43 protein-coding genes and 6 pseudogenes (1 of these 49 running past the window's edge) are annotated in these 57671 nt (G+C 59.9%); 27 read left to right on the top strand and 22 right to left on the bottom strand.

Annotated elements, in window-relative coordinates; translation table 11 throughout:
• Positions 1-14 precede the first annotated feature (14 nt).
• Positions 15-191, bottom strand: a complete 177-nt coding sequence (locus G9X67_RS30005) for a hypothetical protein (RefSeq protein WP_018071841.1) — start codon at positions 189-191, stop codon at positions 15-17.
• 723 nt (positions 192-914) lie between these two features.
• Here G9X67_RS30005 and G9X67_RS35185 point away from each other — a divergent pair.
• Together G9X67_RS35185 and G9X67_RS30015 are read left to right on the top strand one after the other, a co-directional pair.
• Positions 915-1247: a hypothetical protein gene (locus G9X67_RS35185; protein ID WP_246705470.1), complete on the top strand. Its 333-nt coding sequence runs from the start codon at positions 915-917 to the stop codon at positions 1245-1247.
• Between the two features lie 30 nt (positions 1248-1277).
• Positions 1278-2284: pseudogene (locus G9X67_RS30015) on the top strand (HWE histidine kinase domain-containing protein).
• 56 nt (positions 2285-2340) lie between these two features.
• Here G9X67_RS30015 and G9X67_RS30020 read toward each other — a convergent pair.
• The 4 genes from G9X67_RS30020 to G9X67_RS30035 all read right to left on the bottom strand — a co-directional run bounded on the left by G9X67_RS30020 (position 2341) and on the right by G9X67_RS30035 (position 5672).
• A complete protein-coding gene (locus G9X67_RS30020) occupies positions 2341-2568 on the bottom strand; it encodes a hypothetical protein (RefSeq protein ID WP_138334880.1) in 228 nt (75 codons plus the stop codon).
• 373 nt (positions 2569-2941) lie between these two features.
• Entirely contained in the window at positions 2942-3868 is a 927-nt protein-coding gene (locus G9X67_RS30025; RefSeq protein ID WP_138334879.1) for a manganese catalase family protein, read from the bottom strand.
• A gap of 431 nt (positions 3869-4299) precedes the next feature.
• Positions 4300-4461: a hypothetical protein gene (locus G9X67_RS30030; protein WP_171600334.1), complete on the bottom strand. Its 162-nt coding sequence runs from the start codon at positions 4459-4461 to the stop codon at positions 4300-4302.
• A gap of 143 nt (positions 4462-4604) precedes the next feature.
• Complete coding sequence (locus G9X67_RS30035) at positions 4605-5672, bottom strand: AI-2E family transporter (RefSeq protein ID WP_138388572.1); 1068 nt, start codon at positions 5670-5672, stop codon at positions 4605-4607.
• A 651-nt stretch (positions 5673-6323) separates the two neighbouring features.
• Between G9X67_RS30035 and G9X67_RS30040 the strand changes: the two genes are divergently transcribed.
• The gene (locus G9X67_RS30040; protein WP_171600335.1) at positions 6324-6983 is read left to right on the top strand and encodes a response regulator transcription factor; all 660 of its coding nucleotides are present in this window, start codon (positions 6324-6326) and stop codon (positions 6981-6983) included.
• On the opposite strand, the gene G9X67_RS30045 is transcribed toward G9X67_RS30040, so the two are convergent.
• A complete protein-coding gene (locus tag G9X67_RS30045) occupies positions 6980-8431 on the bottom strand; it encodes an ATP-binding protein (RefSeq protein ID WP_171600336.1) in 1452 nt (483 codons plus the stop codon). The genes G9X67_RS30040 and G9X67_RS30045 overlap by 4 nt on opposite strands.
• Positions 8432-8694: 263 nt before the next feature.
• On the opposite strand from G9X67_RS30045, the gene G9X67_RS30050 reads away from it, so the two are divergent.
• The 7 genes and pseudogenes from G9X67_RS30050 to G9X67_RS30080 all read left to right on the top strand — a co-directional run bounded on the left by G9X67_RS30050 (position 8695) and on the right by G9X67_RS30080 (position 26690).
• Positions 8695-16695 carry a peroxidase family protein gene (locus G9X67_RS30050; RefSeq protein ID WP_210259037.1) on the top strand — a complete coding sequence of 2667 codons (8001 nt, stop codon included), beginning with the start codon at positions 8695-8697 and terminating at the stop codon, positions 16693-16695.
• Between the two features lie 72 nt (positions 16696-16767).
• Positions 16768-18531 (top strand): type I secretion system permease/ATPase, encoded by a 1764-nt coding sequence (locus G9X67_RS30055; RefSeq protein ID WP_138334874.1) that lies wholly within the window; start codon positions 16768-16770, stop codon positions 18529-18531.
• Positions 18528-21005: a cadherin-like domain-containing protein gene (locus tag G9X67_RS30060; protein ID WP_138388576.1), complete on the top strand. Its 2478-nt coding sequence runs from the start codon at positions 18528-18530 to the stop codon at positions 21003-21005. Before G9X67_RS30055 ends, G9X67_RS30060 begins: the two co-directional genes overlap by 4 nt.
• 22 nt (positions 21006-21027) lie before the next feature.
• Positions 21028-22359, top strand: a complete 1332-nt coding sequence (locus G9X67_RS30065) for an HlyD family type I secretion periplasmic adaptor subunit (RefSeq protein WP_246413234.1) — start codon at positions 21028-21030, stop codon at positions 22357-22359.
• A gap of 94 nt (positions 22360-22453) precedes the next feature.
• Positions 22454-23059, top strand: a pseudogene (locus tag G9X67_RS30070) (HWE histidine kinase domain-containing protein); the annotation flags it as partial.
• A 187-nt stretch (positions 23060-23246) separates the two neighbouring features.
• On the top strand, positions 23247-25385 hold the full coding sequence (locus G9X67_RS30075; RefSeq protein ID WP_171600338.1) for a ParB/RepB/Spo0J family partition protein: 2139 nt from the start codon (positions 23247-23249) through the stop codon (positions 25383-25385).
• 114 nt (positions 25386-25499) lie between these two features.
• Positions 25500-26690 (top strand): DUF932 domain-containing protein, encoded by a 1191-nt coding sequence (locus G9X67_RS30080; RefSeq protein WP_138388578.1) that lies wholly within the window; start codon positions 25500-25502, stop codon positions 26688-26690.
• 358 nt (positions 26691-27048) lie between these two features.
• On the opposite strand, the gene G9X67_RS30085 is transcribed toward G9X67_RS30080, so the two are convergent.
• Positions 27049-28239 carry a DUF1173 family protein gene (locus G9X67_RS30085; protein WP_171600339.1) on the bottom strand — a complete coding sequence of 397 codons (1191 nt, stop codon included), beginning with the start codon at positions 28237-28239 and terminating at the stop codon, positions 27049-27051.
• Between the two features lie 399 nt (positions 28240-28638).
• On the opposite strand from G9X67_RS30085, the gene G9X67_RS30090 reads away from it, so the two are divergent.
• The 4 genes from G9X67_RS30090 (at position 28639) to G9X67_RS30105 (ending at position 31716) form a co-directional block, all read left to right on the top strand.
• A complete protein-coding gene (locus G9X67_RS30090; RefSeq protein ID WP_171600340.1) occupies positions 28639-29676 on the top strand; it encodes a toprim domain-containing protein in 1038 nt (345 codons plus the stop codon).
• 323 nt (positions 29677-29999) lie between these two features.
• Complete coding sequence (locus G9X67_RS30095; RefSeq protein WP_171600341.1) at positions 30000-30941, top strand: DUF2493 domain-containing protein; 942 nt, start codon at positions 30000-30002, stop codon at positions 30939-30941.
• A gap of 95 nt (positions 30942-31036) precedes the next feature.
• On the top strand, positions 31037-31303 hold the full coding sequence (locus tag G9X67_RS30100; RefSeq protein ID WP_138388582.1) for an antitoxin of toxin-antitoxin stability system: 267 nt from the start codon (positions 31037-31039) through the stop codon (positions 31301-31303).
• Positions 31300-31716, top strand: a complete 417-nt coding sequence (locus tag G9X67_RS30105; protein ID WP_138388583.1) for a type II toxin-antitoxin system VapC family toxin — start codon at positions 31300-31302, stop codon at positions 31714-31716. The genes G9X67_RS30100 and G9X67_RS30105 overlap by 4 nt, the downstream gene beginning before the upstream one ends.
• 157 nt (positions 31717-31873) lie before the next feature.
• Here G9X67_RS30105 and G9X67_RS30110 read toward each other — a convergent pair whose 3' ends face one another.
• Positions 31874-32155 (bottom strand): WGR domain-containing protein, encoded by a 282-nt coding sequence (locus G9X67_RS30110; protein WP_138388584.1) that lies wholly within the window; start codon positions 32153-32155, stop codon positions 31874-31876.
• A 621-nt stretch (positions 32156-32776) separates the two neighbouring features.
• On the opposite strand from G9X67_RS30110, the gene G9X67_RS30115 reads away from it, so the two are divergent.
• The 5 genes and pseudogenes from G9X67_RS30115 to G9X67_RS30135 all read left to right on the top strand — a co-directional run bounded on the left by G9X67_RS30115 (position 32777) and on the right by G9X67_RS30135 (position 35269).
• On the top strand, positions 32777-33100 hold the full coding sequence (locus G9X67_RS30115) for a DUF736 family protein (protein ID WP_138388585.1): 324 nt from the start codon (positions 32777-32779) through the stop codon (positions 33098-33100).
• 316 nt (positions 33101-33416) lie between these two features.
• Complete coding sequence (locus G9X67_RS30120; RefSeq protein ID WP_171600342.1) at positions 33417-33575, top strand: hypothetical protein; 159 nt, start codon at positions 33417-33419, stop codon at positions 33573-33575.
• Between the two features lie 312 nt (positions 33576-33887).
• Complete coding sequence (locus tag G9X67_RS30125) at positions 33888-34358, top strand: hypothetical protein (RefSeq protein WP_138388586.1); 471 nt, start codon at positions 33888-33890, stop codon at positions 34356-34358.
• A 212-nt stretch (positions 34359-34570) separates the two neighbouring features.
• A complete protein-coding gene (locus G9X67_RS30130) occupies positions 34571-34840 on the top strand; it encodes a type II toxin-antitoxin system prevent-host-death family antitoxin (protein ID WP_138388587.1) in 270 nt (89 codons plus the stop codon).
• Positions 34837-35269, top strand: a pseudogene (locus tag G9X67_RS30135) (hypothetical protein). The gene G9X67_RS30130 and the pseudogene G9X67_RS30135 overlap by 4 nt, the downstream one beginning before the upstream one ends.
• On the opposite strand, the pseudogene G9X67_RS30140 reads toward G9X67_RS30135, so the two are convergent.
• The 4 genes and pseudogenes from G9X67_RS30140 to G9X67_RS30155 all read right to left on the bottom strand — a co-directional run bounded on the left by G9X67_RS30140 (position 35266) and on the right by G9X67_RS30155 (position 38102).
• Positions 35266-35570 (bottom strand): annotated as a pseudogene (locus G9X67_RS30140) (alkylphosphonate utilization protein). The pseudogenes G9X67_RS30135 and G9X67_RS30140 sit on opposite strands and share 4 nt — an antisense overlap.
• Before the next feature lie 112 nt (positions 35571-35682).
• Positions 35683-37595, bottom strand: a pseudogene (traG, locus tag G9X67_RS30145) (Ti-type conjugative transfer system protein TraG).
• Positions 37586-37825, bottom strand: coding sequence for a conjugal transfer protein TraD (locus G9X67_RS30150; RefSeq protein WP_138388589.1), 240 nt, complete (start codon positions 37823-37825; stop codon positions 37586-37588). Before G9X67_RS30150 ends, traG begins: the two are co-directional and overlap by 10 nt.
• The gene (locus G9X67_RS30155; protein WP_138388590.1) at positions 37815-38102 is read right to left on the bottom strand and encodes a TraC family protein; all 288 of its coding nucleotides are present in this window, start codon (positions 38100-38102) and stop codon (positions 37815-37817) included. The genes G9X67_RS30150 and G9X67_RS30155 overlap by 11 nt, the downstream gene beginning before the upstream one ends.
• Positions 38103-38323: 221 nt before the next feature.
• Here G9X67_RS30155 and traA point away from each other — a divergent pair, with 221 nt between their 5' ends.
• Entirely contained in the window at positions 38324-42940 is a 4617-nt protein-coding gene (traA, locus tag G9X67_RS30160; RefSeq protein ID WP_171600343.1) for a Ti-type conjugative transfer relaxase TraA, read from the top strand.
• Between the two features lie 93 nt (positions 42941-43033).
• Here the strand turns inward: traA and G9X67_RS30165 are convergent, their stop codons facing one another.
• From G9X67_RS30165 to G9X67_RS30170, 3 genes and pseudogenes are all read right to left on the bottom strand, one after another.
• Positions 43034-43243 carry a hypothetical protein gene (locus G9X67_RS30165; protein ID WP_246413230.1) on the bottom strand — a complete coding sequence of 70 codons (210 nt, stop codon included), beginning with the start codon at positions 43241-43243 and terminating at the stop codon, positions 43034-43036.
• Between the two features lie 47 nt (positions 43244-43290).
• Positions 43291-43519: pseudogene (locus G9X67_RS35190) on the bottom strand (type II toxin-antitoxin system ParD family antitoxin).
• A 119-nt stretch (positions 43520-43638) separates the two neighbouring features.
• Positions 43639-43893, bottom strand: a complete 255-nt coding sequence (locus G9X67_RS30170; protein ID WP_246413228.1) for a hypothetical protein — start codon at positions 43891-43893, stop codon at positions 43639-43641.
• A 312-nt stretch (positions 43894-44205) separates the two neighbouring features.
• On the opposite strand from G9X67_RS30170, the gene G9X67_RS30175 reads away from it, so the two are divergent.
• Entirely contained in the window at positions 44206-44898 is a 693-nt protein-coding gene (locus G9X67_RS30175; RefSeq protein ID WP_138388593.1) for a response regulator transcription factor, read from the top strand.
• Between the two features lie 114 nt (positions 44899-45012).
• Positions 45013-46254 carry an aminotransferase class I/II-fold pyridoxal phosphate-dependent enzyme gene (locus tag G9X67_RS30180; RefSeq protein WP_138388594.1) on the top strand — a complete coding sequence of 414 codons (1242 nt, stop codon included), beginning with the start codon at positions 45013-45015 and terminating at the stop codon, positions 46252-46254.
• Positions 46255-46303: 49 nt separating this feature from the next.
• On the opposite strand, the gene G9X67_RS30185 is transcribed toward G9X67_RS30180, so the two are convergent.
• The 4 genes from G9X67_RS30185 to G9X67_RS30200 form a co-directional block, all read right to left on the bottom strand.
• Positions 46304-47362, bottom strand: coding sequence for an extracellular solute-binding protein (locus tag G9X67_RS30185; RefSeq protein ID WP_171600344.1), 1059 nt, complete (start codon positions 47360-47362; stop codon positions 46304-46306).
• Between the two features lie 33 nt (positions 47363-47395).
• Positions 47396-48142, bottom strand: a complete 747-nt coding sequence (locus tag G9X67_RS30190) for an ABC transporter permease (protein WP_246413306.1) — start codon at positions 48140-48142, stop codon at positions 47396-47398.
• A 91-nt stretch (positions 48143-48233) separates the two neighbouring features.
• The gene (locus G9X67_RS30195; RefSeq protein WP_138388597.1) at positions 48234-49142 is read right to left on the bottom strand and encodes an ABC transporter permease; all 909 of its coding nucleotides are present in this window, start codon (positions 49140-49142) and stop codon (positions 48234-48236) included.
• 1 nt (position 49143) lies between these two features.
• Entirely contained in the window at positions 49144-50253 is a 1110-nt protein-coding gene (locus G9X67_RS30200; protein ID WP_171600345.1) for an ABC transporter ATP-binding protein, read from the bottom strand.
• A gap of 234 nt (positions 50254-50487) precedes the next feature.
• Between G9X67_RS30200 and G9X67_RS30205 the strand changes: the two genes are divergently transcribed.
• From G9X67_RS30205 to G9X67_RS30225, 5 genes are all read left to right on the top strand, one after another.
• The gene (locus G9X67_RS30205; RefSeq protein ID WP_138388599.1) at positions 50488-51186 is read left to right on the top strand and encodes a GntR family transcriptional regulator; all 699 of its coding nucleotides are present in this window, start codon (positions 50488-50490) and stop codon (positions 51184-51186) included.
• Between the two features lie 107 nt (positions 51187-51293).
• The gene (locus G9X67_RS30210) at positions 51294-52655 is read left to right on the top strand and encodes an aspartate aminotransferase family protein (RefSeq protein ID WP_138388600.1); all 1362 of its coding nucleotides are present in this window, start codon (positions 51294-51296) and stop codon (positions 52653-52655) included.
• Positions 52656-52657: 2 nt separating this feature from the next.
• A complete protein-coding gene (locus G9X67_RS30215) occupies positions 52658-54367 on the top strand; it encodes an acetolactate synthase catalytic subunit (RefSeq protein WP_138388601.1) in 1710 nt (569 codons plus the stop codon).
• Complete coding sequence (fabG, locus tag G9X67_RS30220; protein WP_138334866.1) at positions 54364-55140, top strand: 3-oxoacyl-ACP reductase FabG; 777 nt, start codon at positions 54364-54366, stop codon at positions 55138-55140. The genes G9X67_RS30215 and fabG overlap by 4 nt, the downstream gene beginning before the upstream one ends.
• Before the next feature lie 38 nt (positions 55141-55178).
• A complete protein-coding gene (locus tag G9X67_RS30225) occupies positions 55179-55847 on the top strand; it encodes a response regulator transcription factor (RefSeq protein WP_138388602.1) in 669 nt (222 codons plus the stop codon).
• Positions 55848-56102: 255 nt separating this feature from the next.
• Here G9X67_RS30225 and G9X67_RS30230 read toward each other — a convergent pair whose 3' ends face one another.
• The 3 genes in view from G9X67_RS30230 to G9X67_RS30240 are tightly spaced (at most 44 nt apart) and all read right to left on the bottom strand, a layout consistent with a single transcriptional unit that may run on beyond the window.
• Positions 56103-56816 (bottom strand): RNA polymerase sigma factor, encoded by a 714-nt coding sequence (locus G9X67_RS30230; protein ID WP_138388603.1) that lies wholly within the window; start codon positions 56814-56816, stop codon positions 56103-56105.
• 44 nt (positions 56817-56860) lie between these two features.
• Entirely contained in the window at positions 56861-57181 is a 321-nt protein-coding gene (locus G9X67_RS30235; protein ID WP_138388604.1) for a cupredoxin family copper-binding protein, read from the bottom strand.
• A gap of 9 nt (positions 57182-57190) precedes the next feature.
• On the bottom strand, positions 57191-57671 hold the 3' portion of the coding sequence (locus G9X67_RS30240; RefSeq protein ID WP_138388605.1) for a DUF4142 domain-containing protein. 41 nt of this gene lie beyond the right edge of the window; the window shows 481 of its 522 coding nt (coding positions 42-522); the start codon falls outside the window, past its right edge — the gene reads right to left on this strand; its stop codon occupies positions 57191-57193.

The following is a 57671-nucleotide window of genomic DNA, read 5'->3' on the forward strand; positions in this document are numbered from 1 at the left end:
CCGCGGCGTTTCGCCTAGCTGCGTGGATGATCCCGTTTTGGCAACGAGGTTGCGTAAGCAGCAGCTTCGCCGGGGTAGGGGAAATCGTCCCCGAGCTGACGGTCGCCATCGTAGACTTTGAAGCTAGGCCCCTCAACTTCAACGATCTTATAGCCATTCACGTATTCGATCTTCGGTGTTTTCCAGCCCATCAAAAGCTCTCCAGTCGGTCCGAGGGTTGTCTCTGACATGGTGCCAAGACCTCATACACAGCGGTCTATGACCTATCAGGTGCTTCACGATTAGCCAACGCCGGTTCGATCCCGTTCAAAGGCGCTCTATCATTAACCGCATGTCCAAATGCTCAAGCTGCCACTACGGAATACCTTGCGTTGCGGTGGCCTTGATCCGGATCAGCGACAAGGCCACCCTGAGCTTAACGAATTGCTTTCAGGTCGTTGAACTGACCCCATCGCGGGGCTCCTTTGAAATTTGTTTGGACGTTCATCTGGCGGCACAGTGGTTGATTTTACTCTAGATCAGCTCCGGCGAAGATCGATGCGGCACGTGACCACTGCCTTGCCAGTCTTTGGATCGGTATCAACTGTCGTAAGACGCATGCCCGAGGCCCCGACCTTCTCGATCGTCATCTGTGCTTTCCGGTCGCCGTCGGTGCAACGGTCCTGGTCCGGCGGAACTTGCGCGAACGCCCCCGCGTTTCGTAGCGGAGGAGGAACACCCCATGTCAGTCCCATTCGAACCCATCGTGCCGCCGCCGTTTGTTCCGCCGCCTGACAACCCGCCGCCGGAGCCCGACCGCATCCCCGGCGAGGAACCTCAGCCCGATCCCGAACCAGATGAGGGCGCTGCCTCAAGCAGTCTGAAGTCGTCGCACTGCTCGACGTGGGGCTCCGTCCGAAGACAGAGTGTCGGACATGACGGAGTGGAGAGATAGTCTGCGTCTGGCGCTCGTCGATACCTTCGTCGTCGATGGGGCGAAGCAACAGGAAGTCTTCGACGCGATCATTGAAGAAATCGCCGGTTTGCGAACTGACTACGCCCGGACTCCCGATCGCCCAGGTGCGGAGGCCGAGGAACCGTCGAACAAGTGGCCAGACCTTACGATGTCCACGATCTCGCTCGCACGCTTCGGCGGCTGGCAGCTTAGCAGGCCTGAATCACAGGCGCTGCGGGAAATTAAATACTCCGAATTTCAGGAAATCCGAACACATCAGAACTATATAAAGGCAACCACCCTTCTCCGGTGAGTAAAGTTCCCTCCGACACAGAGAGATCTGGTGACCGATCACGAAACCGGCGACGAGCCTGACTGGAACCCCGAGCAGCTACGCAATGCGATCAAGGCCGCAGGCGTCGCCCTTTGGACCTGGAACGTCGACGACGGTACCTTCTTGATGGACGCCAAAGGATACGAACTCTGGGACGTCTCGCGAGGCAGCCCGCTGACATTCGAGCGGTTGTCGGCGAAGATTCATCCGGCCGACCGCGACAGGGTACGATCCGCCTTTGTCGCCACCCGAGTGCTAGCCGGCCCATACGAGATTGACTTCAGGATATTGACGGACGCCTCTGACGTCCGTTGGATCTCCGCTCGCGGTCAAGGCAACGACGCAGGCATCGTCGCCCGGATGATGTCTGGAATATTTTTGGATGTTACCGGTCGCAAACAAGCGGAAGAAGGGCACGAACTGCTGGCCGGCGAAATGAGCCACCGCGTCAAGAATCTGTTGGCGCTCGCTTCCGGTCTTACCGCTATCACCTCCCGGTCGACGACGTCGAAGGAGGACATGGTCCTGCAGCTCACGCAACGCCTGGCGGCCCTCGGGCGGGCCCACGACCTCGTCCGCCCGCTCAAGGGCGGACAAGGAAATGCCGCCCTTCTTGGAGATTTGTTCACGGTTCTACTCGCACCCTACGACGACGAAGGCGCGTTTGCGGGGCGCATTCGCGTCGCAGTTCCTCGTATGGGCGTTGGCGAGTCGTCGGCGACGAGCCTTGCACTCGTCATTCATGAACTGGCCACCAACTCCCTCAAATACGGTGCGCTCTCGGTGAAACGGGGACCTTGGACGTGTCTGGCGTTCTGGCGGAAGGTGAGGTCGAAATCGCCTGGAGCGAGCAGGGCGGACCCGTCGTCGTACCTCCCTTAAGTGCTGACGGTTATGGCAGCAAACTTCTCCATCGCGCAGTCACCGGTCAGCTCGACGGTTCGATCGGCTACGACTGGACCCCGAGCGGGTTGGTCGTCGTACTTCGATTAAAGGAAAACCGGTTGTCGGTGTGAGCGCCCTATTGGGGCTTCCTCTGTTGCCGGCCGTCGTTCGCTTGCCTGATGAACGGTCACTCGGCGGCTTGACGGAGGGGGTACTCTTGTGGGAGCTCCGCGGGAGCGATGATCTCGAATTCCGTGGGCATGGCGTGCTGATCGGTTCCCAGGAGCTCCAGCGTCCAGTAGTCAGGATCCTTACCGAAGACCGTGGAGACCTGAACGATCGTCGCTCGTCCGTCGAAGTACTTCGAGGATTTCGCCCAGTAAAACGCGCCGGGAACCAAACTCGTTGCAACCATGGAGCCCACTCCAGTAACCCGTGGACGATAGCAGAAATCCTGGAAATGAGAATGCCTCAGCTTGTTTAGATCGCCATTGGGCGGATAACGATCACCCGTCGACCCACCGAGCTTCCAATTCGCGTCTTCGCCGCCGACCCTCCGGAGCAGAGACCGTGCGGCGAAAGCTCGCCCAAGCGGGTGGCCTACAGTTCTGAGCGACCGCAGGCGGCGCGCGCTGGGCTCCTCGATCGGTGCTCGATACTTGGCCTCACGTCGGGCGTGTCGTCTGTCGTGTTGCTATTTCCCACGATGCTCCCCCGCTATCTCAAGCGTCGTAGTGTCACTGCTTGGCGGGCCTATACCGATATATCGGTAAGGCCCGCCGGAGCGGTCAACGCGACTTCTTGTAAAGCTGCTCGGCGATTTCGAACATTTCCTCCGGCGCGTAGTCCGGAGTGAAGGCCGAAGGCACGCCGACAAGCTGCTGAATCTTGCCGCCTTCAGGCATGCCGTCGACGACTTCGAGTTCGCCGGGAGGGTCGCCGGGGAGTGCCACTTCGTCATTACTCCAGATGCCGGCGATCTCCTTGTAGTCGTTCGGGCTCCAGGTATAGAGCCGACGATGCGAGCCTTCGTCGAGGTATTGCTGGCATTCCGGAATATTCGCAAGCGGGATGTTGGGGCAGGGAAGGAACTTCTCGATCTCCACGCCGGTAATTTTTTTCAATGCCAGCGCGTACGCGTGGGCATGAACGGAGCCACGAACGAGCAGATAGCCGCAGACCGCGCGGCCTGTCGGATCGGTCACCGTTTCGTAGACGCGCAGCTTGTGTAGGCGGGCGCCGCATTCGAGATGGAAGTTATGGAGCAGATCCAGGACCACGTTGCCCGTGGTCGTAATGAAGTCGTTGTTCCAAGACTGCCCGTTGCTGTTGATCGGCATTGCGCCGCCGCCACCGGATAGAAAGCTTGCAGCGAGACGGATCTCCTTCATTGCCTCGAAAGGTCCGCCCGAAATATCGCCGCCGTCACCTTCGTCGCCATCGGGAATATCTGGCCCATTGTTGAGCATGGCGACGCCGTTGCTGACGAGTTCGACGTGGCCGAGTTCCTCCGCCGTGATGCTGGCAACTAGGCTATAAAAGGGCCGAAGCTTCGATTTCGAGCGAAAGTTGAAGCTCTGAAACATGTAGTTTCCAAGCGTGGACATTTCGCCGTACTTTCCGCCAAGCAGTTCCTGTAACGCCGCTGCGGCATTCGGGTCGGCGGCTTTCGGCGGCGGTAGTTCTGCCTGCAATTGGTCGACGCGCATGAACATGATCGAGTTCCTTTCGGTTGGTGGAAATCAGCGAACCTTTATCGGTCGCCGTTGTTCCCGGAATTCGACCTCCCCACAGGAGGCATCCCATTGCTAGCCCGATCGGGAAGCAATTTGGTTCGATCGGGACCAGGGAATTTTCCTCGAAGGGCATCCGTCATATAACGAAGTGAAGGCGCTTGCCGAGGTTGTGATTCCCTGGCGCCTCGCAAGTCGGAGATCCGACGGATGCCGACACCATTGGGGGGACTGGACAGGTTGCAGCGTCAGAAGCCGCGGGCGCTTCGCACGGACTTCCCTCGGTTTGCGAATTCCGAAGCGTCCCTATTCCCCTGGGATAGCCAGATCGATGGAGAATTAAAGGTCGAACTCATCTTTAGTGACCCGAGGAACCCGAGTGACCAGGGATGCAAGTTCGCCGCGGCAGATGATCAGGTAACGATGATCATCAGCATGGAAGAGTAGCTCGAGCGCGCGACGCCCGTCGGCATGCTCAACTGCGTATTCAAGGCGAGTGATGTGATGACAATCGACAGTGACTGCCCGAGAAACTGGTTCATGTTGCTCGCCTTCAGATCGCGGATCGCCAGCATGTCGGCATCCGCAAATCATAAAGGAGGTATTGAGCTGACCTCAGCGGTCGTATGTCCTTGTTCCATTGAGCGGGGCGGACGACGCGCTTTGAGAAGCTGGCTGCCCCTGGCGCCGCCTCCGTTGGTTAAAAACTACAAAATTTCTATTCGATATCCTTGGTGTCTGGTTTCTCTGCGTTCTGCTGTTCGGCAAAAAGCGACCATGCAGCGATAAACAGGGCTGCAATCAGGGGGCCGATGACAAAACCATTGATGCCGAACAGGGAGATGCCGCCTACCGTCGAGATCAGCACCACATAATCGGGCAGCCGCGTCCCCTGGCCCACCAGTGGCGGACGCAGCAGGTTGTCGATTAGCCCTATGACAAATACGCCGACGAGAACCAGGATCGCTGCTTTCAACCAGGCACCCATGAGGACTAGCCAGATGGCGACTGGAACCCATACGAGCGCTGCTCCAATTGCAGGCAGCATCGACAGGAGAGTCATCGTGACGCCCCACAACAGGGCGGCCTCGACTCCCAGAGCCCAAAATGTCACGCCACCGATCGTGCCCTGAATGATCGCAATGATGATATTTCCCTTGACGGTGGCCCGAACGACAGCGGAAAACTTGTCGCGAAACTGCCGGGTATAGTCGTCGTTGAGAGGGATTGCATCTCGGATCGCGCGGCCGAGGTCAGCCCCATCCCGGAAGAGGAAGAAAAGCAGATAAAGCATGATCCCGAAGCTGACGAAGAATTGCAGCGTGTTTTGGCCAAAACTCAGCAGGCTGCCGGCGACCGACCGGCTTGCCTGTACTGCGCCTGAGGAGATGTTAGCGCGAAGTTCCGCAAAGCCGCCAAGTTTCAATGAGTTCAGCCAGTTGTCGACGAAGCCGGGCAACGCATTCTGAATCCGGACCAGATAGTCATTGAGGTCGATTTCGTTGCTGCTTATCCGTTGGTAAAGACTGGTGCCTTCCTGGATAAGAGAAATGAGGATAATCAATGCCGGCACGATGACGAGACCGATGCACATCAACACCGTCAGCAGGGCAGCGATGCCTCGGCGGCCTCCCAGCAAAAGCGCCAGTCGCATGTTCACTGGAAAGAAGATGATAGCAAGGATCACTGCCCAGAAAACAGCTGCGTAATAGGGGACAAGCAGCCAGATGAACGCGATCGTCACCAGCGCTAGCAAGACATAAAAACTCGTACGTTGGATAGACATGTCTGCCTTTTCGCTGGTCAGTCTCCACTCCTAACCATAGCCGCGTCACTGCATAAGGCCAACGCGAATCGACCTGCGAGGAACGTGGACCACCCGACTGGCGCACGGGAGACGTACACGTCCCCTAAGCCGTCGATAGCACGTCGGTAAAGACGGGTCCTGGCTCGAGCGTTTGCCGCCAGCCGCGCTCCGCGATTTCGCATCTGGGAGACCCTCACTAGCGAAAGCCCGCGCATGGGATAGTGCCGCGGTTCAGAAGCTCGGTGGCGCTCACCAGAACAATGCAAAGCAAAGCGCCTTCCAGCTGCGGCGCGGTGTCAACTGGATACGAATGCCCACCACCCGTACGCCGACGCCGCTGCGTTCAGGACGAGCGCGCCGGCTGCGGCCCAGCGCGTTGGATGGATTAAGACCATCGCCGCCAGTGCTACTGCCGAAATCGCAAAAGTCATCTTCCCTACCCCGTGAGGCCCCCCAACGTCCGCACCCCCATCTGATCAAGCGGGGTAACTAGTATCACCCCAGGTCGAGGGGTTACAGCGTGACTTATCGAGTACAGATAATATAGTAATACTAATCCAAACTGCTACGTGGACATAATACTGTTTTAATAATATTTCTAGCGCCATGTATTTTGCGTAGGGGCGTAATATGACTTCAGCATCTGTAGCGTTGATTGACGACCACCCCTTGATGTTGGCAGGATTGACTGACATCCTCAACAAACAGTCTCCATTTATCGTCGCCGCGACTGGTTCAACCGCAGAAGAAGCCTTAGATATAGGATTAAAACTGAAGCCGAATGTTTTTATTGTTGATTTGATGATGCCTGGAAATATTTTCGACACTATCACGAAACTCGTCGAAAAGATTCGGACCAAAATTCTTGTTTTTACAGCGATGACAGGGAGCGATTACGCCGTGCGCGCCCTTAACGCGGGCGCAAGCGGATATGTCCTCAAAGGAAGCAGCGCTCAGGAACTCATCCAGGCTATAGCAACCGTCCATCGCGGCGATATGTTCATCACCCCGGCGTTTGCCTGCAAAGTCATTGAGGAGCTTAAAATAGCCTCGCTCCGAAAAATGGCCGGCGGGGAAGTGAAGCTTAGCATACGGGAGGGCCAAATCATCAGGATGCTTCTGCGCGGATTCACAAACCGCCAGATTGCGACGGATCTGCAAATTGGCGAGAAGACGGTAAAGAACTATATGACGATCCTGATGCAAAAGTTGAACGCGCGAAACCGCCTGGAAGTGCTGATTGCCGCTCAAAAGCTCGAGGGGAGCAGGGACCCGGCTCTGCGCCACTAGATGCCATTGCCCTCCAGCGGCACCACGATCCGAAGTTCCGTTCCGAGTCCGATCTGTTGGAGGATGTCGACTCGGCCGCCGAACGCTTCAACCCGGTTGCGAATGCCCTGAAGGCCGAGCGGTCTGCGGCGTCCATTAGAGCTGCCGCTCGCAAAACCTGGACCGTCATCGCAAATGACGACCGTTATGGCCGACAGATCGGCTGAAGCGGACACACGCTGGTTACGACCTGCACCGTGACGGAAAGCGTTGTTGAGCCCCTCTTGAACTATTCGATATAGACAGATCTTCAACGGATGTGCGACACGCTCGGGCAGCCCGTCATATGTCGACGTGACCTTTGATCCGGTCGCATACTCGTGCTGTTCAACCGCCATACGCAAGGCCGCCTCTAAGGCCAGATGTTCGGTCTCCGGCATGACCAGCCCTGTCGAAAGCTCACGCAACTCAGTCAGGACCTGGCTTGCGATATGCGACGGCGCAAGGTCGGATTCCTTCACATCGGACGCGCAATCGAAGGCAGTCCTCGACGTGCCGGCCGTGCTGGCGGAACCCCCCAATCTGAGAATCAACAAACTGAGAAGTTGAACAGGACCATCGTGCAGGTCGGAACCGATGCGGTTCAAGAGCTGCTCGTTCGATTTCGTCGCATCCATGCGCGCTTTGTCGGCTGCCTTGCGAAGCTCGGTATTTTGCCGGGCCAGCGCCTGGGCCTGTGTCAGTTGCACCTTTAGCGTCGTTCTTTGACTGGCGATAATATTGCTCGCGCGCCGGACGATGAGGAAAAGCAGAGCCATGATAGCAAGGGTTGTTGCGCCGACGAGCGCCCATGTGTGACGCTGAACTCGGTCACTTTGGGCGGCGAACTCGGCTGCATCCTCGTAAAGCTCTCCGACTGCGATAATGTCGCGAGTACCGGACCGATAGATGGGCGCGTAGATTTCGACGAGCGGTCTATCGGCGGAGGAACTGTCAGCATCGCCGTCGTTATGGCCATTTTCAAGTTGTGCAACAACCTGTCCCGCGAAAGCCCGTTCGATCTCACTCGATGGAAAGGTCTTTCCAATGAGAGATTTGTCGGTGCTGTAGATCACCAGCCCGTCATGGCGCCAGATCCTGAAGCTCTCGACTCGCCGTGCGAGATCGGTGCCGATTAGCAGATCGTCCAGTTCGTTTCGACGCGCTTCGGAGACCTGCGGGTCGTTTTCGGATCCCTCAACGTGCCGCGCAAGAAAGCCCTCCATATAAAGGGCTCCGGATTCGGCCCGGCTTCTGAGCTGATTGGCGGCGATCTGCACGTTCAGCCATTCGCCAAGGATTGCCATTGAACCGCAGACGACTAGGCCGGCAACTATCAAAAATTGCGTGGTTAGTTCAAGGCGTTGCCAGAAGGCGACGATCCCGACGTTTTCGCCGCCAGACCTCTTCCTGAATGGGACGTAAGTCACATTTTTTCCGGGCCCAAGGTCCCGTCCTCCTGCAGACGAAAGTCCATGCATGTCGCCGGACCTTTGGAACTATCCCGTGGCCTCTCGGCGCGACAAGATCAATCATCGCAGAGAATGCTGAAGATTTTCCTATTGGCCGTTCATACCTTGGGCGCCCGAGTAGAAAATCTCTCGCAAAACAAACGATGCCTGCAAGCGCAGGGTTGGGAAGAAGCATTGCCGGAACGATAGCGGTTCCCGTGCAACCAAAGGGGAGAGTACAAATGGTTACCTATATTCGATCGGATCTCGATTTCATCTTGGCGCAGATCAAGATTGCGGAACGGCACGCCGCAGGCGAGCCGCTGTTCGGCCAGGGCGGTCTTATCCCCACCTACAACCTGGCTTGGGGCCTACGTACGGTCGATGGCACCTACAACAATCTCTACCACCCGGAATGGGGCGCTTCCGACAACGAATTCCCCGAAGGGTTGGGCACGGATTTCCGGACTATCATGGTGCCTGCTGGCCCGGGTGGGCCGCTTGTGCCGGTGAGCTATACGCCCGGTGTCGACAATGACGGGCCGGGAACCGCTGGCCCCAGTGATGTGTTCGACCCAACAGTCCGGACAATTTCGAACCTCCTCGTCGACCAAACCCTCGGCAACCCGTCTGCCATCCTGACTGCCTTGCAAAGGGCAGGCATTGTTGCCGGGCCAGACCAGATGACGGTCACCGCGCAGATTTCTGCGGCCTACGCCCCGCTCGTGGACGAATTCAAAGCCGTGTCGGACGCCCAGCGCGGTTATGCGGCAGCATCGGCCGCAGCCTCGGCAAGCCCGGCCAACGTTCCGCTGCAGGAGGCCGCCGCCGCCGCCGCGGCAGTCCTCGCGGCTGCCGAAACAGCACTGGATGCCGTCGATGACGAGCTCATGGCACTTCTTGTGGCCGCTGGCATCGAACTGGATGGTCCCAACGTTGTCATTACCAATACCGCGCCCGACGAGGGGCTGTCGGCACCGTTCAATTCCTGGTTCACGCTGTTTGGCCAGTTCTTTGATCATGGTCTCGATCTCGTCAACAAGGGCGGCAATGGTACCGTATTCATTCCGCTGCTGCCGGATGATCCGCTCTACGTTGAAGGCGGAAATACCAATTTCATGGTCCTCACCCGCGCGACATTGGCAGGACCAGGTCCGGACGGTGTCGTGGGAACGGGCGATGACACCGATCGTCCCGTCAATACAACCACCGCCTTCGTCGACCAGAACCAGACCTATACCTCACACCCATCTCATCAGGTTTTCCTGCGGGAATATGTACTCAATGCCGCCGGCGATCCCGTAGCGACGGGCAAGCTTATAGAGGGCGGCAATGGCGGCATGGCAACCTGGGCGGATCTCAAGGCCCAGGCCGCCGACATTCTGGGCATCCAGCTCGTCGATGCCAATGTCGGCAACGTTCCGCTTCTTGCCACCGATGCTTACGGCAACTTCCTTCGCGGCCCGAACGGCTTTCCGCAAATGGTGACGGCAAGCGGCCTTATCGAGGGCGATCCGTCCGCCAATGGCGGTCTCGGCGTTTTGGTTCCTGCCAATGCTATCCTGACCGGCCATGCCTTCCTCGCCGACATCGCTCACAACGCGGTTCCGACCGGACTTGCCGACGGTGACATCGAGATTGGCCTTGAAAATCCGGGCAACGAACCCGGCGTCTACGACAACGAATTGCTCGACGCGCACTATATCGCTGGCGACGGTCGTGCCAACGAGAATATCGGCCTGACCGCCGTCCACCATGTGTTCCATTCCGAGCACAACCGGCTCATGGAGCACACAAAAGCGGTGGTGCTGGCGACAGGCGACAACGCCTTTATTCAGCAATGGCTGGTCCCCGGCGCAAACATCGCCGACGGCGTTCAAGATCTCGAGTGGAATGGCGAACGGCTCTTCCAGGCAGCCAAGTTCGGTACCGAAATGCAGTATCAGCATCTGGTGTTCGAAGAATTCGCCCGCAAGATCCAGCCGAATATCAACGTTTTCCTCGTTCCGGACGGGTATGACGTCACGATCGATCCCTCGATCGTCGCCGAGTTCGCCCATGTGGTTTATCGCTTCGGCCACTCGATGCTGACCGAGACGATCGATCGGTACGATCCGAGCTTCAGCGAAAATGACATCGGTCTGATCGAAGGCTTCCTGAACCCGCTTCAGTTCGAAAACAACGGGACCGGCGCGACCGTCGATGCCAATATCTCGGCCGGTGCCATCATCCGCGGCATGACCCGGCAGGTCGGCAACGAGATTGATGAATTTATCACCAGCGCACTCCGTAACAACCTTCTCGGACTGCCGCTCGATCTTGCGACCATAAACCTGGCGCGTGGCCGCGACACAGGCGTGCCCTCTCTCAACGAGGCCCGTCGGCAGTTCTACCTCGCCACCAACGAAGATTCCCTGCTCAAGCCTTACGAGAGCTGGGTCGATTTCGCCGGCCACCTCAAGCACGAAGCCTCGATCATCAACTTCATTGCAGCCTATGGGACGCATTCTCTGATCACCGGAGAAACGACGATCGAGGGGAAACGCGACGCAGCGCTGACACTGATCACGGGTATTGCCACAGGCAAATTCGCGACGATGGCTGGGTTCGTGGTCCCGGCCGACGCGGTCGACTTCCTCAATGCAACCGGTGCTTATGCGGGCGGTTCACTCGGCGGGCTGGAAGATATCGATCTCTGGATCGGCGGTCTGGCCGAAGCGATCATGCCTTTCGGCGGCATGCTGGGCTCCACCTTCAACTTTGTCTTCGAGATACAGATGGAGAAGCTCCAGAGCGGCGACCGCTTCTATTATCTACAGCGCCTCGACGGTTTGCACCTGTTCGGCGAAATGGAGAACAACTCCTTTGCCGCGATGATCATGCGCAACACCGACGCGACGCATCTACCATCCGATGTGTTCTCGACCCCGGGCCTAATCCTGGAAGTCGATCAAACGCGACAATTCAATGACCTCGACGGTGACGGCGTGCTCGAGAGCAGCGATCCGACGGGAAGCGGCATCCTGACACCGTTGGTGATCCGTAATAATCCGGTCACCGTCGGTCCAGACGGCAATTATCTCCGCTATACCGGCGGCGATCACATTGTCCTCGGCGGTACTGATAATGCCGACATTCTCGTTGCCGGCATTGGCGACGACACGCTCTTCGGCGATGCCGGCAACGACAGGCTCGAAGGTGGTTTTGGCAACGATATCATCAATGCCGGCGACGGCGACGACATCGTGACCGACAGCGGTGGTGACGATAATTTCAAGCTCGGCGCCGGCAACGACGTGGTTCACGCCGGCCCAGGTCTCGACCTGGTCATGGGCAACGACGGCCAGGACTTCATCTTCCTCGGCACGGATATGGGCTCGGAGGTCTTCGCAGGCACAGGCAACGACTTCATCTACGGCAACCGAAACGCCGAACGAATCCTTGGTAACGAGGGAAATGACTGGATTGAGACCGGCACCTTCGACGGTGCCCCCGGTGACAATTTCGATGAAATATTTTCTCACGACCTGATTGACGGGCACGACGTGTTCCTCGGCGATGGCGGGTTTGACGAGTTCATCGGCGAAGGCGGCGACGACATCATGGTCGGAAGCGCTGGTCGCGGCAAAATGGTCGGTATGTCGGGCTTCGACTGGGCGACCTACAAGGACAATGTCCTCGGAGTGAACGCCAATATCTCGATACCGATCATCTTCGACGAGGCCCCGATCCTGCCAGAAAACGCCGCTCTCGACGAGTACGAGTCGATTGAAGGCCTGTCCGGTACCCGGTTCAACGACGTGCTCACCGGCTCGGAAGCTCTGGCGGCTGATCGCCTGCCGGCACCACAAGGCGGTACAGAAGGTTATGCCGGCAGCGCGCTCGACGCCGACGGCATCGCCCTCATCAATGGCCTTCAGGCATTGCTCGGCGCCGGAGTGACCTCATTTTCTGCCGGTGACATCATCCTCGGCGGTGATGGCAGCGACGTCATGAAAGGCCTTGCCGGCGACGACATCATTGACGGCGACAAATGGCTCGATGTGCAGATCGGCGTCTTCGCGCTTGAGGACGTCAATCATACCGGCACACCAAGCGAACTGGTCAACAGCATGACGGCATTGGCGGCTCGCATGTTCAACGGGACGATCAATCCCGGTCAACTTGCGATCGTTCGGACCATCCGGACCGATACGACGGGCGGCGATATCGACACTGCCGCCTTCCAGGGCGCCCGCGCCGATTATACGTTCGGCGCAACCGCCGATGGACAAGTCACCGTCACCGACGTCACCGAGATCAACCTCGACGGCTCCGACCGACTGCGCAATGTGGAGCGGCTCCAGTTTACCGATGGAGCTGTCGGCCTGATCGTCGGTACGGAAGCCAATGATGTTCTCAACGGCACCGCTGGCGATGATCTGATGCTTGGCCTGGGTGGTAACGACACCCTGAACGGTGGCGACGGCAACGACATCCTCGTCGGTGGCCCCAGCACGGCCAGCTCTTCAGGCAGCTACGCCGATAATTTCAACAACACGGCGCAGAATGGAACGAGTGGCGCAACACCATGGACGTCGTCCTGGGTCGAGACGGGCGACAATAGCGGCACAAACAGCGCTTCGGCAGGCCAGATCCGTATCGACGACGGCACCAATCAGCTGCGCCTGCGCGATGACGACAACGATCCAGGCAACGGCACGGCGACGATCACGCGAACGGTAAATCTGTCGGGGGCGTCGACCGCCACCGTCAGCTATACCTTCAATGAGAACGGCTTTGATGGAGGAGAGACGGTCACGGTGCAGTTCGCCGCCGACGGGGTCAACTTCAATCAGACGATCCAGACCATAGACGGGAATTCCGGCAACGGATCGAGGGTCAACATTCCCTTGAACGGGCCGTTCGGCGCCAATTCGGCGATCCGCTTTGTGGTGGCCGGCACGAACAACAACGGCGATTTTGTCGGTATCGACGACTTGTCGATCGCTTTCTCCAGTGCTGCCGAGATACTGAACGGCGGTGCCGGTAACGATACTTATGTCATCAATCTCGGCGACGGGTTCGATATCATCAACGAAACTAGCGGCAGCGACCGCATCACGGTCGGAGGAACCGTGCCACCGGCGCTGCCGGCCGCCCTCGACGGGCTCAACATGTTCGAAGTGACGACCGGCGGCGGCAACGACGATCTCGTGGTCCAGTTCAACGGCCAGCAAGCCACCGTCACTGATCACTTCGACACAGTCGGCGAGGCTGTAGAGTTCATCAACTTCAATGGCAGTACATTCGAAGGCTACGCTCTGACCGGCGACTATGCACTGAGCACGGATGATACCGGTGAGCGGACTGCCGCAGTCGGCATCAATACGGCGCTGGCAGGCACGACGGGTAGCGATACGCTGACCGGCAATACCGGCTTCGACCTGCTCTTCGGCCATGACGGCAACGATACGCTCAATGGCGGCCTCGGTGAGGATCTGCTCGTTGGCGGTATCGGCAGCGACACACTCGACGGCGGCGACGATATCGACACGTTGGTCGGCGGCGCCGGAAACGACACCTATATCGACGACACCGGCGAAGATCTGATCGTCGAGGCCACGGGTGGCGGAACCGACACGGTCGAGACGACCGCGGCACTCTACACGCTGGCGGCCTTCGCCAATGTCGAGAACCTGACCTATACGGGTGTCGATGCCGACCAGTTCGTTGGTACTGGCAATGACGGCAATAACGTCATCACCGGCGGCGATCTCGCTGATACTCTAACAGGCCTTGGCGGTAACGACACGCTGAACGGCGGCCTTGGTGCCGACACCATGGTGGGTGGTATCGGCGATGACATCTACGCCGTCGACGATGCAGGCGACGTGGTGACGGAACTGGCGGCAGGCGGCACGGACCGGGTCGATGCCAGCATCGACTACACGCTTGGCGCCGAGGTGGAGAACCTCAATCTCAATGGCGCGGCGGTCACCGGTCGCGGCAACACGCTCGCCAATACGATCAACGGCAACGGCGCCGCCAACCAGCTCTTCGGCGGAGGCAACAACGATACGCTCAATGGCGATGACGGCAATGATCTGCTCGACGGCGGCGAAGGCAACGACACGCTGAATGGCGGCGACGACAACGACACGATCATCGGCGGTGCCGGCAATGACACCATCGATGTGGGCGGTGGTGTCAACACCATCATCTACAGTGCGACCGGCTTCGGGGCTGACAGCATCAGCAGCTTCGACGCCACCGGTGGAACGCCGGCGACCCAGGATCGCATCGACCTTAGCGGACTGGGAGTAACGGCGGCGAACTTCAACAACCGGGTGTTCGAAACGGCCAGCGGCGCCAACACGATCATCACCATCCGCGAGAATGGACCGGCCTCGACCATCCAGGGCACGATCCAGATCAACGGTGTCAATAATGCCGGCATCGATATCTCCGACTTCACGCTCGCCACTGCCGGCAATGTGATCACTGGCGCTGCAGCCGGACAGACGCATAACGGCACCGGCGGTGCCGACACGATCAACGCCCTCGGTGGCAACGACACGGTCAATGCCGGAGCCGGCAACGACATTGTCAACGGCGGGACAGGCAACGACACGCTGAACGGCGATGCCGGTGACGACACCTTCAACTGGAACGCCAACAACGCGGCGGCGGCGTCACTGGCCAATTCCGATGGTCGCGATGTCGTCAATGGCGGCACGGAGGGCCAGGCCGGTGACACCTTCGTGATCACAGGCAATGGCGCAGTCGCGGAGACCTACCGCATCTACACCCGCGCTGCATGGGACGCTCTGGCCGGCAATAATGGTGCAAGCCTCAATGCCGCAACCGAGATCGTCGTGACGCGGGGAGCCAATACCGATTTCGCCACCTCCGTCATTGCCGAGTTGCGCGAGATCGAGGAGATCCGCATCAACGGGGCCGAGCCGTCCGGAGCTGGCACGTCCGGCGGCGACACGTTCCAGGTGATCGGGGATTTTGGCGGGACAAGTCTGCGGCTGAACACCATCACCATCGACGGTGACGCCGGTGACGATACGATCGACATTTCGGCTCTGACCTCGGCGCATCGCATCGTATTCCGCTCGAACGGCGGCAACGACACGATTGTCGGCACCTTGCGGCCGCAGGACGTCATCGAACTGCCCGCAGGCGCGACTGCCGATGACTACGAGGTCACGACTGACCAGAACGGCGTGACAACGATGACAGGCAACCAGCATAGTATTCGCTTCACCAGCGAGGGCGGCCTGCCGCAATTCAACGGCAATGGCGATGACGAAACCGATACGCCGCCGCCAGCACCGCCGACACCGCCGACTCCCGAAGCAACAACGGGAGCCCCGATTGCTGGTACTGCCGCAGCCGATGTTCTTCTCGGCACCGCAAGCGGAGAAATGATCGTCGCATTCGGCGGCAATGACGTGGCAACCGGCGGTGCCGGCAGCGACATCATGCGCGGCGATGACGGTGACGATCTCCTCAGTGGGGAGGCCGGCAACGACATGGTCTTCGGCGGCGCCGGAAACGACGACCTGCTGGGCGGCGCCGGCAATGACATGCTCTATGGCGACGCTGGATCTGACCGCGTCTTCGGCGATGCCGGCGACGACATGATCCAGACCGGTGCCGGCAACGACACCGCCCATGGCGGCGACGGCAACGACATGTTCGTCGCCGAAACCGGCGACGGCGATGACGTCTACTATGGCGATGCCGGCAGCGACACGCTGGATCTGGCGGCGATCACCGCCAACCTGACGGTCGACCTCGGCAGCGGCTTCATGGGCAGAGGAAATGCATCGAGCAGTCAGTCGGGTAACGATACGCTCTGGAACATCGAGAATGTCGTGACGGGCTCCGGCAGCGATACGATCACTGCCAACGCTTCCGTCAACATCATCGACGGCGGGGCAGGAAATGACAAGTTCCTGTTCCGTTCCGAAGCGGACGCCGACGGCGATACGATCATAGGCTTCCAGCCCGGAGACAAGATCGACCTCAGTGGCACTGACGCCAACAATGCTCTCTCCGGAAACCAGGCCTTCACCTTGGTAGCCGCCTCGACACTCAGTGGCCCTGCGCAACTGATCGTCACGCACGAGACCCGTGCCGACGGCGACTATACGGTCGTGCAGGGAAGCGTCGACGGCGACAGCAGTGCCGAACTCCGCCTGAACATAAAGGGGAACCACAACCTCACCACTTCGGATTTCAACCTGTAATCCGTGAGATGCAGCGTTCCGGCTTTGCCGGAGCGCTGCATGCGCCAACATCAGCAAGAAATGGTGAACGACATGCGTCCCAAGACTCCGTTGACCGGCAACAAGCGCAAACAGGTCGAGAAACTGACACAAGGACTTCGGGGAATATTCGTATTCCTCTTCATCACGTCCGGCGTCATCAATGTTCTCGCGCTGACCGGTTCCTTCTACATGCTGCAGATTTACGATCGTGCGTTGACCAGCGGCAGCGTTCCCACACTGCTTGGACTTTCGGCACTGGCGATCGGCCTCTATCTGTTTCAAGGATTCTTCGACATCATCCGATCGCAGATCCTGGTTCGCATGGGCGCTCGGCTCGACAGCCGCATCGCTCCCATGGCGCATCAAGTGGCAATCGACATGCCGCGTTTCGGTTTTTCGACAGCAGAAGCTCTGGAGCGCGGGCGCGATGTCGATACGGTTCGGGCTTTCCTCGGTGGCCAAGGCCCAGTCGCCCTATTCGACCTTCCTTGGGTACCCCTCTATCTGATCTTCGTCTACATGCTTCACCCCTACCTGGGTGCGCTCACCTTCGCCGGCGCCTTCGTCCTTTCCATGCTGACGATCGCGACGGAACTCATGACCCGTCGGCTTGCAAGCGCCACACACAGGTCGGGAATAGAGCGCAATGCGATCGCCGATTCCAATGCCCGCAACGCCGACATCCTGAAGGCCATGGGATTTGCGGGACGAGCGGTGGATCGTTTCAACCGCGCCAATCAGGATCATCTCGAGCTACAGACCCGCACGAATGACATCAGCGGCACATTTGGGGCCATATCCCGTGTGCTGCGAATGATCCTGCAGTCGGCCGTTCTCGGTCTCGGTGCCTGGCTGACGATCCAGGGCGAGCTATCGGCTGGCGCAATCATCGCCGCTTCGGTTGCCTCGGCGCGCGCGCTTGCTCCCGTCGATCTCGCCATTGGAAATTGGAAGAGTTTTGTTGCTGCCCGCACCGCGTTCATTCGGCTGAAGGAGACGGTCATAGCACTGACGGGAACCACACCTCCGATGACACTGCCTGCACCTGCCCACTCGCTGAAGGTGGAGAAGATGACCGTGGCTGCTCCCGGCTCTGGAAGGGTCCTGCTCAGTGAAGTCAGTTTCGAGATCGCTGCGGGACAGGCGCTCGGTATCATAGGGCCAAGCGGCGGCGGCAAGACGACGCTCGCACGCGCGCTGACCGGCATCTGGCCGACCCTTCGCGGTAGCGTCAGGCTTGACGATGCTGAACTCACGCAGTGGTCGGACGCCGATCTCGGTCAACATGTGGGATATCTGCCGCAGGATGTGGCGCTGCTCGATGCGACGATCGAAGAAAACATATCCCGGCTGGAACCAGAGGTCGACGCCCGTGCTATTGTCGACGCGGCCCAAACGACAGGCATTCATGAGATGATCGTGCGAATGCCAGACGGCTATCGCACAGCTTTGGGTCCTCAAGGCGTTTCGCTTTCGGCCGGGCAGCGGCAGCGCATCGGCCTTGCAAGGGCACTTTATCGCAATCCCTTCATCGTCGTCATGGACGAACCCAATTCGAACCTCGATGGGGAGGGGGAGATGGCACTCACCCAGGCGATCAAGGCGGTCCGCGCCCGCGGCGGCATCGCGATCGTGATCGCCCATCGACCCAGCGCTCTCACGGCGGTCGATACGGTTGCTGTTATCCAGAACGGAAAGATGGTGGCGTTCGGTCCGAAGGACGAAATCCTCAAGCCATCGGCGACAGAAACCTTCAGCAGACCCGCGGGCGCGACTCAGGTCGGGTCACGCATCACAGCGAGGATGTCGGAATGATCGAGGTAAAGGGAACAAAATCCGCCAAGATAGAAGACGATCCGCACGACCGGTATGTGCTCAAGTCCGAGGACAAACATTTAAGGGTCCCGCTGTTTTTTTCGCTCCTTTTGACGGGATTCGCGCTCTATCTGAAAAGTGCTCTGTCAAGCCGGCAAGAGGCCCCGGATGCAGAACAGCAACCGGCCGACGACCTTCCTGACGCCGCGCCGGTAATCGACACCAGCACGACCGGCTCCACGGTTCAGCCGCAGGACGAGGCGGATGAACGGGCACCAGCGGCAAGGAAGGCGGTGGTTATTCCACTCTCCAACCATAAAAATGCCGTGAGTTACCCTCTGACGGAATCCCTGCCTATAGAATTCAACCGGATCAACTTGCCAAGTTTGGCGCTGCTGAAAACCTTCAACGGGATCTCTGTTTCATTCCATGCATCGAACGACAATGTCTGGACGGCTCCGAAGCAAGCACTTTCGGTTGTGAGACCTCCTCCGTCCAGCGGAGATAAAGCCCGTCCTTCCAATGCCCAACCCGCAACCGAAAAGGCTGCCAACCGTGCGCCTCGCGTCAGCGGTCCGGTCACGCTCGCGGATGTTTCCGGTTGCGCAGGTGCGTTGATCGGTCTGGTCGATCTTCTGCGAGGCAGCGTGGATCCGGACGGCGACGCGATGTCGATCAAGGACATCAGCGTATCTTCGGGCCGACTGGTGCAGACAGCCGGCGGCTGGACATATGATGCCGCCATGCTCGGCCCGGTGACCATCACCTACCAGATCAGCGACGGCAAGGTCTCGGTGTCGCAGACCGCCCAGTTCTCCGTCGTCAAGCCGCCGCCTATTCTCGGAACGGCTGGCGACGACCTGCTTGTTGGCAGCAGTTGCGGCGACGACATCGGTGGACTGGCCGGCAATGACAACATTGACGCCAGGGACGGTAGCGACACTGTGAGCGGCGGCGATGGAAACGACAACATCGTGGCCGGCAGCGGGAACGATATTGTTTTCGCGGGTGACGGCGATGACGTTGTTCTTGCCGGATTGGGCGACGATCAGATCTGGGGAGGTGCAGGCAACGACCGCTTGTATGGCGAGGAGGGCAGAGACAGCATCTTTGGCGACGCTGGCGATGATGTGCTCAGCGGCGGTGCCGGCAACGATATGCTGCTCGGAGGTGACGGCCACGACATCTTGACTGGCGATGCCGACAATGACGTCATCGATGGCGAAGGTGGCAACGACAGGCTCGACGGCGGAGACGGTAGGGATATCCTACTCGGGCACAAGGGCACCGACAGCCTCGACGGCGGCGCCGGCGACGACGTGTTAAGCGGCGGTGACGATCGCGACACGGTCAAGGGAGGCTCAGGCGATGACGCGATTATCGGCAATGCTGATCGGGCAAACGACGGTTATGACGGTGGATCGGGTATTGATGTGCTCGATTATTCAGCGCTCGCCGAGGCGGTAGAGATCAATCTGGCAAACGGTACAGCCTCCGGCGCCGAGATTTGCAACGATACAATCTCGAATTTCGAAATCGTGCGCGCCGGTTCCAGCGATGATTCAGTCACGGGCAGTGCAGAGGCCGAGGAAATACACGGCAACAAGGGAAACGATCATCTCCGCGGCGGCGCCGGCACGGACCTCGTCGAAGGTGGTGACGGGGATGATATCGTTGTCGGTGACGCTGATGGGGCGGCAGACAGTTACGATGGTGGAAACGGCATCGACACCCTCGATTATTCTGCAGCCGTCCTGTCGATTGTCGTTGATCTCGTCGCCGCAAATGCAAGCGGGGCCGAAATTGGCAACGACAGCATAAGCAGGTTCGAAGTCATCAAAACCGGCGAAGGCGACGACATATTGCGCGACGATGAAGACGTCGATTGCCTCTCTGCCGGCGACGGTGATGATGTCGTGGTGGCGGCTGCCGATGCGTCGGATGACGACTACCGAGGTGAGGAAGGTCTCGACACGATCGACTATTCGCAGGCCGCACACGGCGTGCTCATCGACCTGAATACCGGCACCGCCACCGGTTTTGATGTCGGGCAAGATCTCATCGACGGATTCGAAAAGGTCGTGGGCGGCGCAGGCAATGACGTCGTCCGCGTCGGGTCGGCGGCCGTTCTCATCGAAGGCGGAACTGGCGATGACACGTTCGAGTTCAGCGTGCCGGCCGGCGAAAGCAGCGCCGATCTCGTTCATCAGATCCTGGATTTCATGGTGGGAGACCGCATCGATGTATCGAAGTACAAGATCTTCGAGGAGGTCATGGACGGCCTGGAGGAACGTTTCGAGAATATTTATGGCGAAAAGGCTGCTGCAGAAGCCCTGCCGATCCGGGTTCGCCATGAGGTAACGGACGAATTGAGCCAGACCTTCATCGAAGTCGATATGGACAAGGATCAGCATTACGAAATGACGATCAATCTTACGGGCCACCACTTGCTCGTGATTGTCGAGAATGCATGAAAAACGGCTCGGGAGAAAAGAAGTGTTCCATACCCAGACGAAAGCACCGCCTCCGCTCGCACCTGATACGAACAATACGTTTCCGGTGGCATCGCGCGTTCTCGCCGGAGTAACTCTAGGACTGCTGCTCTTTGCTGGCGCAGGCGGATGGGCGGCGACGACCCAACTGCAGGGCGCCATCATCGCACCAGGCATCATCAAGGTTGATCGCAATCTGAAATCAATTCAGCATCGCGACGGCGGCATTGTCAGTGAAATCGCGATCAAGGAAGGTGATTTCGTGTCGAAGGGGCAGATCATGCTACGCCTCGACGACGCCCAGACTCGTGCCGAACTTTCCATTGTCAGGGCGCAACTCGTCGAGCTGACGGCGCGGCAGGCGCGGTTGATCGCCGAACGCGACAACCAGGGCGAAATCGCCTTCGCGCCAGAGTTCGCCGCAACCCTTTCCGAATTTCCTCTTGTCTCCTCCGGCGAGCGCCGTCTGTTCGATGGAAACCGGCGCAATCGACAAAATCAAAAGCAGCAGCTGCAATACGGAATATCGCAGCTCGAAGAAGAGCTGAAGGGCCTCATTGCCCAGCATGAGGCAAAAACCGACGAACTCGAACTCGTGCGGATCGAACACGTTAAGATCAAGGGTCTGGCCGACAAGAAGCTCATCGACACGTCACGCAAATATTTTATCGATCGCGAACTGACGAAGCTGACGGGCGAGAACGGCGAAGTTCAGGCCAATATTGCGCGCTCGAGAGCACGAATGAGCGAAATCCAGGTTCAGATCATCGCCATCGATGAGGCGGCACGTACGGAGGCGCAACGCGAACTGAGCATCATAGAACCGAAAATCTCCGAGTTGACGGAACGGCGTATCGCGGTCGAAGATCGCCTGTCGCGCACCGATATCAGGGCTCCATTGTCGGGAACGGTGAACGAGCTCTTTGTTCACACGATCGGCGGCGTCATCACACCGGCCGAAAAGCTGGTGACGCTGGTGCCGAATGACGCCGCACTTAAGATTCAGGCCAGACTGTCACCAACCGACATCGATCAAGTATTTGTCGGGCAGGATGCAAGAATGCGGTTCTCTGCCTTCAACCAACGTGCAACGCCGGAGCTTCACGGCAGCATCGCCTACGTCTCAGCGGCCACCAGCACCGATCCTGCGACAGGGCAAATATTCTACCTGGCCGATGTCGCGGTGCCCCCCGCCGAGCTTGCAAGACTTGGCCCCAATAGGCTTCTGCCCGGAATGCCGGTGGAAGTCTTTGTCTCCACCGAAGAGCGAACCGCGATGTCATTTTTTGCCAAACCGCTCACCGATCAGTTCAATCGCGCATTCCGAGAAGAATAACTGCACGCGCTCCGCAGCGATGTTGCCGGTGAGCGGTCGCCTGCCTCACCTCGCTTGCTGGGCAACAGTTGAGGGTAAAAAGCCGCGTTTCGATCGGCGGATCGAGGCACTGGAGGCCTCCGAGCATCGCCTACTCATGGAAGTCGACCACCGATCCAAGAATGTTCTGGCGATCGTCGACAGCATCGTCCGCTTGAGCAACGCCGATGATCCCACCCTTTATGCCGCCGCTATTCAACACCGCGTGCAGGCGCTCGCCCGTGCCCATACCTTGCTTGCTGCACGAGGATGGACAAGCATTTCTCTTGAGGAACTCGTTCGCCAACAGGTGACGCCGTTCGCCGCCACCCGCGCTTTTTTTAGCGGGCCGGATATCAAAATGCCTGCACCGGTCGTCCAGCCCCTTGCGCTCGTGCTCCATGAGCTCGCCGTCAACGCAGCCCAACACGGGGCGCTTGCCGCTGCGCAAGGCAGGCTTTCAATCAGTTGGGAGCCTAGACCGTCGGGAGCCGGCTTTAATATCCGGTGGCAGGAGGTGGGCGTCGACATTCCGCCTAGCTCAGCCAAACGAGGTTTTGGCACGGTGATCGTCGGCGCAATGGTCGAAAAACAGCTGAAAGGGCGTCTCGAAAAAACCTGGTTGGACGAAGGGCTTCTTATCGACATTGAGATCCCATCTGCCAGCTCGACCTCCGTATGACGGCGCCTTGGCACAAGAAAAGTGATGTCAAGAACCCGCCATCGAAATCGAACGCTTAGCGTCCGCGAACGATGGTAGGCGCAAGCATTGCGGGGCGGCGGGGAGAGAGTGAGAGGCGGGAAGGGATTCCGTGACGGGTTAGGAGGTTCGGAGAGAGGCTCCGGCCGGCCCGCCAAGGAGTAATGAAATGGCTAAAGCCGTTCAGAAGATCACCCTGAATCGATCGGAAGACATTTCTTTCGACAAGTTGGAACTCTCGCAGTGCAACGTCCGCAACGTCAAAGCGGGTGTTTCCATCGAGACTCTGTCCGAAGATATCGCCCACCGCAAGCTCTTGCAGAGCCTCAGCGTCCGCCCGATCCTCGACGGCGAGGGTAGGGAAACCGGCAGGTTCGACGTTCCAGCCGGCGGCCGTCGATATCTCGCCCTCGAATTGCTTGTCGCTCAGAAGCGCATGGCGAAGACGGAACTTGTTCCCTGCATCGTCAAGCGCGACGACGAGACTTCCGCCGAAGACGACTCGCTGGCCGAAAACGTCCATCGTGTTGATCTTCATCCCCTCGACCAGTATCGCGCCTTCCAGACACTCCGCGAACAGGGTCTCGGCGAGGAAGAGATCGCCGCTCGCTTTTTCGTCTCGGTCGCGACCGTCCGGCAGCGCCTGCGGCTTGCCTCCGTGTCGCCGCGACTGCTCGACCTCTATGCGGGAGACGAGATGAGGCTCGAGCAGATCATGGCTTTCTCGATCGCCAATGATCATGTCCGGCAGGAGCAGGTCTGGGATGCGATCTCGCGCCAGCAAGTCCGCGACGCCTATTATATCCGCAGGCTGCTCACCGAGACGACGATCCGGGCGATTGATCGCCGGGCCGTCTATGTCGGCGTCGATGTCTATGAAGCGGCCGGCGGCATCGTGATGCGTGACCTCTTCGAACAGGACAACGGCGGCTGGCTGCAGGACCCGGCGCTGCTCGAACAGCTCGTTGTCGAGAAGCAGAAGGCGGACGCCGAAGCGCTGAAGACGGAGGAGGGTTGGAAGTGGGTCGAGGCTGCTTTCGACTTCTCCTTTGGCCACACATCGGATCTTCGCCGCTTCCATGGCAAACAGCGGGAGCTCAGCGAGGAGGAACTTACCCGCGAGGATGCGCTTAAAGCCGAGTACGACAAGCTCGATGCCGAATATGCCAAAGCCGAAGAACCTTCCGAAGATATCGAGCGCCGGCTCGAGGAACTTGGAAGCGAGCTCGATCAGCTCCATGACCGGCCCTACATCTTCGACCGGCAAGAAGTCGCCCGTGGTGGCGCCTTCATCTCACTTGCCGCCAATGGCGAGCTGAAGATCGAGCGTGGCTTCGTCCGACCGCAGGATGAACCGCAGATCGAAGCAGACGGCGACGACGCGGAAGTGGCAGATGGCGATATTGCCGGCGAAAGCACTGGATCATCGTCGGCGGGCGGCATCTCGGTGAGCGGTAAGCCAGTCTCGGTTGACCAGGTGGAGCAAGAGGACGACACGCTGCGGCCGCTCTCCGATCGCCTGGTGCTCGACCTGACGGCAACTCGGACGGTGGCGCTGCGCAGTGCGCTCGCCAGCGATCCAGTCATCGCTTTCGTGGCGGTTCTGCATGCCTTCGTCCTGAAGACCTTCTATCTATACGGCTCGGATACATGCCTGCAACTGACGCTGCAGAGCGCCAAGTTCAGTCAGACCGAGGGCCTCGGCGATACGGCCTGGGCCAAGGAGATCGATCAACGGCACGAGGCATGGGGTCAGGATCTGCCGAAAAACCCTGATGATCTCTGGGGCCATCTGGTCGTGCTCGACGAGATCAGCCGCCAGGTGCTCCTCGCCCATTGCGCCTCCCTCTCTGTCAATGCGGTCATCGAGCCGTGGAACAAACGCACGTGTGCGATCGTCCATGCAGAACAGGTCGCTCGCTCGATCGGCTTCGACATGGTCAAGGCCGGTTGGGTGCCGACGGTCGACAACTATCTCGGCCGGGTCACCAAGGCGAACATCCTACAGGCGGTTCGCGAGGCCAAGGGTGAACAGTCGGTTCAACTCATCGACCATCTGAAGAAGCAAGATATGGCGCGCGAAGCCGAGCGCCTGCTCAAAGGCAGCGGTTGGCTTCCTGAGCCCCTGCGGACCTCTGTCGATGTGGTTCCTGCCGATGACCTCTCGGTAGCGGTCGACCAAGCAAGCGACGACGGCAACTCGGAGGCCGAGAACAGCAATCTTCCGGCCCTTCTGACAGAGGAAGCTGATCTCGGCGATCAGAATCAGGAAGCGGAGGAAGACGTCAGCTATCTGGACGCCGAATAGCCTCACGCCTGAACATCGCAGCCCGGCGGCATCGCCAGGCTCTTTATCCATCCTACTCCCATTCAACATCGCCCGGCCATCGCGCCGGGCTCTTTCGTTTCAGGAGACGACATCATGAACACGACCCTTCCCACTCCTAACCCGGTCTCGTCTGGCTTTAAGGTCGATATCTCGCGCGGCCAGCGCATCGGCCGCGTCTCGTCCGAATGGTTCTCGCGGCCGGACGACGAACGATACCTGTCGCTCTCGGAGCTCCACCATGCCGTCAAAGCGCGGGCCGAGCATGCTCGTGCGCGAACCGTGGAAAGCTCCGCCATTCGGGTCGAAGCCACCCGTAGCGACGTCGAGCGCCTCGAGCTCATTGTCCCCGGTGACCGGCAGCCGATCGCGCCGACGCACTGGAGTTATGGTCAGCTCTGCAGCCTGGTGGGAGCCCCAGCGACATACATGCGCCAGCTACCCGCGCCGCTTGCCGCCATCAATCTGCAGCACGGCTTGCTCAATCACCGGGCGGAGCTGGTGAAAACCTTGGAGATGAACGACGGCCGCGTCGAGCTTCGGGCGGTGACCGGTCCCGAATACGGCCGCATCTGGGACCACGAACTCGTGTCGGCAGTAATGAAGATTGCCGGCAACGGGACCGGCGATACGATCTGGAAAGTGCCCGGTCTTCTCGACTGGACAAGCATGACGCACAATCCCTTCGTCGACATCACCAAGGACACGACGACCCTCTACGCCAGCGATCGTGATGTCTTCGTATTTCTCGTCGATGATACGCATCCGATCGAGGCGGGTCGGCTGGCGAATGGCGAACCAGATTTGTTCTTCCGGGGGTTCTATGCGTGGAATTCCGAGGTTGGATCGAAGACGCTCGGAATTGCCTCCTTTTACCTCCGTGCGGTCTGCGCCAATCGAAACATCTGGGGGTCGGAAAATTTCGAGGAGATCAGCATCCGCCATTCGAAGTTCGCGGCCGAGCGTTTCGCGCATGAGGCAGCGCCGGCGCTGACGAGCTTTGCCAATTCCTCGCCGGCAGCATTCGTTGCTGGTATCCGGGCGGCCCGCGAACGCATCGTCGCGCGCAACGACGAGGATCGCCAGACCTTCCTGCGCCGACGCGGCTTCTCGAAATCGGAAACCGGCAAGGTCATCGACATGGTCCTGTCCGAAGAGGGCCACCCGCCGGAAAGCGTGTTCGACTTCGTCCAGGGCATCACCGCGTTGGCGCGCGACAAGACGCATCAAGACACCCGCCTCGAACTCGAAGGCAAGGCGAAGAAGCTTCTTGAAAGCGCGAGCTGAGCTCGACTTAATCCGGTAGTAGTGCTGTCGAGCGACAAAGCAGGCGGCCGCGAAAGAACCTCGCTCGTACTTCGCTGTTGACACAGAAAAATAGGGCCACTGGAAGACCAGGGCCATTTAAGGTGTGAAGGTCAATAACCTCCAGAGGGGAACAGCTGACGCGATGGCACTGGGAGGAAAACCATCAGCTGCATCAGCTGGAGGCAATATGCACATATTTTGATCGGTTGGTGAAACATTTATTGTGCAGTGCAACTATGCAGAAAAGGTCGAGCCACACAATACAGACACGGGCGGAGCCCATGTAGATCTTTCCTCGTAAGCTTCGCCAACATAGGCCAACCGATGCAGAGCTGGATCACGGCAGGCGCGGCATTTCTCCCTCGGCGACGCGCCAAATCCATGGCGTCATCTCCGCTCTCACGGTAATCATCTCGTTTAGTGCGACTTCGTAGTCTTCATCGGCACTTATCGGGACGATGAACATCGCGACGGGCTCGGGGCGTTGTTCCGGCAGGGTGATCGAGACAACCGGTTGCTCCCGGGAGAGATTGAAGCGCAGGCCTTTCACGCTCTTTCGCTTCAGCCTTGAAAGCCGTTCGAGGAGATGTTGCTCATGGATGCTCTCGAACGGGATCCAGTTCTCGTTGACCACCATCATGGCGATCTCTTCAACGGAAGCGATTCCCGCGCCCGATATCCCGAAGGTCGCAATCATGATCAGATGGAAGTCTTCGCTCGACCGCCAGAGTTCGAGCTCCGTCTCGTATCTGGAACTCAACCGCTTCCATGTCCCGTCCTCGATCATAAAGGGGAAGGGAAGGTGCCGTACGGCAATTTTCTGGCCGCCGCGGGCCGCAGCGAACTCCTTGACCTCCGCCACGGTCACCATCAGCTTTCGCTGTCCGGGACCGGAGGCATGGGCAGGAGCCAAGGCTGCCGCCCGGCGGGCGGCTATTCCCTCCCGATCCTCCTGATGAAACACTTCCGGCACGAACAGAATGTCGCTCAACGGTCCGCCGCGTGCGGTCATCTGCGAGGCCGCGTTCATGAGGCTTGACTGGACGCGGCCCCAGCCACGTTTGCCCGTCCACGATGAGCGCCATTCCGTCAGTTCTCCTGCTTCCCAGAGATAGTGCAGGACGGCGCGCAACGAGAGCTTCTTTGATTCGTTGCGCAGAGCCGGCTCAGATAGCTCTGCGGAGGACGCGTGCGCGCCGCGAGCGCCTTTCTTCGTCAGGGGAAAATCGAGCTTCAGGGCGGCCTTTCCACTCGCGTCGATCTGGATCGCGTTGCCGATCAAAGACCCCAGTCCTGATAATTCGTAAGGCGGTTCGTAAGACGGACATGTGGGGGCATGGTCCCGCCCCGAAAGCGGCATGCGCTTGATGACGTAAAGATCGTCGACGCGGGCGATGTACATAGGAAGCGGCGGCTCTTTGCACTGGCAAAGTGGCCGTAGCTTCTGCGCGTAAGCACGTTCGAGCCGAGCTGGAAGCTCGGGAGCGTCTTCATCGAACGCCTGCTCGCCAATCAAAAACTGCCGCACATCGCTCCCATTATCATCTTTTGCCGAACCGGGTGCGAAGATGTAGCACGGATTTGCTGTATTATACTATCTCAAAATAACCAGTATATCGATGATGAGACTGCGCGCCTGGAGGTGCCGTTGCGGCCGCTATGAATGAGGGCGAGAGGGCCGGGAAGGTTTGCCTGGTGGGGCTCTGGGGAGCATCCGGGCAGGCGGATCCATTCCTCGTTCTCGAGAGGCTTCCCATGAACGTAACCTCTTCTCCGGCCGCCGACATCGGCCCTTTCTCCGAGATGATCTCCTGGAAGGTGCGGTTCTTCATTCCAACCTTCGACAAAAGGCCCGCGATTCTTGTCCGACTGATGCAGCGCCACCGTCCCATTGATGTCACCAGCCGATCGTGAAGGAGGTGTGGTCATGTTGTCCGCTTCCGACCTGGCGAACCGTCTCGCGCGCGATGCCGAGGCGGTCTGTCGCCACTATCTTTCCGCCGGCCGCCGGGCCGGTAATTATTGGATCGTTGGCGATGTCGCCAACACCAAAGGCAGGTCGCTCTATGTGCACCTCTCCGGTTCGCGTGCCGGGCATTGGACGGATGCGGCGACCGGCCAGTATGGCGACCTTCTCGATCTCGTGCGGGAAACCTGCGGGCTGGTCGACTTCCGCGATGTCGCCGACGAGGCTCGCCATTTCCTCAGCCTTCCCCGACCCGAACCGGCTTCGTCCCGTAGGGGCGAGGCCTCCGACCAGCCGCCGGTCGATAGACCGGCGGCGGAGCGCGCAACGCGGCTCTTTCGAATGACCCAGCCGTTGGCGGGAACGCTTGGCGACAGCTATCTGGGCCAGCGCGCCATTCTGCGGGCGTCCCTCCATCCCGCCCTGGGCTTCCACCCGTCCTGCTACTATCGGGATTTCGTGACCGGTCGGACGACCAGTTACCCGGCGCTCGTCGCCGCTGTGACCGATCGCTTCGGGCAGATCACTGGCGTGCATCGCACATGGCTCGATCCGAATGGCGCCGGCAAGGCGAAGGTCGAGGATCCCCGTCGTGCGCTCGGCGGTCTTCTCGGCAATGCCGTGCGCTTCGGCTTTCCGCTCCATGAGCTCGTGCCTGTCATGGTAGCGGGCGAAGGCCTGGAATCGATCCTGTCGCTATCCGATGTGATGCCCGCGATGCCGATGGTCGCCGCGCTCACCGCCAACCACCTCGCGGCCTTCTTGCCGCCGGCGGGGTGCCTGCGCCTCTACATCGCCGGCGATGCCGATGCCGCCGGCCGGTACGGGATCGAGCGGTTGAGCCGCAGTGCACAGGCGCTCGGCATCCTGCCGCTGGTGCTCGCCCCCGAACTCGGCGACTTCAACGAGGATTTGCGTTGGCTCGGCCCGGACCGGCTGACGGCGAACCTGCGGGCGCAACTCGTTCCGGAAGATGCGATGAACTTTCTGCCGGCATGAGGCCCGCCGAAAAGACAGGCGGCGGTGGTGATCGTCGCAGTTGGGAAGGCCGTTCTATGGGCACTTCCTCCATGTAGACGCGCTCCCGCGGGCCTGCCGAGAGGCGACCCTTACCACACGGCGGCCTGGCCTTCAGCGGGTCAGTCAGGTTTCTTCCCCGCGCCGGCGGAGCCGGCGCTCCTCGCGGGTCAAGAAACCTTCCTTCCGCCGCCCGGCGCTACGCTGGGCCGCGGCACATTGCGCCGCGGTTCCGGCCTGTCTCCGCGTGAACATGGTTCGCCGTCAGGCCGCGAGAGGCGCGGCCGCAACCGACGGAGACCATCATGAACTTGACCCTTCCCACCGACGACGCCTTCGAGCCTCACCACGCCTCTTCCCCGACTGACCGCTTCATCTACGAAATGCAGATCTACGGCCATCGCCCTTTCCAGGACGAGCCCGATCCGCGGCCGCTCCCGGAAGAGCCGGTCGTTCAGTCTGCACTGACCGCGATCTTCGACGCCCTGTTCGAGATGCTCGGCGATACGCGGCTGGAGCCCGATCTTGAAGACCTGCTCTGGTCGACGGTCAACCTCTTCCACCGGACCGGCGAGCGCATCCAGCGCGAGCTTCAGCGAAACGAGGACGCGCAACGCACCGGACAGCGGGAGCAGGACGGCTCGGAGGTCAAGAGCGTCGAGCTCGAGCGGCTGATCGCCGAAGGCATCACGTTTCTCGAGCGCCGCAACGCCTTCGAGTTCATGCGCGACTACGCAGCCGACCTCTTCGAGGCTGAGACCGGTTCGGCCTGGCGGCCGCGCACCGGCTCCAAGGTCAGCCATGCCAACATGACTGCGGCGATGATCGACTCCAGGGACTTCCTTTCCGCACGCCGCCGCGCCGAGACCGAAGTGCTGATCCCGGCAGGCACCAAGATCGCTTTCTCCGGCGGTATGGATTACAACGATCACGAACGCATCTGGGCGAAGCTTGACCAAGCACAACTCAAGCACCCTGATATGATCCTGCTCCACGGTGGCGCGCCGAAAGGCGCCGAGCGCATCGCAGCCTGCTGGGCCGAGGCCCGCAAGGTGACACAGATCACCTTCAAGCCGAACTGGACGAAGCATGCCAAGGCCGCTCCCTTCCGTCGCAACGACGAGATGCTCTCGGTCATGCCGACCGGCGTCATCGTCTTTCCTGGCTCAGGCATCACAGGCAATCTCGCCGACAAGGCACGTCGGCTTGGTATCCCGGTCTGGCAGGCCGCGGAGGATGGCGCGTGAGCGCCATTCCTCATATTCTTCTATCGCGGAGAAAATAGAGAGCTTGCGTTTCGACGATTTTGTGTACACAATTCCGCCGAACATGGAGCCTTTCAATGTCTGAACCTCGACCGAACGTATCTTCTCCCCGCCGTGTGGGCGTGCGGGAGTTTCGCGGTAATCTGACATTCTTCCTGAAGCAGGTTCAGGATGGGCAGAGGTTCGTTCTGATGTCTCATCATAAGGTCGTTGCCGAAATCGGCCCTCCGTCAGTCGACGTGGCCGTGCGCAAGCCCGGCGCTTTGCGCGGCAAGATCAGAGTTTCTGATGATTTCGACAGCCTACCCGCAGATGTCCTGAAGGCGATGGAAGACGGGACGTGAGGCTTCTGCTCGATACGCATGCGTTACTTTGGTGGCTGAATGACGACGACAGGCTGGGCAGTCATATGCGAAGCCTCATTAGCGATCCCGAAAACGATGTGCTCGTAAGCGTCGTTTCTCTTTGGGAAATCACCGTGAAGCTTCGGATCGGCAAGCTTGTGGCAGACATAGACGAAATCCTCGCGGTCTTGCCGGATCAGGGATTTGATAGGCTCGATATTGCCGACTCACATCTGATCGCACTTGGAAAGCTTCCGCTCCATCATCGAGATCCCTTCGACCATCTCCTCATGGCACAGGCGGTCGCGGAGGGAGCGCATTTCGTTTCGGAAGACCAGAATGTGCCGCTTTACGGCATTGAATTCTTGACCTGTTCGGATCCTTCAACTTCGCCGGACCCACCTGGGCAATAGCCTCAAGCGTGAGCACGGGGTGGGCGCATCCGGCGTATTCGCGGGACCGGGCTCTATTTCGCCGGCGAGCCGGCTCCACGAAGCCTGTGGTGCAGTCTTCGCGCCAAAGGCGTGACGATCCCTTGCGAGGCGGCTGCCACGCTGCTTTGGCGGGCGATCAGGCCATCATCGGCCGCATCGCAGCCTGGGTCGGTCTGTAGCCCTTCCGATGCCTCCGGCGTGCAAGATCGAGAAAATGTGCCACGGCTTCCAGTTCGGTCCCGAACACGTCGATCCTCTCGCCGCCACGCCTGCCGATCCGTCCCCAGCTACGCACGACCGCGGTTTCGCCAAACAAGGTGGGCTGGATCGCAAGCATGTAATAGCGCGCCATGTTGCGGCTGGCATCAATGCGCTGGCAATGGAGGTGGAACGACATTCCGCTCATGTCGGGAATCATTCCTGCGGGGACCGACCCTGTCCAACGAGAGTTTTGAATCCTTTGCAGCCGATGGATTCCGTTTTGTGATGTGTTGGCGCGTCATCAGCGAAGAGCGCCCGACGAAGCCGGCCTCGGTCGGTCGAGGCTGCCCGGGCGCCGACAGTTGAGTGCCCGGCGGAATACGGCGGATACGTCAACCGGGCGCCGAGGCGAGTCTGCGGAGGATCACGCATTGGATCTCGGGCTGAACAACTCCACTCGGCATTGCCACACCTGCCGCGCCGATGCGGTCGCCGCGTCGGTCCCGCCGGGCGCCGACGTATGATGTCAACTGGCACGAGTTTCTTGCTTGCGGTGATTAGGAGCAGCAAGGGCTTTGCGCAGAATGGCGGCAGGGTGTTCCAAGAGCCCATGGCCACTCTCATGTAGCGCTGGACCGGGCGGCCATGATGGTTCGTCCCGCCCTTCGGTTGCACGAGACCATTCCCGTTCTCCATGTCGCCTTTTTAAGGGACCGGCCGCTATCAGCGTCAACCCGCAAGGGGTTCCCCTGCGCTGGCGCTCCGGTGACGCCTGCGGCTCGGCCCCTTCTTCGGGCGCCATCGGGAATGGTCCCGAGCAACCGAAGGACACAATACCATGGCCACCACGATCGCAACCCTGACGCAGAAGACCGACGGCAGCCTCGAAGGCATCTTCGCCACCATCCTGGTCAACGCCCCGATCGCCATCGTCCCGAACGCCCACAAGGCGAGTGAAGAAGCTCCCGATTACCGCATCATCCACCGCAAGACCGGCTTCGAGATCGGCGCGGGCTGGAACCGCATCGCCCGCCAGACCGGCGAGGAATACCTCTCAGTGAAGCTGGAGGCTCCGGAGATCGGCGTGATCTTCGGCAATCTCGCACAAGCCCCCGGCGGCGAGCCGAACCGAAAGGTTATCCTCTGGAATAGCCCGAACTGAATGACGGGCAGCCGGCCTCGAGCGATCGGGGCCGGCTTTCGCGGTGACACATCTGAGGCGGCCGGCTTTCCCTGCCGCCTGTTTTCTGGTGGCAAACGAAACGTGGATTGTCTGCTCAAATCACCAAGTCTGTCATGAGGACCGTGCCGCCTCAAGGTCGCGCGGCCCCTCCAATTTTGCCTCCGCTGCGTTGCACTCCGCTCCGACAAAATCGGCACCTCCGCGCGCCGGCTCCGCCGGTCGCTGACGCGAACCTTGACCCGGCCCGATCCTCACGACCGCCGGCGTCATCTTTCACGTCAACAAGGAGATGACGATGACGAACGAAAACGCCTTCAACATCGAACGCACCATCCAGGAACTGCGCCTTGAAGCCAGAGAGGCGCCGACCGTCGAGGAGCGTCGCCGCATCGAGGCGGAGCTGGAAGCTGCGCGCGCCGAACTTGCAAAACAGGCCGGGGAGGAGTTGCCGTGAGGCGGCTCCTTCCTCACTGTGCACCGAGGCAGCCAGGCCGGATCGACCGGCCTGGCTGCCTGTCAGGGTTTCCCTCGACACTCCCGCCGGCTCCGCCGGAAACGGTCGCGACCCCTTTGGGGTCGCGAGTCTCTTCCCTCTCTGACGTCCAATTTTACTCCAGCAAATCCGGCGTCAAGGGCGGCGCGGTCTCCCCCAATTTTGCCGCAAGCGACAAAATCGGTTCCCCCGCTTGTAAGCCGCGTTCCGCGGTCCTTGACCCCTCTTTGCCACGGAGTGGCCGATCTCCGTCATCAAGAAGGAGATCACACTATGACAACCGATCAGAACCTCATGCTCTACACCAAGCTTGCCGGCTTTCGGCTCGTTGTCCTCGCGCACCGCTTCGGCTGCGACAGCGACTTCTCGCGAGAGCTTCACGATCGCCTGCTCGAAGGGCTCGACGCGGCAATCGCTCGGATCCAGGGGATGATGGCATTGGAACGAAGCGTTCTCGCCGGAGAGGATGAAATCGCCGAATATCAGCTGCAGGGCGAGACAGAGATTTTCGGGCGCTTCACCATCAATCTGCTGGATGATTTGGAGATCGACGACGACACGCATGAATACCGCATCAACGGCGGCAACTGGATCAACGCTTTGACGGCCGATGACGGTGGGGTCGAGATCGAGTTTCCGACATTGGTTGGGTTGAACGGCGAGGAATTCGGTTCACTGGCGTCGATAATTATGGATATCACGCAGGAGATGGACATCCCCGTTCGTGCGGTGCGCGCGATTTGATCCTCGCGGTAAAGACGCTTCTGATGCTGAGAGGCGGCGGACCGACGGCCGCCTCTAACTGGCGATGGCCACAATCGGCAGAGGCTGAGCGGCAACGGCGGGACCCCAAAGCTACCCTGCCGGGCAAGTTCGTACCGTCTCGAACTTGCAAACTGACAGCATTGTTGGAAATGCTGTATATTGCAACAAATACAGCAACAAGGAAAAACCATTTGTCTAAGTCAAGCGGTTCCTATTCAACCAGCGATCTCTCCCGCAAGTCTGGCGACATCATCGCCGAAGCCCTGCGCCATCCAGTGACCATCACCCAGCGGAATAAACCCCGACTGGTCCTCCTCAATATCGAAGACTACCAACGGCTGATGAAGCAGTCGGATCGGCGGACTGCCGGGACCATCGAGACGATGCCCGATGAACTGGTTGCCGAGTTCGAAAACGCCGTCGAGGCCTACGCCGGCGACGACGAAGCAGGCCGCACATGAACTACGAGCTGATCCAGACCGCAAGCGTTATACGCTATCCCTATCTATGGGCGAGAGAGGCTGTGCGTGGAGAGACGGAAGGACGCAAAGAGCGGCCCGTCGCCGTCGGCGTGAGAATACCGCGGCCCGATGGTGATTTGGTTCTCTTCTTTCCCGTCACCACCAAGCAGCCGGAGGCGTCGCGGTTTGCCGTGGAAGTGCCGGTGATCGAAAAGCGCCGTGCCGCCTCGATGCCGATCGCAGGCTTTGGATCATCTTCGATGAGTTCAATACCGACATCGTAGGAAATTCATTCTATCTTGAGCCTGAGCCGCCAACCGGTCGCTTCAGCAAAGCCTTTTCCTGCCGCTGCTGCGCGAATTCATCAGTCGCCGCAAGTCGGCCACGGAGGTCATCGATTCCGCTGAGCAGGCTGAGAGCTCGAATTAGCGTTTGCGTACAAACCCGGTGCGCACAACGAGGCCCTTGATTCCATGATGGCGACAATCGATCTCCTGGGGATTATCGGTGAGGCGGATCGACTTCATGACGGGGGGCCCGTTTCAGCGCTTGGCCGGCTCTCTTGACCTTCAAATCGTTGATGACGGGACCTCGTCACCATCGGCAAGAACATTGCCGCTGGCGTCTCGAACGACCGTCTCACCGCCAGTGGCGGATGCTGCCACCGCCAAGCCGGTCGCCATTTGCCTGTCACTTTGTCGTAGATGTATTCGTCGTGTTCAGCGGCCATGCCCGTCTCGGTTTCTCAGAAATCCTTCGGCGCCTGCTGTGCGAAGCGCGTGCAAAGGCGCTTGTAGAAGACGGCCCAAGGCAACTCCGGCGCTGCGGAATGGGTGGGATCGTCAACTCCGCACAAAGCGATTGGCCTTTGCCTGCGCATCCATCTCCTTGCGGCGGAAATAGATCGCCCGGCCGCAGCGGATCGGACTGTGGCCCTGGACGATGATGATCTGCTCGTCCTTGCGCATCGACTGGGTGATTTCGTGTGGCATGATCAGCGGCCGGCGCTGGAAATTGACGCTCTCGGATTTGCGCGTGCCGCCGCTTTTCGTGTCCCAGCCGACGTTACGCGAATGCCCCTGAACCTCGACGGTCATTTCCCCACATTGGGCGGAAACATTGCGCGCCGTATCGAGCGCCTTGATCGCCGCATAGGAGGCGAAAGCGCAGCCATCAATCCATGACGTCGCGCCATCCTTCCCGAAGTGCCGTTCCAGCTGTCCGACCGATTGGTAGAGCAACATCATGCTGATGCCGTACTTGCGGCCGCGATCGCGAGCTTCTTCCAGCACGCGCATATAGCCGAGCAGATCGACCTCATCGAGGATGAAGAGCGCCCGGCGGCTGAAGCCGCCATCGGCCTGGACCATCGCGTTGATCAGAGAACCGATGATAACACGCCCGATGCCGGGATAAGAGCGCAGGATTGACGCCGGGATATTAAGGAACACGTCCTTCCCACCCTGGGCGATATCGCTCGACTTGAAGGCATTGCCGCAGACCAGGGCGGCATAACTATCGAGCGACAGCCACTGCGTATCCTTCGACGCGGTCGAATAGACACCGCTGAACGTCTGCTCGGTCATGTTGGTGAAGACGCCGAGCGTTTCGCGAATGAAGGTCGAAGCGGAGTGTTCCTGAACGTCGCGTAGCATGGCGAGTACCGACGGCTCGGGCTCTGACACGATCTGCCTCAGACTGCGCAGATTGCGTCGACCTGCATATTCCGGCGACAGCATGACGTGGGCAAGCAGGCCGGTCAGAAAATTGTGCGCCTGGTTTTGAAAGTAGGAGCCTGTTGCGGATTCGAAACGCAGGCTTTCCGACAACAGCATGTGCGCGATGCCGACGATATCTTCCTCCTTTTGCTTCGACGCCTCGATGCCGTCCAGCACGTTGAAGCCCATGATCGGGTTCGTCGGACAAGCACCATTACCTCCCGCCCGAGAACGCGGGTGCGATGTTCGACTACCATCGGCGCGACCTCGGTGGAAGGATCGAGGCAGATCAGGGGGCCGGCGTAGCGCAGCGCGGTCGGCAGGACATTGCTAGTCGTCTTATACCCACCCGATCCGGCAAAGAAGAGCATGTGGGTGGAATCGAAGTCTTGGCTGTAGGTGAGCAGCGGCGCCTTGCCGCCCTGTCCCCATGTACCGCAATCCTTCGGATCGAAGGGCAATCGGTGGACGATTTCCCTGTCGACGCGGTAGCGCTCGCCGACGACGATCTCGCCTTCAGGAGGAAAGAGCTTTGCCGCCGCCGACATCGAAAGCCAATCGGCATCGCCGAAGGTTCCGCCTTTTGCCCGTTTGACCGCCTCGGGCAAGACGACGGAGATCCGGGCGGCGACCGCCACAGCCATGAAACCCGCCAGGGCGCCGATGACGGCAACGAAATCCAGATAGGAGAGCACCTCGTCCCATGTGACGACGCCGCGTTCCACCGATGGGACGAGGCGGCCATATTCGCGCAAGGCGCAAAATCCGGCGATGAAGAGAAAGCACAGGAGGCTGGACACGGCGATCGGCCGCCGGCGATGCAGCGGCAACGCCCAAACGGTCAGAAGTCCTGCGAGCGGCCCGAACAGGAGCGCCGGCACGGGTGCCGTTCGCAGGAACCAATATTCGGTCCTGCCGGATAGGCCGTGGGCCAGTGCCGTCCATCGCCAGCCGGTGATATAGACGGTGATCGCTGTCACGGCGATCGGCACGAGGACCAGCAGCAGGCTCGGATGCAATCGACCCTTCAGCGCCATCCGGCGTCCTCCCCGATGCGCGGCGAAGAAGGTGTGCGCGTAGCGACCTTGAATACCTCTTCGCCAATATCGCGCAATCGCCGATATTCGGCGGACCCAGGGATCACCCTCGCCAGCTCGATGAGGCCGCCGAGCAGAAACGCCCGGTCGGTCGTCGACAGGCCGGCTTTGACGACGATGCCGCCGAGCAGGAATTTCTCGCGTGCTTCTTGCTTCCGCTCAGCCGTCATGTGAAACCTCCGACGCCGGTCCAGCGCCACCAGGTGCTGGTCGACGCGTTTGAGGAAGCGGGCCACCAGCCCCTTTCTTCTCCTCCTTGCGAAATCGCGCGGCGATTTCTTCGAAGATCCGGTCGACCTCCTCGTCAGCGATCTCCATTTCCGCCAGGCCAGACTTTGTCGCCGCGCGAGCAAATCGCTCGGCCGATTTAACTATCAGAATTCGTCGACGTTCTCGCAGCTTTTCCATCTGCGCATCGAGATCTGAAATCGATGACTTTATGGTCATTGGTAAAAATCCCCTTCCCGAAGATAGCCTCTATAGGTCGATTATACTAACTAGAATACAATAGTTAAATAGGCTATTTTGTACCAGCCTCAAAACATCGCAGACGGAATTTCGGCCCATGGCAGTTTTCCGGAAAAGCGGTATCGGACCTCCGGTCCGATTGGTTTGAGGGCGCAATATACGTCGCTGTCGCGACGTGCCCGGATGATGTGGAGACGTCAGTGGCGATCATGTTCGTCAGAGCGCAGGTGATCAGCAGAGGGGCGGGGCGCAGCATCGTCTCGGCCGCGGCCTATCGCCATCGCGCCCGGATGATGGACGAGCAGGCCGGCACGTCGTTCAGCTATCGGGGCGGGGCGTCCGAATTGGTGCATGACGAGCTCGCGCTCCCGGACCAGACGCCGGATTGGCTGCGCGCGGCGATCGACGGTCGCAGCGTTGCAGCGGCGAGCGAGGCGCTGTGGAACGCGGTCGATGCTTTCGAGAAACGGGCGGACGCGCAGCTGGCGCGAGAACTGATCATTGCGCTGCCGGAAGAACTGACGCGAGCCGAGAATATTGGCCTGGTGCGCGAATTCGTCCGGGACAATCTCACCTCGAAGGGCATGGTCGCGGATTGGGCCTATCACGACAAAGACGGCAATCCGCATATCCATCTGATGATGACGCTCCGCCCGTTGACCGAGGAAGGCTTCGGCCCAAAGAAGGTGGCGGTAGTGGGCGAGGACGGCGAACCGCTGCGCGTCGTCACACCGGACCGGTCAAAGGGCAAGATCGTCTATAAGCTCTGGGCCGGCGACAAGGAAACCATGAAAGCGTGGAAGATCGCCTGGGCGGAGACGGCCAACCGGCATCTGGCGCTTGCCGGCCATGAGATCCGCCTCGATGGCCGCTCCTATGCAGAGCAGGGGCTGGACGGGATCGCGCAAAAACATCTTGGGCCGGAAAAGGCAGCATTGGCCAGGAAGGGCAGGGAGCTCTACTTCGCGCCGGCGGATCTCGCCCGGCGGCAGGAAATGGCAGACCGGCTGCTCGCCGAGCCGGAGCTCCTGCTGAAGCAATTGAGCAATGAACGTTCGACCTTCAATGAGTGCGATATCGCTAAGGCGTTGCATCGCTACGTCGACGACCCCTTAGACTTTGCCAATATCCGCGCGCGGCTGATGGCGTCGGACGATCTCATCATGCTGAAGCCGCAACAGGTCGATGCCGAAACGGGCAAGGCAGGGGAACCCGCCGTCTTCACCACACGCGACATTCTCCGCATCGAATATGACATGGCGCGGTCGGCGCAGGTTTTATCGGAACGTCGCGGTTTTGCAGTTTCGGCCGAGAGCCTCGCCGCTGCGATCGAAAATGTCGAAACAGCTGATCCGGAAAAATCCTTTCGGCTCGATCCGGAGCAGGTGGACGCGGTCCGTCATGTCACCGGTGACAATGGCATTGCAGCCGTGGTCGGCCTTGCTGGCGCCGGCAAGTCGACACTGCTTGCCGCGGCACGTGTCGCTTGGGAGAGCGGTGGCCGCCGGGTGATGGGCGCGGCGCTCGCGGGGAAGGCGGCGGAAGGACTGGAAGACAGCTCCGGCATCAGGTCGCGAACACTCGCCTCCTGGGAACTCATCTGGGCCAATGGACAGGAGACGCTTCACCGCGGCGATGTGGTGGTTGTCGACGAGGCCGGCATGGTGTCGTCGCAGCAGATGGCCCGCGTGCTGAAGCTCGTGGAACAGGCAGGGGCGAAAGTCGTGCTGGTCGGCGATGCGATGCAACTGCAGCCGATCCAGGCGGGGGCGGCGTTCCGGGCAATCACTGAGCGGATCGGTTTTGCCGAACTTGCCGGTGTGCGCCGCCAGCGGGAGCCGTGGGCGCGAGAGGCGTCGCGGCTCTTTGCTCGTGGCGAGATCGAGAAGGGTCTCGACGCCTATGCGCAGCGGGGCCATCTCATCGAGGCTGGCACACGAGCGGAAACGATCGACCGGATCGTCGCCGATTGGAGCGAAGCGCGCAAACCGGCAATCGAGACGTCGGTCCTCAAAGGCAATGACGGCCGGCTTCGCTGCGACGAGCTTCTTGTACTCGCTCACACCAATCAAGACGTGAAGCGTCTGAACGAAGCGCTGCGATCGGTGATATCGGAAGAGGGCGCGCTGGGTGAGAACCGTTCATTCCAGACCGAACGTGGTGGGCGGGAATTTGCCGCCGGCGACCGCATCATCTTCCTGGAGAATGCCCGCTTCATCGAGCCCCGTGCTCCCCGTCTCGGCCCGCAATATGTGAAGAACGGCATGCTCGGCACGGTCGTTTCCACCGGCGACAAACGCGGCGACACACTGCTTTCGGTCCGTCTCGACAATGGCCGTGACGTCGTCATCAGTGAGGACAGCTATCGCAATGTCGATCATGGCTACGCCGCGACCATCCACAAATCACAAGGTACCACCGTCGAGCGAACCTTCGTACTCGCCACCGGCATGATGGACCAGCACCTGACCTATGTGTCGATGACCCGACATCGCGACCGCGCTGACCTCTATGCCGCGAAGGAAGACTTTGAAGCGAGGCCGGAATGGGGACGAAAGCCGCGTGTCGATCATGCTAGCGGCGTCACCGGTGAGCTCGTGGAAACCGGACAAGCCAAATTCCGGCCGAATGATGAGGATGCCGACGACAGTCCTTATGCCGACGTGAAGACCGAGGACGGAAGCGTCCATCGTCTCTGGGGTGTGAGCTTGCCGAAGGCGCTCGAAGACGGTGGTGTCTCCGAAGGCGACACCGTCACCCTGCGCAAGGATGGCGTGGAGCGGGTCAAGGTTCAGGTTCCGATCGTTGATGAGAAAACCGGGCAGAAGCGGTTCGAGGAAAGAGAAGTCGACCGCAATGTCTGGACCGCGAAACGCATCGAAACCGCCGAAGCCCGCCTGGAGCGCATCGAGCAGGAAAGCCATCGGCCAGAACTGTTCAAGCAACTCGTCCTGCGCCTGTCGCGCTCCGGCGCCAAGACGACAACACTCGATTTCGAGAGCGAGGCCGGCTACCGGGCTCATGCGCAAGATTTCGCGCGGCGCCGCGGGCTCGACACTCTTTCTCAAGCTGCGGCCGGCATGGAAGAGGAGGTTTCCCGGCGGTGGGCGTGGATCGCGGAAAAGAGGGAGCAGGTGGCTGAGCTCTGGGAGCGGGCCAGCGTGGCGCTCGGCGTCGCGATCGAGCGGGAGCGGCGTGTCTCGTACAATGAGGAGCGAATTGAAACGCAAACTGTCTCGGATGCAGATGCTGACCACACCAGGTATCTGCTCGCGACCACCACGGTCTTCACCAAGACCGTGGAGGAAGACGCGCGCCTGGCACAGCTTGCGTCGCCGGCGTGGAAGGAACGGGAAGCCATCCTGCGGCCGCTGCTTGAGAAGATCTATCGTGACTCGGATGCAGCACTTGTCGCCCTGAACGCCCTGGCATCGAATGCAAGCATCGAACCTCGCAGGCTTGCCGACGATCTTGCCGCAGCACCGGATCGGCTCGGTCGCCTGCGTGGTTCCGATCTGATCGTCGACGGTCGTGTGGCACGCGACGAGCGAAATGCCGCGATCACCGCCTTGACGGACCTGTTGCCGCTCGCCCGCGCCCATGCGACGGAGTTCCGCCGGAATGCCGAACGCTTCGATCTCAGTGAGCAACAGCGTCGCGCCCATATGTCATTGTCGATCCCGGGCCTCTCGAAGACGGCGATGGTGCGTCTCATGGAGATCGAGGCGGTGCGCAGGCAGGGTGGTGACGACGCCTACAAGACGGCCTTTGCGCTTGCCGCCGAAGACCGCGCCGTCGTGCAGGAGATCAAGGCCGTCAGCGAGGCGCTCACCGCCCGCTTCGGCTGGAGCGCCTCTACCTCGAAGGCCGATGCGGTTGCCGAACGCAACGTGGTCGAGCGTATGCCGGAAGACCTCGCGAACACTAGACGCGAGAAGCTGGCCCGGCTCTTCGAGGCCGTGAAGCGTTTCGCCGACGAGCAGCATCTCGCCGAGCGGCGGGATCGTTCGAAGATTGTTGCCGGCGCCAGTGCTGATCCCGAGACAGAGAGTGTTCCCATGCTTGCCGCAGTCACCGAGTTCAGGACTCCGATCGACGAGGAGGCGAGATCTCGTGCTCGCGCCGGCCCCCTCTATCGCCAGCAGCGAACAGTGCTGGCTGACGTGGCATCAACGATCTGGCGTGATCCAGCTGGCGCTGTCGGCAAGATCGAAGATCTGCTCGCGAACGGCTTTGCCGCCGACCGCATCGCCGCTGCAGTGACCAATGACCCCGCCGCATACGGCGCGTTGCGCGGATCCGATCGCCTCGTGGACCGGATGCTGGCTTCCGGCCGGGAGCGGAAAGAGGCGGTGCAGGCTGTGCCTGAAGCCGCCGCCCGCCTGCGCGCGCTCGGTTCGGCCTACGTCAATGTGCTCGATGCCGAACGTCAGGCCGTCGCCGAAGAGCGGCGGCGCATGGCGGTTGCCATTCCCGGCCTATCGAAGGCGGCGGAAGAAGCGCTCATGCGGCTAACTGCTGAAGCGAAGAACAGCGGCCGCAAGCGGAATGCACCGGCCGTTTCTCTTGATCCCAACATTCGCGGCGAGTTCGCTGCCGTCAGCCGGGCGCTCGACGAGCGCTTTGGTCGCAACGCCATCCTGCGAGGCGAAAAGGATCTCGCCAACCGCGTGCCACCGGCACAGCGCCGCGCCTTCGAGGCGGTGCAGGAACGGTTGAAGGTCCTGCAGCGGGCGGTTCGCATGGAAAGCAGCGAACAGATTATCTCGGAACGGCGCCAACGCACCGTCAATCGCGGCCGCGGCATCGATCTTTGAAGTCCCTCGAAAAAGCGAAGGATTCGGCTCGGTCGGAGGAACCGAATGGGGGTTGGAGTCGAGGAGATCTACGCTGCGCGTGAAATAAGTGCGCTATCGTGGGCTTCTGCCCTGTAACAACGGCTCACTCAACATGTTGACGTAAGGGAAAGCCTTCACCGTCATGCTGCGCAGATCGGGCAAACCGAGTTCATATGCGTAGCGCAATGAACCCGATGCAGGATGCCTTGCGATCAAACCAAAAGTCAACTGCAGCGCATCGACGAAGCTAATCGCGACTTGAGCGCCGGCCTCGCGAGTCATTCTCGACATCCCCGCGGGCTGACTCGCGGGGAACGATAGACTTGCGGTCACCTAGAGCTTTGCCGCGAGGCACGGGTTCGCAGGTTATCAAAATAGGCGGCATCAACCGCTCGGTCGTCTCGGATGAAGCACCCTCAAGCAGGAGATCACGCAAGTGCTGCCGAGACGGATCAACTCGCGGACGTATTTGCTGCTGGTACCATAACCTCGCCCGGCGACCTGCTGGTCGACGAACTGCTTAAGGTTATCCGGCAGCGAAATATTCATAGTGCTCATCGGGCTAAAATAGCCAGCATGGCAAAATTTGGCAGGGCGGGAAATCCGGGTGGAGGTTACCGCTCGAGGTAGGCGCTACTCTCGCGAAGCTAAACGCGCAGGTTCAGATACCTCCTGCGTCATTCCGAGCCTGCCTTTGTGAAATTCACAATCTCTTCCGTCCCCAGATGTTTGAAAACGCGTACCCAAAAGGTGAAATCACCTGAGCGGCCGTCATAGCGCGCGCATAGTGCGCACCAGGCAGCCGCTGTTTTCGCACCTTGTCCGTAAAGCGATCGGGCAGCAGTACTTATGTCCCCAACATCTTCATCACTCCAAAAATCCGGTGTCGCCGCAGCGCTGCCGGTTGAGAACCTTTTGAACATTTCGCGCATTAAAAGCCCCGTTACCGTCCGGAAACAGGCCATCAAATTATGCCGGACGTCGATCCCACCGAGTGGGCCACGATCACGTGCCGTCCCTGGCAAATATGCGCTTCGGCGCGAGATTCTTCGCGCCCTCAACATTATGTTGTAACAAACAAGAAAGGCAAGCTATAAAAATACCCGTAGTGATAGCGCTTTTGCGATTCTGTTGCGCATTTACAAGCCACGGCGTGAGGTTCCAATCAGCATGAGCCACTTCTCTGAAAGTTTTGTCGTATCAAAAGCGGTCGCGGTAAGGCCAGTAACTGGCGGGGCGAGACGATGAGCGAACTTCTGGCGATCGTATCTCAAGACGCTGACTATTATTTGATGCTGTCATACATCTTGAAGGGAGCCGGATACAGGACGATGCTCGTCGATATTCCGAGCGAGGCGGTAGCTACTGCCGTGGAGCGTGATGCTGCAGCTATCATCGTCGACTGCCAGCCGGGTTCACAAATTCTGGCTGATATCGCGTCGGGTCTGAAGGAAAGGGGACTTGCCAGCGACGTCACGCTCATAGCGCTAGTTGCCGAAAAGGCCGCCTATCTCGACATCCTGAAAGCCAACGTAGATGAGAGCTTTACAAGGCCAATGCCACCGGAACGACTCTTGTCTTACCTTCATGGTGCAATTGGCAGTTCCTCCGACGGCACGCATAGCCGCCTTGGTCCTATCTTTGACGATATGAAGCTGGACCTCAGCGGGCGGCGTGTTCTGGTAAGAGGGATGCCGGTCAATCTCAGCCCGATCGAGTTTCGTCTGCTGAGCGCTCTTATGGGTGACGCGGGCCGCGTTCTCAGCCGCGCAGAGCTGATTGCCGTCGCTTGGCCCCAAACAGCCTTTGTCGAGCCGCGGACAGTTGATGTTCATATTGGCCGCCTCCGGCGTGCGTTGAGGCGGGCGCTTGGCCGCGATGTAATTCGCACCGTGCCAAAGGAGGGGTATGCAATCGACATTGCCCAAAGTATGTGACTTCGCCGCGTTCACATGTTCACCGAAATTTCCCAAAAATTTGCTGCCGCCTTCGTTGCATAAACAGCAATCTCGCGCATAGCGTGAAGTCTGTCGAACATTTGGGAGGGCAATATGCAAGAGGCAGCTTCGGGCGCCGGATCAGCGAAAAAGTCCCACAGAAATACCGCGGGCCTGATCAGCCACGCAAGTCCCCACTTTGCAGCCGCCCATCTTGACGGCCTGATGGCACTCTATGTCCATCCGTCCGATGGGCGAGCGGTGGAGCTGCCAGTTGCAGAGGGCAGATCGGAGCGCGTCATCGACTTCGTTCGCTGCTCGTATCTCGGGCTCGACAATCATCCCTCAATCATCGAAGGCGCAATCGAGACCGTCCGACGCTACGGGACTCTGCATTGGTCGTGCGCCCGCACGCGGCTCAATTTCGCAGTCCTCGGAGACCTCGAAGATGCTCTTTCTGATCTCTTCGGCGCGAGGGTGATTACCTACACAACTGTGCTTGCCGCCAACTTGAGCGCGCTTCCGCTGATTGCGTCCGGAGTCCTGACCGGCGGCACAAAACCGGTCATGGTATTCGACCGGCTTGCACATGCGACGCTTGCCTTCAACAAGCCCGTCGTTGCCGAAGAATGCGAGGTCCGCACGATCGGCCACAACGATCTTCAGACGCTCGAAGATATTTGCCGCCAGAATGATACGGTCGCCTATGTTTGCGACGGTGTGTATTCCATGGGCGGCTGTGCCCCAATCAAGGAGTTGCGCGAGCTTCAGGAGCGATATGGCCTCTTCCTTTACATCGATGATGCTCACGGCATATCGATCTTCGGTGAAAGAGGCGAGGGGTTTGCCCGTTCACAAATGCCCGAGGGGCTCGGCGAGCGGACGATCATCGCAGCCTCGCTCGGGAAGGGTTTCGGAGCCTCAGGCGGCATGCTGATGCTCGCAACGGCGTTCCAGGAGGAAATCTTCCGGCGCTTTGCTCTCGCGCATGCCTTCTCGGCCTCCATCAATGTTGCGGCGATCGGTGCAGCTCTCGCCTCGCAATCAATCCATCGCACACCGGAACTGGGCGTGCGGCAAAGGGCACTCGCAGAACACATCTCTCTTTTCGACGAACTGGTGCCGACCGCACAGGCAGGGTCCCGACTCCCGATCAGGACCGTCGTCGTCGGTGACGAGCTTGCGGCAATCGGCGCTGCCAGACTGGTGCTTGATTCCGGGTACTATACGTCGGCCATTTTCTTCCCGACAGTCGCCAAGGGAAGGGCAGGGCTGCGAATATGCCCAACTGCCGGCCATACGGCTTCCGAAGTGCGCGACGTCGCAGCTGCCGTCAATCGTGCTCTCAAGGGATAAAGATCCGCCTCCGCCCCTTCGGGCGGCACCGCCGCCCGAAGGGGGATCATCATCGGATCCAGGGATTCCAACGCTCGAGCATCATCGCGGCATTGTCGTTGATCCATTTAGCATCCGGGATGACGATGTAATCCCGGATGTCCTCGTCGCTCGGCAGGGCCGCGCGTGCAGCCGGCGACATCAAATCGATCGCCTTGCGGCTTGGCGGCGTGCAAAGGAGTTCGTCGCACACGCCGGCCTGCGCCTCCGGATGATCAAGCCAGTAACCGATCAACTTCAACGCATTTCCGCGGTTCGGCGCATCCTTGATGATCGTCAAGCGATCGCCGACGAGGAACGAGGCCTGCTTGGACCAGGCGATCTGGCGTCCTTCCGCCTTCAGGGCATTTGCGCGCGTCAGCCAGATCTGCCCGATACTGTAGTCGCCGTTGCGAAAGCCCTGAACGCTCTGATCACCGGTCTTCCACCAGAGCGATATCGCCGGGCGAATCTCGTCGAGCTTGTTGAGGGCGCGATCGACGTCGAGTGGAAAGAGCTTGTCGCGCGCAACGCCGTCGGCGAGGAGCGCTGCAGCCATGACCCGCCACGGATCGTCGAAATTCGGAAACGAGCGGCCACCGGGAAATTTTGTCTCGTCCCACATATCGGCCCAACTCAACGGATTTCCGCTCTTGAAGCCGGTCGGGTCGTAGGCCATGAGCGTTGCGGTCGAAAAAAGTCTTGCCCCGGCGCCGACGCAAGCATCCTTGACTAGGTCTGAGCGGCCCTGGAAAGACTTGCAGAACTCGGTGAGGTCTTCAGATGTCAGCCCATGCGCTTCAGCGCTCGCTTGGATCTCGCCGTCCGGGTAAAGGTCCCAGGTGACGTTGCCGGTCTTGACCATGGCCGCAGCTTTCGCCCGCATCTCGGCATTCGTTGCGGCGACCGAAACAACCTTGATGCCGGTCGTTTCGGTGAATGGCTCGAACCAGAATTTTCGAAGGGCCGCATCGTAGGCTCCACCAGTGGTCGCAATGATGACCTGCTCCTCGGCTTGCCCCGCCCTCGCGCCAGCAAGCATGAGGCAAGTCGCAAGCAGCAAAGGCTTGATCTTGGTTCGTTTTTTCATCGCGTATTCCTCCGTCGGATTGATATGGCCACGTTAATCCTCCCCGCGGCGGGTAAGGAGATGAATGGCTCCCATAAGCAGCAGCGATACCGCGACGAGCAGCGTCGAAACTGCTGCTATGACCGGGGTGAGATTGAAATCGATGTCCTCGAACATCTTGCGACTGATCGTTTTTCCGCCGGTATCGGAAATGAAGAAGGCGACTGTCGCTTCATCGAATGACGCCAGAAACGCAAAGACCGAAGCTGCAGCCACCGCCGGCGCGATGTTAGGAAGCACAATGCTAAAAAAGGCGCGGCTTCGGCTTGCCCCGCAATTCAGTGCGGCGAGCTCCAGGGACGTGTCGAAGCGTTCCAGTGCTGCCGACACGGTGATGATCACGTAGGGAACAGCAAGCACGGTGTGCGCGATCAGGAAACCAGTGAAATTGCCCGTGAGGCTGAGCGGGGAAAAAACCAGATAAAGCGCAACGCCGAAAACAACATGGGGAACGATCATTGGCCCTAGCGACAATGCCTGCAGAAGGGTCTTTCCCGGCAGATCGCCGCGAACGAGCCCGATCGCGGCCAATGTACCGATGACCGTCGAAGCGATCGTCGTCGACAGCGCAATCTGCAGACTGAAGATCGTTGCTGCGCGCCAGTCCGGGTCGGCGAGAAAATCGATATACCAGCGAAGCGTCAGGCCCTTCGGCGGGAGCTCGATATAGTTGCTGTCGTTGAGCGAAATCGGGATGACGAGCAGCGTCGGCAACAACAGGAAGAACAGGATTGCTCCGATTAGGGAGCCTCCAAGGAGCCGCGAGGCTGCTTTGCCGTAAGGTCGATGGGTGCTTTTGACGCGAGAGGCGGCGAATGGGGGGGCTGCGGGCTCAATTGACACTGTTCATTCCTTTGCTGATGGAAAGCGCGCTGCGGAACACAAGGACAAAGAAAAGCGTCGTGGTTAGAAGGACGGTCGCGAGCGCTGCGGCAAATGGCCAGTCAAGCAGGACGGTGGTTTGCTGCCCGATCAGCGTTGCCATCATCAATGCTCCAGGCCCGCCGACGAGTGCCGGCGTGATATAAAAACCGATCGCCAGGATGAAGCACATGACGCATCCGGCAAAGATTCCGGGCAGGCTGAGCGGCAACGTCACGCTCAGGAACGCGCCAATCGTGCCGGCGCCGAGATTGCGGGCGGCTTGGGCGTAATCGGCAGGAATCGTGCGAACAGCGTTGTAGATCGGCAGGATCATGAAGGGCATAAGAACATGCGTCATCGCAAGGATGACCGCGCCTTCGGTGTAAATAAGCTTCAACGGACTGCTAATGAGGCCGCTCTCGATCAACAGACCGTTAGCGATGCCGTTTCGCTGCAGCAGCACGATCCAGGCGTAGGATCGCACTAGCACTGAGGTCCATAGCGGCACGAACACCGCTGCCGATACGATCAATGCAGTCTTGCCTTTGGAGCGGGCCATCAGAAAGGCAACCGGATAACCGAGCAGCAGGCTCGCCACGGTTACGATTGCACCCGTCTGCAACGTGCGAAGCAGGACTTCGATGTAGAGCGGCTCGGTGACGATCCGCTCGTAGTACTGCAGCGTGAATCCAGGTGCCATGACACTCAGAGAGACAAGCCGGCCGATTGGATAGATGAAGCTTCCCGCCAGTAAGAGCATCAACGGCGCAATAAGCAGGAACGTCAGCGCGTGCGAATACTGGCGCGCCGAGCGTGAGAAAAACCAGCTCGCTGGACGGGTTGGTGCAAGGGGTAGATTATCGACGGTCGTGGTCATTTCATGCCTCCGCAACCGCAAAGAGCCGGAGGCCGTCGCGTTCGGCGATGACATCCACGAGTGTCCCCATCGCAAAGGCCGTTCTATTTCCATCGGCAGGGATCTGCACCTGAATGATCTCTCCGCTTCCGAAATCGGCGCGAACGAGATGAAGGTCGAAGGCGCCGGAAAAGACCGACGTTTCGATCCGGCCGGGGAGGGCGTTCAGTCCCCCTGCGCCACGCGCTGCAAGGCCAAGGCGCTCAGGCCGTAGCGCGAGCCGAACGCGATCACCGATCTTTGCCGGACCCTCGAAGCCATAGGGAGCACCGGGCGTATCAATGACAACGTCGTCACCCAGTCTGATCGTCTGGCGGCTAGCGGTTTCACCCAGGAATTCTCCAGTCAAGAAGTTCATCTTGCCGATGAAATCGGCGACAAAGGCACTCTGCGGATTACAGTAAAGGTCCGCCGGGGTTCCGAGCTGCGCGAGTTGCCCCTTTGCCATAACGGCGATCCGGTCGGACATCGTCAACGCCTCCTCCTGATCGTGCGTCACGTAGATGACCGTCGCACCGAGGCGCCGCTGAAGCTGCTTGATCTCGATCTGCATAGATTCGCGCAGCTTCTTGTCCAGTGCCCCGAGTGGCTCGTCCATCAAGAGAACAGGCGGTTCGAACACGATTGCTCGCGCGACCGCCACCCGCTGCTGCTGGCCGCCGGAAAGTTCGTGGGGATAGCGCTTGGTATAGTCCGGGAGTTGGACGAGGTCGAGCGCGCGGCCAACCCGTTCTGCTCTGAGGTCCTTGCGGATGCCACGCATCTTCAGGGGGAAGGCGATGTTTTCGGAAACGGTCAGATGCGGGAACAAGGCATAACGCTGGAAGACCATCCCGATATTGCGGCGATCGGGCGATACGGCGGTGACATCGCGCCCGTCGATGATGATGCGTCCGGCAGACGGGCTTTCGAAACCGGCGATCATTGTCAGAAGCGTCGTCTTGCCCGATCCGGACGGACCGAGGATCGACAGGAATTCGCCTGCCGCAATATTCAGGGTCACTCCACCAACGGCAGTCTGGGTCCCGTAGGCTTTGCCTATACGATCGATGAAAACAGGCGCACCAATCAAAATGATATCTCCTCACTTGCGTGCTTTGACACGCGTTGAAACCTCCCGGCTCCGCTCGTGCGGCACCCAGGTGCTATGCCGGCAAGGCCGGCAGCTGTTCGGACATGGCCTCCCCGGCCAAGGCGTTGCTAATATTCGCGTTGACGTTATGCTGTCACATTACGATTTCGCTTTTCGCCTAATTCATTTTTGTTGCAACAAAAATGTGAAGATGTCAACGCGTGGAGGTCAATTTTGAACGAAAGTACAACTAAAGAGGAATCGTCGGGATCGGATTTGCAGTCTGGGCGACTCAGCGACTTCGCTTATTCATCCATTAAAGAGCAGCTCACGCGGGGTGCTTACAAGCCGGGCCACAAGTTGCCGATCCGTTCGGTCGCCGAAATGCTGAACGTCGGTGCCACGCCGGCACGCGAGGCGATCAACCGGCTGGTCTTCGAGGGCGCGCTCGTCATGGTGGGCCCTAAAACCGTCATCGTCCCGCATCTCGATCTTGCAGCGCTCTACGAAGTCACGCAGATGCGACTTGCGCTTGAAGGGTTGGCGACGGAAAAAGGCGCCCTTCGCGCCACGAATGATGTAGTCGACAAGCTATTGGCGCTGCAGGAGAAAATCACACTGTCGCTCGACGAAAGGCGTTACTCCGACGCTCTTCACGACAATAAGGAATTCCATTTTACGATCTATCGGTTGTGCAAGATGCCGCGCCTCCTTTCGACCATTGAGGCCCTGTGGTTAAGGGTAGGCGCCTCGTTCCACGACCTCTATCCTGAGTTTGCGGAAGCAAAATACGGTGTCCACAATCATTTGGCCGCGATAGAGGGGCTGGTGGATAAAGACCCATCCGCGGTCCGTGCCGCAATGGAAAACGATATTCGAGACGGCTACCGGCGTCTGAAGAAAGCCGCGCAGGAGCGTCTCAAGCTGCAATAGCGTCGGCAGCCGGATTTTTTTGTTGCAACTTCTTCGGGTTCATGATTTTTGTAATAACAAAATTATGAAGGGTTGCGCCGCGACCCGCGCTGGCCGGAGAAGATCGAATGTTTCACCCTAATGTCCTTCGCCACGGCCGGGGATATCCCCGGTCGAGGTCCGAACATTTCTTTAAAAAGGGGCGCCGCGTGTTTCCAACCGGGATCACGCGGGTCACCGTCGATCACGAGCCCAGCCCGCTCTACATTTCGCGCGGGGAGGGAGCTTATCTCATCGACGTCGACGGCAACCGCCTACTCGACCTAAACAATAATTTCACGACGCTGATACACGGCCATGGCTTTCTTCCAGTTGCCGACGCGGTCGCAGATCTGCTTCATCGCGGAACGTGTTTCTCCAACCCAACCGAGCACGAGATCACGCTGGCAGAGCTACTGATCGAGCGCATTCCGGCGATCGAACATATTCGCTTCGTCAACAGCGGGACCGAGGCTGTAATGTTTGCGATCAAGGCGGCCCGCGCTTTCACATGCCGGCCAGGCATCGCGCGGATCGAAGGCGCCTATCACGGCGCTTACGACTGGGCGGAAACGGGGCAGGCGGTGTCACCGGCTATATGGAACGACCCGTTGCGGTCGCCGGCCGTACCGGCCTATCGCGGAATGCCGCCTTCGGTAAGGGACGAGGTGACGGTTATCCGCTTCAATGACATCGCGGATCTGGAGCGCCGAATTGCTTCGGCTGCCCCTTCACTGGCTTGTATCCTGATCGATCCGATGCCGAGCCGCGCGGGGCTGATAGCGCCTGAGCCGAGCTTTCTTGCCGCTGTCGAGGCAATCGCGAAGAAATATGGGATTCTCATTGTTGCCGATGAGGTCCTCAATCTGCGGCAGTCACACGCGGGGGCGTCGGCCCGCTATGGTCTCCACCCCGATTTGGTCGCCGCCGGCAAAATCATCGGCGGAGGTTTTCCCATCGGGGCGGTCGGTGGGCGTAAGGACGTGATGCGGGTGTTCGCAAGCGACAGCGGAAAGCCGCTGCTGCCGCAAGGCGGCACGTTTTCGGCAAATCCCGTATCGATGGTTGCGGGCCGGGTCGCCATGGAGGCGATGACGGATGGCGCTTTCGCTGCACTCGAGAGCCTTGGCGATGGGATACGGGCTGGGCTTCGAAAGGAAATCGAGCGACAAGGCGCAGCCTTCAGCGTGACGGGGGCGGCATCCTTGTTTCGCATTCATCCGAAAGGAAAGCAGCCAACGGACTTCCGCGAGGCGTATCTCGCCCCCGAAGAGGCCGAGTTGATGGGCCGGCTCTCCAGGCATTTCCTCAATTGCGGCATCCTGCTTCCCAATGGCGCTGCGGCGTGCCTTTCGACGGCAATGACGACTGCTGACGGTGATGCGGTCGTCGCAGCCTTCGCAGACTTCCTTTCAATCCTCGAAGCAACTCCAACCGAAGCAGGCATGTGACCATGGCAACTGATCATACAACCGTCGCCGAGCGGATCGCTCTTTCCCTGAAAAGGCACAACGTCACCCATATCTTTGCTCAGAGCCTGCCTTCGGCGGTTATCCTTGCGGCCGAAGCAATCGGCATACGTCAAATCGCCTACCGACAGGAAAACATGGGAGGGACCATGGCCGATGGATATGCGCGGCTGTCCGGCAAGGTTGGCGTGGTAGCAGCGCAGAACGGACCCGCCGCAACGCTTCTCGTTCCGCCGCTGGCCGAAGCGCTGAAGGCTAGCGTTCCGGTCGTTGCTCTCGTCCAGGATGTCGAACGAGACCAGGCTGATCGCAATGCATTCCAGGAACTCGATCATCTCATCCTATTCCAATCCTGCACGAAGTGGGTGCGCAAGGTGCTGGTTGCGGAGCGGATCGACGACTATGTCGATGCTGCTTTCACAGCAGCCGCCTCGGGCCGGCCGGGACCGGCAGCTCTCCTGCTCCCCGCCGACCTCTTGCGGGAACAAATTGCCCCTTCGCTCTTTCGTCGTGAGGCTGTGCTTGGCCACTGGCCACTCGATCGGTTGCGTCCGCGCGATAGTGACATCGAGCGCGCAGCCTCGATGATCGCCGCAGCCCAGGCACCCATCGTCATCGCCGGAGGAGGCGTTCATGCAAGCCATGCCGCCGGCGAGCTTTCAGGGCTACAGGACGAAGCCTCGCTTCCCGTGCTGACGACCAATATGGGAAAAGGCGCGGTCGACGAATACCACCCGCTGTCAGCCGGCGTTCTCGGCGCTCTCGTTGGGCCGCGATCGCTCGGACGGCACACGCTTGCCCTTGTCGAAGAGGCCGATCTCGTCATTCTGGTCGGAACGCGAACCAACCAGAATGGCACTGACAGTTGGCGCCAAATCCCCCGGTCCGCATCAGTCATCCACATCGATGTCGATCCCACCGAAATCGGGCGCAACTACGAAGCGGTCAGATTGCCAGGCGATGCGGCCGAAACCATTAGCGCGTTGCGTAGCGCGCTGGCCCGAGGCGATCTCTCGTACCGCGCATCGCAGCGCGATAGGTTGACGGCCCGGATTGCTGGATTCTGGCGCTCGTTTGACATTGAGCGCCAGTCTGTTGCTCGTTCGGAGAAAAGTCCGATCCGTCCCGAGCGGGTTATGTCCGACCTGCAGCAAGTGTTGACGGCAGATACGACGGTTGTTTCCGATGCGAGCTATTCTTCGATGTGGATAGCCGGCCAACTGCGGGCCCTTTCCCCTGGTATGCGCTTCCTGTCGCCGCGGGGCCTTGCTGGACTCGGGTGGGGCTTGCCACTTGCGCTCGGCGCGAAAGCGGCAAAACCGGACAAACCAGTGGTTGCCATCGTAGGGGACGGCGGTTTCGCCCACAGCTGGGCGGAGCTGGAAACCATGGTTCGGAGCAAGCTTCCCGTACTCATCATCGTTTTGAACAACGGTATCCTCGGCTTCCAACGTGATGCTGAAGCTGTCAAGTTCGGCACCTTCACGACTGCCTGCAGCTTCGCAGATGTCGATCATCGGCGTATTGCCGAAGCTTGCGGCTGCCCGGCGGTCCGAATCTCCGATCCCGCGGATCTTCCTCGATATCTGGAGCGCGGGCTGGGTGAAGAAGGTCCCCTGCTGATCGAGGTAGTAACAGAGGCGGCCGCACATCCACCCCTTTCGCTATTTGCTGCAATGGATCAAGCGGCATGAGCCCTGGCGGCAATCCGCATGTTGCAGTCATCAGCGGTGGCACAACCGGGATCGGTCTTGCCACTGCGTTTCGTCTGCTCAGGGCCGGTCATCGGGTTGCCGTCTTCAGCCATGGTGAGGCAAGCGTCATAGCCGCGGGCGCCGCGCTCGCCGAGGGTTTTGGGCCAGAGCGCTCCATTGCGAGGAGGGTTGATCTCCGCGAAGCGGCGGCAATCAATTCCTTTTTCTGCGAAGTCGCCAGTGACCTGGGCGCGCCTGGGATCCTCGTCTGCAACGCGGGGATATCACCGAAAGGTCCCGACGGCCCTCGTCAGGTCGCCGACCTTCCCCTTGAAGAGTGGAACGACGTGCTCGCCGTCAACCTGACGGGGACGATGCTGTGTTGCCAGGCGGTTCTGCCTGCCATGAAGGAAATGAGTTATGGACGCCTTATATTCGTCGGTTCTCTTGCCGGCCGGACGAGACCACGGATCGCTGGCGCGGGCTATGCGACGTCTAAAGCCGCCCTTTCAGGATTGTCCCGCGTGCTGGTCTCTCAATATGGTCCCTATGGCATAACATCGAATGTCGTGGCGCCAGGTCGCATCCTGACGCCGCTGACAGGCTCCCCGCAAAGCAAGATCAACATTGACGCGCTCGCCCGTATTCCGGCCGGTCGGCTCGGTGTTCCAGACGACGTCGCCGCGGTGATCGCGTTCCTGGCATCGGAGGATGCCGGGTTCGTCAATGGAGCCATCATAGATGTCAACGGTGGCGAGTTCGCGCCGAGCTGAGCTCGCCGTTTCATCAGGTGAGAAAAAAGGCAATCGACATGGCTCCTGTCATTCTGGTCTGCTCGCAGAACGCCGAGTTCTATCTGCTCCTTGCGCACATTTTGCATGGCGAGGGCTTCAAGGCTCGCCTTGCCGCAAGTGACGACGATGTCGTGGACGCTTGCACATCAGTAGTGCTTTCCGCCGTCGTCTTGGATTGTGCAGGCTGGCAGAGTGATGTTGCGCCCCTATGTACGCTCTTGAAGGAATCAAGGCTTCCGGTGGCGGCACTTGTCGGCGAGGACACACGTGCCCAGCACCTGCAATTGATCAAGGCCGGGCTCGACGAAGGCATCACGCGCCCTTTGTCGCCTTCAAAGCTTCTCGCCTTTCTCCACGGTATAAACCCGCGGTCGGGGGCTTCGACTCTACCCAAGTTTGCTGGCGCCGCCGAGATTGTCTTCGGGCCGCATGCCGTCGTGGTTTCGGGCAAGAGAGTAGCGCTTGCGCCTATTGAGATGAGAATCCTTAGATTCCTATTGGACAGGCAGGGGCAGATCAGTACCCGCAAGCAACTCATCGAGGCCGTTTGGTCCGATCCCCACGCTGTAGAAAGGCGGACGGTCGACGTGCATATCGGCCGGCTGCGAAAAGCGTTTGCAGGGCTCCGCAATCTGAGGATTCGCACCGTCTATGGGGCGGGTTATGCTCTTGAATACCACGATTGACCTCCGCATATCTTAGCCTCTGACGGGCTACAGCGGCACAGGCGACTGGACCGCCTCCGGATCTAAAGGCGGGCTCCTAACGGATCAGCGATAAGAAGGAGCCGTCGGAATCGGCATGAATTTTTAGTGCGCCCCCCGGAAAGCTGCATCGACAACTTTCGTGCGTGACAGGCACCGAAGGAAGGTCCGGCGCCGCACTACAGTCCTGACCTGGTTGCGGATCTGGGACCTAGCTCCCGCTGATAGTGCGAGATGTCATGGCGTCTCTGGGCGAAGGGCAGCAATGACGCGATCGGCCATGAAAGCGCAACGGGCGCCATCGAAGGGGAGCAGCGCCGAGAATGCTCCGGAAAGCTGTTTTTCGATCGACTGGCGCATCATTTTCCGCGCCCGGTGCAGCCGGGTTTTGGCCGTTTCGGGTCTTATGCCGAGATAAGAGGCGGCCTCGTCCGTGCTCATGCCCTCGACATCCCGCAGCACGAAGACGGCGCGAAAATCGTCCGGCAGTTCGTCGACCGCATTTTCGAGAAGATGCCGCGCCTGGCTCCTGGACAGCTCGGTTTCCGGATCGGTTGCGGACAGGGAGGACGGAAACTGTAACACTTCGCCACCCGGCGCCATCGTCTGCACATCGATTTCCTCGAGTCCGATGGTGTTCTTTCGGCCCCGCACACGGCCGAGCGCCTCGTTGAGCGTAATGCGGGTCAGCCATGTCGAAAGTTGTGCCTCGCCCCGGAACGTCGCCAGATTGGTGAAGGCCTTGATATAGGCGGCGTGGACGACGTCTTCCGCCTCCGCATCATTGCGAATGATGGCGCGCGCCCTCCGGAACAGGCGCTGATTGTGACGCTGAACGATGGCGCGGATGGCGAACTCGTCGCCCATCCTCGCCAAGGGCACGAGTTCGGCGTCGGACAGTATCGACATCTGCTGCCGGTGTCGCGCGGCCGGAACCGGAATGGCTGCCATGGGAATGCTCCGTCTGCCTGCCCGTCTTTCGATTGGAGCCCGCCCTACGGCCGGACATCCAGTTTGCCCGTCATGGCGGGATGGAAGCGACAATAAAAATCGACCGCTCCCGTATGGGTGACAGTCATACGGCCTTCCGATTTCGGCGGCAGGTCGATATCGAAGCTCTTGTCGCGAGCGGTTGCCGTGTGCCTGAATATATCATCGTTTCGCCAGACGATCACATCGCCGACATGCAGCTCGGGAGGCGGCGAGCCGAATTTCATGCCCGCGATGGTGATCTGATAGTCCGCCGCCGAGGCAACCCCGCTGCCTACCCAAAGCAGTGTATAGAGCAGCGGGAGCGATTTCATTAGCCAGCGCATTCCTCAAGCCTATTTGATCATGGAAACCAGATGCTCGGCATCCATCTGATGCTCCTTGAACAGGGTCAGGCCCGTTTCCAGCAGCGACTTGAGCTCTTTATTCTCAGCCGACGGGATCAAGGTGTTGGCAAGCGCGTCGTTGACCGACTTGTGATAGGCGACTTCGTTTTCGACATAGGCCTTGTCGAAAGCCGCGCCGTCGAGCGCCTCCAGCGTCGTCAGTTCCTTAGCTGCCTGTGTCGACAAGGATTGGCTGACGGGGTTGTCTTCGGGCGTCACCTTCAGCTTCTTGACGAGGGCGAGCGCTTGGTCGTTGACGGCCTTGTGGTCGCGCTCCATGGTCTTGGCGAATTCGGTGACGTCGGCATTCTTGCTCTTCTTCAACGCTTGCTCTGCCGCGGTGACATCGATCTGCCCTGCCGTATAGGCGATGTGGGCGATCTGAGGATCGGTCGGCTTGGCATCGGCGGCGATCGAAGCCGTGCCCAGT

The sequence above is a fragment of the Rhizobium sp. WYCCWR 11152 genome (genome assembly GCF_013087615.1).
Classification (GTDB): domain Bacteria; phylum Pseudomonadota; class Alphaproteobacteria; order Rhizobiales; family Rhizobiaceae; genus Rhizobium; species Rhizobium indicum.

Coding starts and splice junctions, on each gene's coding strand:
- G9X67_RS30075 (WP_171600338.1), top strand. CDS start 23,247: ATGGCTAAAGCCGTTCAGAAGATCACCCTGAATCGATCGGAAGACATT.
- G9X67_RS30210 (WP_138388600.1), top strand. CDS start 51,294: ATGTTTCACCCTAATGTCCTTCGCCACGGCCGGGGATATCCCCGGTCG.
- G9X67_RS30055 (WP_138334874.1), top strand. CDS start 16,768: ATGCGTCCCAAGACTCCGTTGACCGGCAACAAGCGCAAACAGGTCGAG.
- G9X67_RS30195 (WP_138388597.1), bottom strand. CDS start 49,142: ATGACCACGACCGTCGATAATCTACCCCTTGCACCAACCCGTCCAGCG.
- G9X67_RS30035 (WP_138388572.1), bottom strand. CDS start 5,672: ATGTCTATCCAACGTACGAGTTTTTATGTCTTGCTAGCGCTGGTGACG.
- G9X67_RS30050 (WP_210259037.1), top strand. CDS start 8,695: ATGGTTACCTATATTCGATCGGATCTCGATTTCATCTTGGCGCAGATC.
- fabG (WP_138334866.1), top strand. CDS start 54,364: ATGAGCCCTGGCGGCAATCCGCATGTTGCAGTCATCAGCGGTGGCACA.
- G9X67_RS30225 (WP_138388602.1), top strand. CDS start 55,179: ATGGCTCCTGTCATTCTGGTCTGCTCGCAGAACGCCGAGTTCTATCTG.
- G9X67_RS30120 (WP_171600342.1), top strand. CDS start 33,417: ATGACGAACGAAAACGCCTTCAACATCGAACGCACCATCCAGGAACTG.
- G9X67_RS30175 (WP_138388593.1), top strand. CDS start 44,206: ATGAGCGAACTTCTGGCGATCGTATCTCAAGACGCTGACTATTATTTG.
- G9X67_RS30060 (WP_138388576.1), top strand. CDS start 18,528: ATGATCGAGGTAAAGGGAACAAAATCCGCCAAGATAGAAGACGATCCG.
- G9X67_RS30040 (WP_171600335.1), top strand. CDS start 6,324: ATGACTTCAGCATCTGTAGCGTTGATTGACGACCACCCCTTGATGTTG.
- G9X67_RS30215 (WP_138388601.1), top strand. CDS start 52,658: ATGGCAACTGATCATACAACCGTCGCCGAGCGGATCGCTCTTTCCCTG.
- G9X67_RS30155 (WP_138388590.1), bottom strand. CDS start 38,102: ATGACCATAAAGTCATCGATTTCAGATCTCGATGCGCAGATGGAAAAG.
- G9X67_RS30100 (WP_138388582.1), top strand. CDS start 31,037: ATGTCTGAACCTCGACCGAACGTATCTTCTCCCCGCCGTGTGGGCGTG.
- G9X67_RS30025 (WP_138334879.1), bottom strand. CDS start 3,868: ATGTTCATGCGCGTCGACCAATTGCAGGCAGAACTACCGCCGCCGAAA.
- G9X67_RS30020 (WP_138334880.1), bottom strand. CDS start 2,568: ATGGTTGCAACGAGTTTGGTTCCCGGCGCGTTTTACTGGGCGAAATCC.
- G9X67_RS30095 (WP_171600341.1), top strand. CDS start 30,000: ATGAACTTGACCCTTCCCACCGACGACGCCTTCGAGCCTCACCACGCC.
- G9X67_RS30230 (WP_138388603.1), bottom strand. CDS start 56,816: ATGGCAGCCATTCCGGTTCCGGCCGCGCGACACCGGCAGCAGATGTCG.
- G9X67_RS30005 (WP_018071841.1), bottom strand. CDS start 191: ATGGGCTGGAAAACACCGAAGATCGAATACGTGAATGGCTATAAGATC.
- G9X67_RS30180 (WP_138388594.1), top strand. CDS start 45,013: ATGCAAGAGGCAGCTTCGGGCGCCGGATCAGCGAAAAAGTCCCACAGA.
- G9X67_RS30165 (WP_246413230.1), bottom strand. CDS start 43,243: ATGACTCGCGAGGCCGGCGCTCAAGTCGCGATTAGCTTCGTCGATGCG.
- G9X67_RS30115 (WP_138388585.1), top strand. CDS start 32,777: ATGGCCACCACGATCGCAACCCTGACGCAGAAGACCGACGGCAGCCTC.
- G9X67_RS30125 (WP_138388586.1), top strand. CDS start 33,888: ATGACAACCGATCAGAACCTCATGCTCTACACCAAGCTTGCCGGCTTT.
- G9X67_RS30080 (WP_138388578.1), top strand. CDS start 25,500: ATGAACACGACCCTTCCCACTCCTAACCCGGTCTCGTCTGGCTTTAAG.
- G9X67_RS35185 (WP_246705470.1), top strand. CDS start 915: ATGACGGAGTGGAGAGATAGTCTGCGTCTGGCGCTCGTCGATACCTTC.
- G9X67_RS30170 (WP_246413228.1), bottom strand. CDS start 43,893: ATGCGCGAAATGTTCAAAAGGTTCTCAACCGGCAGCGCTGCGGCGACA.
- G9X67_RS30185 (WP_171600344.1), bottom strand. CDS start 47,362: ATGAAAAAACGAACCAAGATCAAGCCTTTGCTGCTTGCGACTTGCCTC.
- G9X67_RS30110 (WP_138388584.1), bottom strand. CDS start 32,155: ATGATTCCCGACATGAGCGGAATGTCGTTCCACCTCCATTGCCAGCGC.
- G9X67_RS30235 (WP_138388604.1), bottom strand. CDS start 57,181: ATGCGCTGGCTAATGAAATCGCTCCCGCTGCTCTATACACTGCTTTGG.
- G9X67_RS30090 (WP_171600340.1), top strand. CDS start 28,639: ATGTTGTCCGCTTCCGACCTGGCGAACCGTCTCGCGCGCGATGCCGAG.
- G9X67_RS30030 (WP_171600334.1), bottom strand. CDS start 4,461: ATGCTGGCGATCCGCGATCTGAAGGCGAGCAACATGAACCAGTTTCTC.
- G9X67_RS30150 (WP_138388589.1), bottom strand. CDS start 37,825: ATGACGGCTGAGCGGAAGCAAGAAGCACGCGAGAAATTCCTGCTCGGC.